Here is a 57,382-nt window from a genome sequence, read left to right as displayed (position 1 = left end):
GAGATCGCGCACCACCGTGTGGAGGACTCCGCCGCGGTCGACCGGGTGATCCTGGACGCGCGCAAGAGCGTGGACCGGCTGGTGCGCCTCGCCTCCGCGCTGCTGGACATCTCGCGGATCGAGAGCCGGTCGGCGCGCCCCACGTCGCCGTTCGCCGAGCTCGTCGACGAGCTGGTCTCGGCCGTCGACCGCACCCGGCTCCTCGCGGCGGAGTCCGGCGTCGAGATCGACTACGAGATCGACGAGCGCGAACCCGCTCGCCTCTACGGAGTCGCGGCGCAGGATTTCGGGAGGGTGATCGACAACCTGGTCCGCAACGCGATCCAGGCGCTGGAGCGCGGAGGGACGGTGGTCGCCACGGTCGCCCAGAAGGACGGACGGCTGCTGCTCTCGGTCGCGGACGACGGACCGGGCATGCCCGACGAATTCATCCCGGTCGCCTTCGACCGCTTCTCGCGCCCGGACGACTCGCGGACTCTGGCGTCGGGCGGGAGCGGGCTCGGACTCGCACTGGTGCACACGACGGTGCTGTCAGCCGGCGGGACGGTCGGGATCGCGAATCGGGAGCCGCACGGGCTCGTGGTCGAGATCGTGCTGCCGCCGGTGGGGTCGGCGGCAGGGTAGGCGGGGGATCCGCCCCGACGAGGTCTCGAGAGCGGGAGGGGAGGGTCTCGATACGCCCCTGCGGGGCTACTCGACCAGCAGCACACTCCAGACCGCAACTGCGCGGGGCCGCTCGACCGGCAGCATGCTGCAGACCTCGGTGTCGCGCTTCATCCCCGGCGGTTGCACGACGAACGCCCCCGGCCGGAGCCGGGGGCGTTCGGGGTTGATCAGCGCTGGTCGTCCTCGGGGCGGACCGGCACCGGGTCGCCGACGTCGGCGGGCGGCGGGGCCCAGCTCGTCTGCGGAGCCTCCTCGGTCGCGGACTGCCCATCGAGAAGGTTCCGCCCGCGGTTCACGACCTCGGGGTCGGCCAGGACGGAGTAGCTCGTGGCGATGACCTGCATCGTCGAGGTGAAGTCCCGTCGACGGCGGTTCACCGCGTACGACGCCAGTCCGAAGAGCATGCCGAAGCCGGCACCGAGGAGCACGGCCGCGAACAGGAACGAGATCTGCGTGGTCGGCGAGAAGATGATGAGCAGCAGCCCGAGGAAGATTCCGAACCACGCACCCGAGGCGGCACCCGCCAGAGCGACCCTGCCCCAGGTGAGCTTGCCGGTGACGCGCTCCACGCTCTTCAGCTCGTTCCCGATGATGGCGAGCTGCTTGACCGGGAAGTCGGCGCGAGCGAGGACGTCGACGGCGGCCTGCGCCTCCTGGTAGGTGTCGAAGGTCGCGAGGATCTCGCCGCGCGGGATGGTCGGGAAGACCGCCTTGCGGCCGTTGAACGGCGTCTGCTGAGTCACTCGCTCAGAATCGCATGACGGTCTTGGAGGATTCTGGATGCGGTCGGGGAGCGGGCCGAGGGGCAGCAGGGAACGCTCGGCTCCCGTCCGGGCGGGCGGCACTAGGTTTGTAGCCGTGAGTTCCGCCAGAGTCTTCGTCGCGCGTTTGGTCGGATGCACCGTCTTCGACCCCGCCGGCGATCGCGTCGGCAAGGTCCGCGACGTGCTCCTGGTCTACCGCCAGAACGATCCGCCCCGCGTCGTCGGGCTCGTCGTCGAGATCCCCGGACGCCGCCGCGTGTTCGTCTCGATCGGCCGGGTGACGAGCATCGGCAGCGGCCAGATCATCACCACCGGGCTCATCAACGTGCGGCGCTTCGAGCAGCGCGGCGGCGAGGTCCGCGTGATCGCCGAGCTCCTGGGTCGACGGATGACCTTCGTCGACGGCTCGGGCGACGCCGTGGTCGAGGACGTCGCCATCGAGGAGGTCGGCCCCGGCGAGTGGCAGCTCGCCCAGCTGTTCGTCCGCCGGCCGAAGACCTCCCCCTCCCCCTTCGCGAAGGGGGCCACCACGTTCGCTGGCTGGCGCGAGGTCCGCGAGACGGGCTCCGGAGAGGCGCAGTCGGCCGAGCAGTACGTCGCGAGCCTCGCCGAGCTGAAGCCGGCCGACCTGGCCAGCACCCTCCTCGACCTGCCCACTCAGCGGATGCTGGAGGTCGCGGGCGAGCTCTCGGACGACCGCCTCGCGGACGTCCTCGAGGAGATGCCCGAGAGCGAGCAGGTCGAGATCCTCGGCCAGCTCGACGACGACCGTGCCGCCGACGTGCTCGATCAGATGCAGCCCGACGACGCGGCCGACCTCATCGCACAGCTCTCCGACGAGCGCGGCGAGGCGCTGCTGGGCCTGATGGAGCCCGAGGAGGCGGACGACGTCCGCATGCTGCTGACCTACGCGCCGGAGTCGGCCGGTGGTCTGATGACGACCGAGCCGATCATCGTGTCGGCCGAGGCCACCGTCGCAGAGGGGCTAGCCCTGATCCGTCGGCACGAGCTGGCCCCGGCGCTCGGTGCGGCCGTGTGCGTCACGCTGCCGCCGTACGAACCCCCGACCGGCCGGTTCCTCGGCATGGTCCACTTCCAGCGGATGCTCCGCTACCCGCCGCACGAGCGGCTCGGCACCCTGCTGGACCAGAGCTTCGACCCGATCACGCCCGACACCTCGGCCGCCGAGGTCGCCCGCATCCTCGCGAGCTACAACCTCGTCTCGGTGCCGGTGGTCGACGAGACGCACCGCCTCGTCGGTGTCGTCACCATCGACGACGTGCTCGACTACCTCCTCCCGGACGACTGGCGCAGCCACGACGGAGACGACGAACCACGCACACCGGTGAGCACGACCACGCGGGGCATCCCGCTGGTGCCGCCGCCCGCGAAGGCGGCGAGCGGCGGACGACGACGAGGACGGAGGGGTGCGCGTGGCTAAGGATGCGAAGCAGGATCGGCGGCTCGACGCCCCGAAGGGACTGCGCACCCGCGTGCTGCCGTTGCGCAACCGCCAGAGCAGCGATCGATTCGGGCGGCTGACCGAGTCGTTCGCCCGCGGCATGGGAACGCCCTGGTTCCTGTTCGGCATGACGATCTTCTGCGTCTTCTGGCTCGTCTTCAACACCTACGGCCCGGAGGACGCGCGCTTCGACTCGCAGGCGCTCGGCTTCACCGTGCTGACGCTCATCCTGTCGCTGCAGGCCTCGTACGCGGCGCCCCTCCTGCTCCTGGCGCAGAACCGCCAGGACGACCGCGACCGCGTGCAGATCGAGCAGGACCGCCAGCGCGCCGAGCGCAACCTGGCCGACACCGAGTACCTCGCCCGCGAGGTCGTCGCCCTACGTCTGGCGATCCGCGACATGGCCAGCAAGGACTTCATCCGCTCCGAGCTGCGGAGCCTGGTCGAGGAGCTCGAGAAGGACCGGGCGGAGCGGGACGGCGCCGCCGAGGAACTCGCTGCGCCGCTCGACGGAGCGGCGCGGAGCGACGCGGCCCGTGCCGACCGGACCCGCGCGGACACGTTCCGCTTCGAGGAGAACGGGGCGGAGCCGCTCGGGACCGAGCGCGGCGATGCCTGAGCCGACGCCCCTCGAGTCGGCGGTCCTCGCTTCTCTCGCCCGGGTCGTCGATCCCGAGATCCGTAAGCCCATCACGGAACTCGACATGGTCGAGTCGGTGGTCGCCGCCGCGGACGGGACGGTCGACGTCGCGATCCGCCTCACCATCGTCGGTTGCCCCGCTGCCTCCGCGATCGAGCGCGACGTGACCGAGGCCGTAGCCGGCACGCCCGGTGTCACCGCCGCCCGCGTCTCGGTCGGCGTCATGACTCCCGCCCAGCGCACCGCGCTGACGGAGCGGCTGCGCGGTGCGAAGCGCACCATGCCGTTCGGTCCGGACTCGCTCACCCGCGTCTACGCGGTGACGAGCGGCAAGGGCGGGGTCGGCAAGTCGACGGTCACCGCCAACCTCGCGGTCGCCCTCGCGCAACAGGGGCTCTCGGTCGGCCTGGTCGACGCCGATGTGCACGGCTTCTCGATCCCGGGTCTCCTCGGGCTCATGCACGAGGGGCGCGTCGCCGGGCCCACGCGGGTGGGCGAGCTGATGCTCCCGCCCGTCGCGCACGGCGTGAAGGTCATCTCGATCGGCATGTTCCTCGAGGGCGACACCCGCGGGGCGGCCGTGTCGTGGCGCGGGCCGATGCTGCACCGCACGATCTCGCAGTTCCTCACGGACGTCTACTTCGGCGATCTCGACGTCCTGCTGCTCGATCTGCCCCCCGGCACGGGAGACGTGGCCATCTCGATCGGACAGCTGCTGCCGCACGCCGAAGTCCTGATCGTGACGACTCCGCAGCCCGCGGCAGCGGATGTCGCCGAGCGGAGCGGCGCACTGGCGCGTCAGTCGGGCCAGCGGATCATCGGCGTGGTCGAGAACATGGCGGGTCTCCCCCAGCCCGACGGGACCGTGCTCGACCTCTTCGGGACCGGGGGCGGTGACGAGGTCGCACGGCGCCTCAGCGCGTCCGGGGACCAAGTGCAGGTCCTCGCCTCGCTGCCCATCAGCGTTGCTCTGCGCTCCGGTGGTGACGAGGGCGTCCCCGTCGTCGTCGGATCACCGGACGACCCGGCGGCACGGGCGATCACCGCGCTCGCCCGCACCCTCGTGGCGCGACCGCGAGGTCTGACCGGTCGACGGCTCCCGATGAGCGTGAACTGACCGACCCTGCGTCTATTGCGTGGCGCCGACGATCCGTCGGTGGCCGAGCCGCAGAGCCGGGCCGACGGTGTCAGGTGGCTTCGGAGTCGATCGGAGGCGGGGCGACGGCCGAGAGGCGGCCCTCGCCGGCCGAGCGCTTCATCGTCGTGTAATAGCTGTCCGCCGTCGACGTGGACCGGCCGCCCGTCGTGACGGGCGCGGCGACGGCGGTCGGCGGCTTGACGGTGGGAACGGGATCGTCCTCGAGGAGCGCGTCGCGGATGATCCGACGCGGGTCGTACTGGCGCGGATCGAGCTTCCGCCAATCGACCTCGTTGAACTCCTCGCCCATCTCGTCCTTGACCCGTTCGCGCGCCTGAGTGGCGAATCCGCGCACCTTGCGCACGAGCTGACCCAGCTGTGCGGCGTAGTGCGGGAGGCGGTCGGGGCCCAGCACGAAGACGGCGATCACTCCGATGATGAGGAGCTTGTCGAACGTCAAACCGAACACGAGACAAGAGTAACCCGCCGCGCCTGCGGCACCGACCCCGCGCGCCACCGTAGCCTTGCCTCGCGCGGACGCGATCCGTCCGCCGCATCGACCAGAGGAGCCCGACCGTGTCCGACAAGGATGCCAACTGGAAGTACGCCGAGGACGCGGTCGTCGAGCCCGAGGCCATCGCCTCCGCTCGCCGCCTCTCGGTCGAGCTGGGCATCGACGCGGTCGCGCCGTCCATCGGCGCGCAGTCCTCGCTCATCGCGGCCGCCGCCCGCGCCTCGCAGATCATCGAGATCGGCACCGGCACCGGAGTGAGCGGTCTGTGGCTCCTCGACGGTGCTCCGGAGGCGATGCTGACCTCGATCGACTCGGAGGCGGTGCACCAGCAGCACGCCCGCGCCCAGTTCCACGAGGCCGGCATCTCGCCGAACCGCCTCCGCCTCATCCCGGGGCGGGCCCTCGAGGTGCTGCCGCGGATGAACGAGAACTCCTACGACATCGTCTTCGTCGACGGCGATCCCCTGCAGGTGATCGAGAACGTCGAGCACGCGCTGCGGCTGGTCCGTCCGGGCGGAACCGTCCTGATCCCCCACGCGCTCTGGCGCGGCCGAGTGTCGAACCCCGCTCAGCGCGACGAGATCGCCTCGGCGTTCCGGACCCTCGTCGCCGAGATCAGCGCGTCGCCGGCGGTGGTGAGCATCCTCTCCCCCATCGGAGACGGACTGCTGCAGGCGAACAAGCGCAGGGCGTGAAGACCCGCCCCGTCGCAACCGGCTCCTGAACGAGGGAACGCCCGCCGCACGGAGTGCGACGGGCGTTCTCGACGGTGCCGGTGGATCCCCGTCAGGCGGGGGTCACCACCGATGCGAGAGCATCGTGCAGCTCTTTCGCCTCTGCATCGTTGACCGAGACGACGAGTCGTCCGCCTCCTTCGAGCGGAACGCGCACGACGATGAGTCGACCCTCCTTAACAGCCTCCATCGGTCCGTCTCCGGTCCTGGGCTTCATGGCCGCCATAGAGTTCCCCTTTCGTGACGTATCCCCCTATTATCGTGCATCCGCGGTCTTCGAGAAATCGCGCTCTCCGGCACGCCCGCGCGGGGTCGATCACGGGGGCGTCCAGTCGTAGCCGTCGACGGCCCAGCAGGCCGAGATCCAGAGGATCTGCCCGCCGATCCCGAGCAGCACCACGACGACCCGGAAGAGCGGCGAGCGGGGCACGGCCAGTGCGCCCACGAGCGGGAACAGCGGGCCGAGCAGCCGGAAGGTGCTCGACTGGGGGAAGAAGAACGCGAGGAGGTAGACGGCGTACCCGGCGATCCACGCGCGGCTGAACAGGTCGAGCCTCCGCGTCCACGGCGCTGCCATGATCCCCGCGAAGGCGACGACCAGCAGCACCACGAGCACGATCCCGACCGCGGGCGACTCGAACCACCACTGCCCCCACCAGGCGCCACCCTGGAACCATGAGGTGAACGGGAGCAGCTCCTGGTAGCCGATGTAGGAGGAGCGCCAGGCCAGCTCGGTGTCGGTGTAGGCGGTCATCGAGCCGGTGACGGCCCAGGCCGCGGCCGGCCAGAGGAAGCCGACGACGAGCCCCCACACGGTCAGCGCCACGGTCGGGAGCCACTCCGCGCGCTCGAAGGGCTCACGGGAGCGGCGGAGGACGCGGACGAGGACGTAGAGCCCCATCGCCGCGGCGAAGGCGAGACCGCTGGGCCGGGTGAGGCCGAGCAGCAGGACGACCGGGAACACGAGCGCGAAGCGGCGGCGGACGAGCAGGAGGAGCACGATCGCGGTCAGCATCATGGCCGCCGACTCGGCGTACGCCAGCTGCAGCAGGGGCGAGGTCGGCGCCACGCAGAAGAGGAGCACGGCGATGAGCGACTGGCTCTCGCTCAGCGAGTGGCGCAGGAGGCGGTACAGGACCAGGCACGCGACCGCTCCGCAGATCACCGAGACGGTGACCGCGGCACTCCCCCAGCCCAGGCCCGTGACCAGCATGAGCAGTCGCACCACGGCCGGGTAGAGCGGCATGAACGCCCAGGCGTTCTCTCCGATCTCGCCCTCCGCGGTCACGGGGAGCTCGGAGGGGTAGCCGGCCGTCGCGATGATCTCGTACCAGCGGCCGTCCCAGAGGCTGGCGAAGGCGGAGTAGGAGGGCGACGGGCCGGTCCAGGCGTTCGCGGCCTGGTTCGCGGCGAACTGCAGGAGGATCGTCGTCGTCACGACTCGGGTCAGCACGAAGACGCCCAGCACCCGCGCCCACCAGGGCACGAGTCGGAGGCGGGCCCGGCGGCGGGTGCTCAGCACCGGGGCGACGGCGCTCACGCGGGGGTGCTCAACCAGCGGCGGAGGCCCTCGGTGCACGCCGTGATCTCGTGCACGGCGACGCGCTCGTCGTCGGCGTGCGCCTTCAGCGGATCGCCCGGTCCGTAGTTCACCGCGGGGACGCCGAGCGCCGAGAAGCGCGCGACGTCCGTCCAGCCGTACTTCGGCTTGGCCTCGGCGTCGACCGCGGCGAGGAAAGCCTGCGCGAGCGGAGCGTCGAGGCCGGGACGCGCCCCCTCCGCCAGGTCGACGACCTCGACCTCGAAGCCGTCGAAGAGCTCGCGGAGGTGCTGGACGGCCTCCGCCCCGGTGCGGCTCGGGGCGAACCGGTAGTTGACGTGCACCGTGCAGAGGTCGGGGATCACGTTGCCGGCGACGCCTCCGGAGATCCGGACCGCGTTGACGCCCTCGCGGTAGAGAAGGCCGTCGACCTCGACGACGCGCGGTTCGTAGGCGGCGAGGCGCTCGAGGATCGGCGCGGCGGCGTGGATCGCGTTCTCGCCGACCCAGCTGCGCGCCGAGTGCGCCCGCCGCCCTCGCGTGACGACGTCGACGCGGAGCGTGCCGTTGCAGCCTCCCTCGACCTCGCTGCTCGTGGGCTCGCCGAGGACGGCGAAGTCGGCGGTGAAGAGATCCGGGCGGTTCCGGGAGAGGCGGCCGAGCCCGTTGAGGTCGGACGCGACCTCCTCGTTGTCGTACCACATCCAGGTGATGTCGACAGCGGGCTCGGTCAGCTCCGCCGCGAGCACGAGCTGGACCGCGACTCCGGCCTTCATGTCGACGGTTCCGCGGCCGACGAGGTGGTCGACTCCGCCGATCGTCTCGTCGACGACGGGCAGGTTGTCGTTGATCGGGACGGTGTCGAGGTGGCCGGCGATGACGACCCGCTGAGCACGCCCGAGAAGGGTCCGTGCGACCACCGTGTCGCCGTCGCGCACGACCTCGAGGTGCGGGAAGTCGGACAGGGCGGACTCGATGGCGTCGGCCAGTGCCGACTCCGCCCCGGAGACCGACGGGATGTCGCACAGCACCCGGGTCAGCGCGATCGGATCGGAGCGCAGATCCAGGGGCGCGACGGGCGGAGCGGCGGGGGTCGGAGCGGCCATGGCACCCAGGGTAGCGGCCGGATGCCGCGCGCTACCCTGGGTGCCATGACCCCCGAGCACTCCTCAGACTCCTCCGCGCCCGCCTCCGCCTGGGGCTACGGGCTCGCCACCATCGCCTCGGACGGCACCGTCCTCGACACCTGGTTCCCGGAGCCGCGCCTGGGCACGATCCCCGCCGGACGGGACCCGTGGATCGTCCCCGCGGAGTTCGAGGCGCTCGCGGGCGAGGACGCGCGGCGCGAGGTCCGGATCGACGTGGTCACGCTGCAGATCGACCTGCAGGCGCCCCCGGCCTCGACGTCGGACGCCTACCTCCGCCTGCACCTGCTGTCGCACCTGCTGGTGCAGCCCAACACGATCAACCTCGACGGGATCTTCGCCCACCTGGCGAACGTCGTCTGGACGAACGCGGGCCCGGTCTCTCCGGACGCGTTCACCCGGCTCCGTCCCTCGCTCCGCCGCCACGGGATCCAGGCGGCCGGCATCGACAAGTTCCCGCGGCTGACCGACTACGTCACTCCGGCGAAGGTCCGGATCGCCGACACGTCCCGCGTGCGCCTGGGTGCGCACCTCGCTCCGGGGACGACGGTCATGCACGAGGGCTTCGTGAACTTCAACGCGGGAACACTCGGCAGCTCGATGGTCGAGGGGCGCATCTCGCAGGGCGTCGTCGTCGGCGACGGTTCGGACATCGGCGGCGGCGCCTCGATCATGGGCACCCTGTCGGGCGGAGGGACGCAGCGGATCTCGATCGGGGCGCGCGCGCTGCTCGGTGCGAACTCGGGAATCGGCATCTCGATCGGGGACGACTCGGTGGTCGAGGCGGGGCTGTACGTCACCGCCGGGACGAAGGTCGTCGTCGTGGGCGGGGCGCCGCGCGCCGACGGGCGCCCGCAGACGGTGAAGGCCGTCGAGCTGTCGGGGGTGCCGAATCTGCTGTTCCGCCGCAACTCGCTGACGGGAGCGGTGGAGGTGCTGGCCCGCACCGGTGCGGGGATCGAGCTGAACACGGCGCTGCACGCCTGAGAGCGGGCTGGGGGGTCTCGATACGCCCGCGGGGCGGGCCACTCGACCAGCAAGCCGGGGACGGACGATGCCGCCTCCGCGGGTGCGGAGGCGGCATCGGGGCGGCGGGTCAGCTGCCGGTGGGCCAGTGGCGCTCGGGAGCGCCCATGTAGAGCTGCTGGGGGCGGCCGATCTTGGTCTGCTTGTCGATGTTCATCTCGCGCCAGTGGGCGATCCAGCCGGGCAGGCGTCCGATCGCGAAGAGCACGGTGAACATCCGCGTCGGGAAGCCCATCGCCTTGTAGATGACGCCGGTGTAGAAGTCGACGTTCGGGTAGAGGCGGCGCTCCTTGAAGTAGTCGTCCTCGAGCGCGAGGGCCTCGAGCTCCATCGCGATGTCGAGCAGCGGATCCTTCACTCCGAGCGCCTGCAACACCTCGGAGGCGCTCTCCTTGACGAGCTTGGCGCGCGGGTCGTAGTTCTTGTACACCCGGTGGCCGAAGCCCATCAGGCGCACGCCCTCCTCCTTGTTCTTCACCCGCTCGACGAAGGTCTGGACGCTCTCGCCCGATTCGCGGATGCGGCCGAGCATCGTCAGGACCGCCTCGTTCGCGCCGCCGTGCAGCGGGCCGAAGAGCGCGTTGATGCCGGCGGAGACGGAGGCGTAGAGGTTGGCCTCGGTCGAGCCGACCAGGCGCACCGTCGACGTGGAGGCGTTCTGCTCGTGGTCCTCGTGCAGGATCAGCAGGCGGTCGAGGGCCTTGGAGAGCACAGGGTCGACGTCGTACTTCTCGGCCATGGTGCCGAAGTTGAGGCGGAGGAAGTTGTCGACGAAGCTCAGCGAGTTGTCGGGGTAGAGGAAGGCCTGCCCGATGCTCTTCTTGTGCGCGTAGGCCGCCATGACGGGCAGCTTCGCGAGCAGACGGATCGTGGTGAGCTCGACCGCCTCCGGATCCTTCGGGTTCGAGCTGTCCTCGTAGTAGGTCGAGAGCGCCGAGACTCCGGCCGAGAGCACCGACATGGGGTGGGCGCTGTGCGGGAGCGCGTCGAAGAAGCGCTTGAGATCCTCGTGGAGCAGCGTGTGACGGCGGATGCGCTCGTCGAAGCCGGCGAGCTCGTCGGCGGTGGGCAGCTCGCCGTAGATGAGGAGCCACGCGACCTCGAGGTACGTCGCGTTCGTCGCGACCTCCTCGATCGGGTACCCGCGGTAGCGCAGGACGCCCTTGTCGCCGTCGATGTAGGTGATCTGCGACTTGGTCGCCGCGGTGTTCACGAAGCCGTAGTCGAGCGACATGAAGCCGGTCTGCTTCGTCAGGGTCGAGAAGTCGATGCTCGAGGCGCCGTCGACGCTGCGGAGGATCGGGAACTCGGCGGTGCGATCGCCGAAGGTGAGCGTGACCTTCTGGGGCTCGGCCTCGGCCGCAGCCGGCGCGCTCTCCGTGGCGGGCTCCGGTGCCTCCACCGTCGCGGTTCCGTCGCTCTGCGTGCCGGATTCGGTCACAACGCCTCCCAGGTCGTCACGGTCGCTCCCGGCAGCGCGCTCGCACGGAGCGGGCGGCGCCGGGTGTGTGGGCGGTGCAGCCGGCGCCGTTGTGTGGCGACATCGACCGAACCTCCTACAGCCTAAGGGCACAGCAGGGGACCTGCTGCACCGGCCAGTGGTCCCCGGCGCGGGTTGTGGGACTGCGACAGAAGCGGCCGACGGCCGTCGCTAGGAGAGGCCCGCGGACAGCCGGGACGCGGCCGCGTCGATCCGCTCGTCGGTCGCCGTCAGCGACAGGCGCACGTGCTCGGTGAAGTGGTCGCCGTAGAAGACGCCGGGTCCGGCGAGCACGCCGATCCGCGCGAGCCGCTCGATCGACTCCCACGCGGGCCGCCCCTCGGTGGCCCAGAGGTAGAGGCCCGCCTCGCTGCGGTCGATGCGGAAGCCGGCGGACTCGAGGGCGGGACGCAGCCGATCGCGGCGCGCTCGGTAGCGCTCCTTCTGCTCCGCCACGTGCGCGTCGTCGCCCAGGGCGGTGATCATCGCCTCCTGGAGCGGACCCGGCACGATCATGCCGGCGTGCTTGCGGACGGTCACGAGGCGCGCGATGAGGGACGAGTCGCCCGCGACGAACGCGGCGCGGTAGCCGGCGAGGTTCGACTGCTTGCTGAGCGAGTAGACGCCCAGGACGCCCTCGCGGCTCGCTCCGACCACCCGGGGGTCGAGGATGCTCGGGATCGGCTCGTCGGCCCAGCGGCCCTCCCAGCCGAGCTCGGCGTAGCACTCGTCTCCGGCGATGACTGCGCCCAGCTCGCGAGCCCGCTCCACCGCGCGCGTCAGTGCCGGCACATCGAGTACCGCGCCGTCGGGGTTTCCCGGCGAGTTCAGCCAGACGAGGCGGGTGGAGTCGGGCCACTCGGCCGGATCGTCCGAGGCGAGCACGGAGGCGCCGGCGATCGCCGCGCCCATCGCGTAGGTCGGGTAGGCGGCGCGGGGGTGGACCACCACGTCGCCCTCGCCGAGGCCGAGCAGGAAGGGGAGCCAGGCGACGAGCTCCTTCGAGCCGATGGTGGGCAGGACCTCGTCGACGCCGATGCCCGGGACTCCGCGACGGCGGGCGAACCAGGCGGCGATCGCCTCGCGCAGGGCGGGCGTGCCGACCGTCGTCGGGTAGGAGTGCGCGTCCGTCGCCCGCGCGAGCGCCTCGCGGATGAGGGCGGGCGTGGGATCGACGGGCGAGCCGATCGAGAGATCGACGATGCCGTCGGGATGCGAGGACGCGAGCGCCGTCGCGGGACCCATCAGGTCCCAGGGGTAGTCGGGCAGGGCTCCGAGCGCCACCGGAGGGCCGCTCAGTGGCCCTGGGGCGGCAGCACCGCGATGACCGGGTGGTCCTTCGCGATCACGCCGATCTTGGCGGCTCCGCCCGGGGAGCCGATCTCGTCGAAGAACTCGACGTTCGCCTTGTAGTAGTCGGACCACTCCTCGGGGAGGTCGTCCTCGTAGTAGATCGCCTCGACGGGGCAGACCGGCTCGCAGGCACCGCAGTCGACGCACTCGTCGGGGTGGATGTAGAGCGAGCGCTCGCCTTCGTAGATGCAGTCGACCGGGCATTCGTCGATGCAGGCGCGGTCTTTGACATCGACGCACGGAAGTGCGATCACGTAGGTCACGGTCGTGGCGTCCCTTCGAACAGAGGCTTCTATCGTACGCGGAGCGACGGGGCGTCGAGTCCCGCAGGCTCCGCCTCGGGTGCAGGAGGCGTCGGGGGTGTGGGGCGCAGGCGCGGCCAGGCGATCACGACCAGCGCGATCAGGCCGGGGGCGAAGGTCCACACGACGCCGAGGCCGTTCGCGGGGACCAGCACCGAGCCTCCCGCACTGCGCAGCGCCAGCAGGCCGATGACACCGAGGAGCCCCATGGCCGCGCAGAACGCGACGAAGCGGTCGATCATCACGAGGCGGAGCCCCAGGAGGAGGAGGAGCACCGCGGCGAGCGACGCCACCAGCCCGAGCGGCAGGACTGCGTCGCCGACGACGACGGTGCTCTGGTGGGCGATGGTGGTGATCGCTCCGACGACGGCGCCGACGAGCACCGAGAGCACGCCCGAGACGACGCGGGAGCGGAGGTCGGGCCGTTCCTCCGGAACGGGCGCGTCCGGCGACGCGGCGAGAGCGGGCGCCGGACGGAAGCGCTCCACGCCGCCGACGGGGAAGGCCGGGCCGCTGGAGAGCCGGGCCGACTCGCCCTCCACCACGATCTGCGTGGCGTGCGCCTGCAGTGCGGCGCGCTTGCGGGCGTAGTCCTCGTCGCCGAGCTCGATGACGACGTCGCCGTCCTCGGGAGGCGTCCCCTCGGGCAGGACCGCGAGGTAGCGGATCCCGAGCAGCTCGGCGGCTCGGCGCGCGACGCTCGCCGCACGCACGTGATCGGGGTGGCCGTAGCCGCCCCCCGCGTCGTAGGACAGCACGACGCCCGCGCGGGTCTGCTGGAGGACGGCGACGAGATCGGCGATCTCCTCCTCCTCCGGAGCGGCCGTGAAGGCTGCGGGATGCACGGGCTCGAGCGGGACCGGCACGCGGCCGGGGCCCCACTGCATGCCGGAGTCGCGGTAGACGCGCGGAGCGGCGCCCCGCGCGCGGGCGTTCTCGGCTCCGAGGAAGCGGTGATCCGCGACTCCGAGGGCCGTCAGCGCCACGACGAGCTCGGTCGTGCGGTGCGAGGCGAGCTCGTCGGAGCCCTCGAGCGCCGCGAGGTCCTCGGGGATCACCTCTCCGCACTCGCCGCGCGTGGCGGTGACGACGGTGACCGCCGCTCCCTGCGCGGCGAGGCGGGCGAGGGTGCCGCCCATGGTCAGGGTCTCGTCGTCGGGGTGCGCGTGGACCGCGACGACCCTCTCGTGCACTCCAGCTGGGCTCGCGTCCACACTCCACCTTCCGTCCGGCACGCGGATGCGCACCCGGCGCGCTTCTGGACAGGCGCTCGGGCGGCGCACTACAGTCGACTCCGGTAAGGCAAGGCTTACCGAAGGATGAGGCCCGGGGCGGGGGTCGTCCCACCCCTCCCGCGATCGACCGAGAGAACACGCGTGCTCGCAAATTACCTCATCGGCCTCCGCGAAGGCCTCGAAGCCGGCCTCGTGGTCGGCATCCTCGTCGCGTACCTGACGAAGCTCGGGCGCCGCGACGTGCTGCCACGCCTGTGGACCGGCATCGCCGCGGCCGTCGCGATCTCGCTCGTGACCGGGGCGATCCTGACCTGGGGCCCCTACGGGCTGTCGTTCCAGGCGCAGGAGCTGCTCGGCGGCGGGCTGTCGATCCTGGCGGTCGGCCTCGTCACCTGGATGATCTTCTGGATGGGCGCGAACGCCCGGAGCCTCAAGGGCGAGCTGGAGTCGCGGCTCGACGCCGCCGTCGGCGGATCCGCCCTCGGGATCGTCGTGCTCGGCTTCGTGAGCGTCGGCCGCGAGGGGATCGAGACCGCCCTGTTCGTCTGGGCCAGCGTCTCCTCGAGCAGCGCCTCCTCCGGGGCGGAGGCCTGGACCGGCACGATCGGCGCCCTCCTGGGCATCCTCTCGGCGGTCGTCATCGCGTACCTGATCTTCCGCGGCTTCGTCCGGATCGATCTCGGCCGGTTCTTCACCTGGACGGGCGGCTTCCTGATCGTGGTCGCGGCGGGCGTGCTCTCGTACGGCGTCGGAGACCTGCAGGAGGCGTCGCTCCTGCCCGGCTGGGGCGCCCCGCTGTTCAGCCTCGGTGCGGTGCTGCCGGCACCGATCTCCGCGATCCTCGGTGGGCTCTTCAACTACACGCCGGAGCCGACCGCGCTGCAGTTCACCGCCTGGCTCGCGTACCTCGTCGTCGTCGGCGCCCTCTTCGTCCGCCAGGTCCGGCTCCGCCGGCCGCGTCGGGGCAGCGCGGCCCCGGTCGCGACTCCCGTTCGCACCTCCGTCTGATCCCGGCACCGCCGGTTCCACCCCCTACTCCAGGAGAACCATGCCCTCGCGCGCAGTCCCCCGCCGTTCCCCGCTCCCCCGCCTCGTCTCCGGCCTCGCCGGTGCCGGAGTCCTCGCGTTCGCGCTCTCCGGCTGCGTGCCGAACTCGGCCGCCTCCTCCTCGGCGGCGCTCGACGTCGCCATCAGCGACGAGGCCTGCGACGTCTCGGCCGCGACCGCCTCGGCCGGAGCGGTGACCTTCTCGCTCGCGAACGAGGGCACGGACGTCAACGAGTTCGAGATCCTCGCGGACGACAAGCTGCGGATCGTCGGCGAGAAGGAGAACGTGACGCCCGGGCAGACCGTGTCCTACGTCGCCCAGCTCGAGCCCGGCACGTACTACACGGCCTGCAAGTTCCAGCAGGTCGGCGCTCCCATCGGCCTGTCCGAGTTCACCGTCACCGGTGAGGCCACCGAGCAGTCCGCGGACGAGAAGGCGGCGACGGAGGCGGCCGTGACCAACTACGTCGCCTACGTGAAGTCGCAGGCGGGCGAGCTCCTCCCCGCTGTGCAGGCTTTCAGCGACGCCTACGTGGCCGGCGACGACGAGACGGCGCGCGGCCTCTTCGCGTCGACACGCGTCTTCTACGAGCGCATCGAGCCCACCGCGGAGGCGTTCGGCGACCTCGACCCGAAGATCGACTACCGCGAGGTCGACGCCGTCGCCGAGGGCCTGGACTGGACCGGCTTCCACCGCATCGAGAAGGACCTCTGGGTCCCGGCGCAGGACGCGCTCAACTCCGACGGCACGAGCGCCTACCTCGACTGGGCGCCGTCGACCCCGGAGCAGCGCGCCGAGTTCGGCCAGGGGCTCGTGGACGACGTGCAGAGCCTCTACGACCTCGTGAACGCCGACGACTTCACCGTCTCGGTCGGTGACATCTCGAACGGCGCCATCGGCCTGCTCGACGAGGTCGCCGCGGGCAAGATCACCGGCGAGGAGGACTGGTGGTCGGGAACCGACCTGATGGACTTCGCCGCCAACGTCCAGGGTGCGGAGGTCGCCTTCGGCAACGTCGAGCCGATCGCGACAGCCTCGGGCGACGAGGGCGCCGCACTGACCGCCGACATCACGGAGCAGTTCACCGCACTCGACACGCTGCTCGCGCAGTACGGCTCGATCGACGCAGGCTTCGCGCCCTACTCCTCGGTGACCGATGAGCAGAAGAAGGAGCTCTCGGACCAGGTGAACGCCCTCTCGGAGCCGCTGTCGCAGCTCACCCACACGGTGCTCGGCGTCGAGGAGCCCGCGGAGTAGATGGACGACGACCAGCAGGACACCGCGGCGGACGTCTCCCCCGACTCCGCCGCCCCCGTCGAGCAGCCCCGCCGCCTCTCGCGGCGCGGGCTGCTCGGCCTCGTCTCGGCCGGAACCGCGGGGATCGCCGCGGGCGTCGGCGGGACCGTCGCGGTCGCCTCCGCGACGACCGCGAACGCCTCCGGCGCCTCGAACACGGTGCCGTTCTTCGGCTCGAACCAGGCCGGGATCACGACCGCGGCGCAGGACCGGCTGCACTTCGCCTCCTTCGATCTCGCGTCGGGCACCACCCGCGAGGACCTGATCGAGCTGCTGCAGGACTGGACGCTCGCCGCGTCGCGACTGACGCGCGGACTCGACGTCAGCGAGGAGGGCGCGGTCGGCGGACCCGACACCGCGCCTCCGGACGACACGGGCGAAGCGCTCGGGCTCGACGCCGCGGCGCTGACGATCACCTTCGGCTTCGGCCCCGGCGTGTTCACCGACGCGGACGGCGCCGACCGCTTCGGGCTCGCGGCCCGTCGTCCGCCCGCACTCGAGACGCTCCCCCGCTTCCGCGGCGACGCCCTCGTGCCGGCGGCGAGCGGAGGCGACCTGTGCATCCAGGCCTGCGCGAACGACCCGCAGGTCGCGGTGCACGCGATCCGCAACCTCAGCCGCATCGCCTTCGGCCGGGCGTCGCTCCGCTGGTCCCAGCTCGGCTTCGGGCGGACGTCGTCGACGTCGACGGCGCAGGCCACTCCGCGCAACCTCTTCGGCTTCAAGGACGGCACGGCCAACGTGAAGTCGGAGGAGACGGACGCGGTCCAGGAGCACGTCTGGGTGCAGGAGTCGGACGGTCCGGACTGGCTCGTGGGCGGCAGCTACCTCGTGGCCCGCAAGGTCCGCATGATCATCGAGACCTGGGACCGGAGCCAGCTCGGCGAGCAGGAGCGGGTGATCGGGCGGAGCAAGGGCTCGGGCGCGCCGCTCTCGGGCGGGGACGAGTTCGCCGAGCCGGACTTCACGGCGACCGGAGCGACCGGGGCGCCGCTCGTCGACCGGGCGTCGCACGTGCGGCTCGCGCATCCGTCGGTCAACAACGGCGCGCGGCTGCTGCGCCGCGGATACAACTTCGTCGACGGGAACGACGAGCTCGGGCGCCTGAACGCGGGGCTGTTCTTCCTGTCGTTCCAGCGGTCGCCGGAGCAGTTCATCACGGTGCAGCGCTCGCTCGCGGACGATGCGCTGAACGAGTACATCAAGCACGTGGGGTCGGCGCTGTTCGCGGTGCCGCCCGGGGTGCGGGGCGAGGGTGACTTCGTGGGGTCGGGGCTGTTCGGCTGAGCGGAGGGGGCGCCCCTCCCTGCTGATCGAGTAGGCCGCGAAACGGCCGTATCGAGATCCGGGGCTCCTGGAGCACGTGGGTCTCGATACGCCGCGAAGCGGCTACTCGACCAGCCAGGGGGGGGGAAGCAGAAGACCGGCCGGAGGCAACCTCCGACCGGTCTCGAGCCGAGCGGGCGCGCGGGGCGCCCGGCGGGATCAGCCCTGCTTCTTCAGACGGCTGGTCTGGCGGGCGCGCGCGTTCGCGTCGAGCTCGACCTTGCGGATGCGGACGATCTCGGGGGTGACCTCGACGCACTCGTCCTCGCGGGCGAACTCGAGGCACTCCTCGAGCGTCAGCTGGCGCGAGGGCGTCATCGACTCGAACGTGTCGGAGGTGGACTGACGCATGTTGGTCAGCTTCTTCTCCTTGGTGATGTTCACGTCCATGTCGTCGTTGCGCGAGTTCTCGCCGATGACCATGCCCTCGTAGACCTCCTCCGTGGGGTTCACGAAGAAGGTCATGCGCTCCTGGAGCGCGATGATCGCGAACGGAGTGACGACACCGGTGCGGTCGGCGACGATCGAGCCGTTGTTGCGGGTGACGATGGCGCCCGCCCACGGCTCGTAGCCGTGCAGGATGGCGTTCGCGATGCCGGTGCCGCGCGTGGTGGTGAGGAACTCGGTGCGGAAGCCGATCAGACCGCGCGAGGGGACGATGAACTCCATGCGGACCCAGCCGGTGCCGTGGTTCGCCATGTTCTCCATGCGGCCCTTGCGCGCGGCGAGGAGCTGCGTGATCGCGCCGAGGTACTCCTCCGGAGCGTCGATGGTCAGGTGCTCGAACGGCTCGTGCGTCTTGCCGTCGACCTGGCGGGTGACCACCTGGGGCTTGCCCACGGTGAGTTCGAAGCCCTCGCGGCGCATCTGCTCGACGAGGATCGCCAGCGCGAGCTCGCCTCGGCCCTGGACCTCCCACGAGTCGGGGCGGCCGATGTCGAGGACCTTGAGCGACACGTTTCCGATGAGCTCGCGGTCGAGGCGGTCCTTGACCATGCGCGCGGTGAGCTTGTGGCCCTTGACCTTGCCGACGAGCGGCGAGGTGTTGGTGCCGATGGTCATCGATATCGCCGGGTCGTCGACCGTGATGGCCGGCAGCGGGCGGATGTCCTCCGGGTCGGCGATCGTCTCGCCGATGGTGATCTCGGGGAAGCCCGCGATCGCGACGATGTCGCCGGGGCCGGCGGACTCGGCCGGGTAGCGGTCGAGCGCCTTCGTGATCAGGAGCTCGGTGATGCGGGCGTTGGTGTGCGTGCCGTCGTGGTGCACCCAGGCGACGGTCTGGCCCTTCTTGATGTTGCCGTTGAAGACGCGCAGCAGCGCGAGGCGGCCGAGGAACGGCGAGGCGTCGAGGTTCGTGACGTGAGCCTGGAGGGGCGCCTCGTCGTCGAAGGTCGGCGCGGGGATGTGCTTGAGGATCGCCTCGAAGAGCGGCTCGAGATCCTCGGCGTCGGGCAGCGTGCCGTTCTCGGGCTTGTTGGAGGACGCGCGGCCCGCCTTGCCGGAGGCGTAGACGACGGGCACGTCGAGGATCGCGTCGAGGTCGAGGTCGGGGACGTCGTCCGCCATGTCGGAGGCGAGGCCGAGGAGGAGGTCCTGGCTCTCGGCGACGACCTCGTCGATGCGCGCATCCGGACGGTCGGTCTTGTTGACCAGGAGGATCACGGGCAGCTTGGCCTCGAGCGCCTTGCGGAGCACGAAGCGGGTCTGCGGGAGGGGGCCCTCGGACGCGTCGACGAGGAGGCACACGCCGTCCACCATCGAGAGGCCGCGCTCGACCTCGCCGCCGAAGTCGGCGTGGCCCGGGGTGTCGATCACGTTGATCGTGATGGGGCCCTCGGTCGCGTGCTTGCCGCGGTACGAGACCGCGGTGTTCTTCGCGAGGATCGTGATGCCCTTCTCGCGCTCGAGCTCGTTCGAGTCCATCGCGCGCTCGTCCACGTGGGCGTGCGCATCGAAGGAGTTCGTCTGCTTGAGCATGGCGTCGACCAGAGTGGTCTTGCCATGGTCGACGTGGGCGACGATCGCGACGTTGCGCAGGTCGGAGCGGGTGGCACTTGCCATGTGAACGGACTCGTCTCGTGTTCTCGTGCAGTAAGGGGGACCCTCCATCGTACCGCAGGCGCGCTCCGGAACGACGGAGGGCCCCGATCCGGCCCGATCACCCCGCGGGAAGCGGGATTCTCGGGCGCGGAACGGGGCCCTCGCGGCGGTGGATCAGACCGCGAACTCGATCCCGGCGCCGGGGATCGCCTCGAGCAGTTCGCGGGTGTACTGCTGCTGCGGCGAGTCGAACACCGTGTCGGTCGGCGCGTGCTCGACGATGCGGCCCTTCTGCATCACGCAGACGTCGTCCGCGATGACGCGGACCACGGCGAGGTCGTGCGTGATGAACAGGTAGGTCAGCCCGAGCTCGGCCTGCAGATCGGCGAGCAGGCGGAGGATCTGCGCCTGCACGAGCACGTCGAGCGCCGAGACGGCCTCGTCGAGCACGACGATCTCGGGCTTGAGGGCCAGCGCCCGCGCGATGGCGACGCGCTGGCGCTGCCCGCCGGAGAGCTCGTTCGGGTAGCGGCCCGCGATGACGCGCGGGAGCGACACCTGGTCGAGCAGCTCGAAGACGCGCTCGCGCTGCGAGGCGCGATCGCCGACCTTGTGCACCCGGAGGGGCTCCGAGATCGTGTTGCCGATGTTGTGCAGCGGGTCGAGCGAGCCGTACGGGTCCTGGAACACCGGCTGCATCGAGCGGCGCAGCGCCAGCATCTCCTTGCCGCGGAGCTTCTCGGTGCGGCGCCCGTCGATCGAGATGGCCCCCTTGGTGGCGGTCTCGAGGCCGAGCACGAGGCGCGCGATCGTCGACTTGCCCGAACCCGACTCCCCGACGAGGGCGGTGGTGGTGCCCTTGGGGATCGAGAACGAGACGTCGTCGACGGCCGTGAAGTCCTCCGCCTTCAGCCCGCCGCGGCGGATCTTGAACACCTTGGTGAGGTTCTCGATCTCGATCATCGGCTTCGTCGTCGTGGGGGCTCCCGCGTGGGTGCCCGCCGCGCGGACGAGGTCGACCTCGGCGACGGCGGCGGACTCGCCGGGCACCGACTCCTTCGCGGCTCCGGCCGTCGACTGGATGCGGCGCGACGCGAGGCTCGGAGCCGCGGCGATCAGGCGCTGCGTGTAGGGGTGCTGCGGGTTCTGCAGCACCTCGACCGAGGCGCCGGACTCGACGATGCGGCCCTTGTACATCACGATGAGCTTCTCGGCGCGCTCGGCGGCGAGGCCCAGGTCGTGCGTGATGAAGAGCAGCGCGGTGCCGTCGGTCCTCGTCAGAGTCTCGAGGTGATCGAGGATCCGCCGCTGCACCGTCACGTCGAGGGCCGAGGTCGGCTCGTCGGCGATGAGGAGCTGCGGGGCCGCGGCCAGGCCGATGCCGATCAGCACGCGCTGGCGCATGCCTCCGGAGAACTGGTGCGGGAACTGCTTCAGGCGCTTCTCGGCGTCGGCGAGGCCGGCGTTCTGCAGCACCTCGATCGCCTTGGCGCGCACCTCCTTGCGGCCGGTCGCGAGACCGTTCGCTCGGATGGTCTCCTCGACCTGGAAGCCGACCGACCAGACCGGGTTCAGGTTCGACATCGGATCCTGCGGGACGTAGCCGATGCGGCGGCCGCGGATGTCCTCGAGCTCGGGCCGGGTCGCCTTCGCGAGGTCCTTCCCGTCGAAGAGCACGGAGCCGCCGGTCACCTTGCCGGAGCCGGGGAGCAGGCCGATGATCGCCGCGGCGGTCGTCGACTTGCCCGAGCCCGACTCCCCCACGATGGCGACGGTCTGGCCGTGCTCGATCGTGAGGCTGACGCCGCGCAGGGCGGGCACCAGGCCGCTGCCGGTCTGGAAGCCGACCTCGAGGTCGGTGACCTGGAGCAGGGGCCCCTTCGGAGTGGTCGAGTCGGTCATCGGAGGGCCCTCGCCTTCGGGTCGAGCGCGTCGCGCAGGGCCTCGCCCATGAGGATGAAGCTCAGCACGGTGATGGTCAGCGCGGCGGACGGGTAGATCAGCGTCTGCGGGTTGGTCCGCAGGTCGCGCTGGGCCTGGCTGATGTCGTTGCCCCACGACATCACGGAGCCGGGGAGGCCGACGCCGAGGAACGACAGGGTCGCCTCCGCGGTGATGGCCGCACCGAGCGAGATCGTCGTGACGACGATGACGGGGGCGATGGAGTTGGGCATGACGTGGCGGAACAGGATCGCCATGCGGGACAGGCCCGTGGCGGTCGCGGCCCCGACGAAGTCCGACTGCTTCACCCGCAGCACCTCGGAGCGGAGGACGCGAGCCGTGGTCGGCCACGCGAACGCGCCGATCGCCAGGGCGATGACGAACACGTTCCGGTGCGCCGAGAAGACCGACATGATCACGACGGCGGCGAGGATGTAGGGGATCGAGAAGAAGATGTCGCCCGCGCGCATGATGACGGTGTCGACCCAGCCGCCGAAGAAGCCGGCGAGGGCTCCTCCGATGACACCCGTGATCGTGGTGATCAGGATGACGATGAGGCCCACCGTGAGCGAGGTCGACGTGCCGTGGATGATCCGGGCGTAGACGTCGCAGCCCTGCTTCGTGAAGCCCAGGACGCTGCCGTCGCCGGGGCCCTGGTTGCTGAAGCCGAGGTCGCACGCCCGCGGGTCGACGGAGGTGAAGAGGGTGGGGAGCAGCGCGACCGCGACGATCAGCACGATCATCGCGCCCGAGATCCAGAACATCGGCCGGCGGCGCAGGTCCTGCCAGGCGTCGGTCCACAGGTTGCTGGGCTTCTCGTCGAGCGAGACGGCGTCGACCGAGGCGATCGGCGTCTCCTCGAGCGGTGCCACGAAGTGATCGATGCGACGGGGGGCGTCGCGGTTCATCTCATTTGGCATAGCGGATCCTCGGGTCGAGTACGGCGTAGAGCAGGTCGACGAGGATGTTCACCACGAGGTAGAACAGCACCATGACCGTGACGAAGGAGACGACGGTCGGCCGCTCCCCTCGGATGATCGCCTGGTAGAGCGTGTTCCCGACTCCGGGAACGTTGAAGATGCCCTCGGTGACCGTCGCACCGACGATCAGCAGGCCGAAGTCGGCGCCGAACTGGGTCGTCACCGGGATCAGCGAGTTGCGCAGGATGTGCACGGGCACGACGCGCTTGCGCGAGAGTCCCTTGCTGTAGGCGGTGCGGACGAAGTCGGAGCCGGCGGTCTCGATGACCGAGCCGCGCGTGAGGCGGATCGCGGAGGCGACCACGAACAGCGCGAGCACGATGGCGGGCAGCAGGAGCCGCTCGAACGTCGGCGACCCGCCGACCGTGGGCGAGAACCAACCGAGCTGCACGGCGAAGAAGGACTGGGCGATGAAGCACAGGACGAAGATCGGCACCGACACGAGGAGGAGGCTGACGACGAGCGCGCTGGCGTCGAAGAACGAGCCCTTCCGCAGTCCGCTGATCAGGCCGATCGTGAGAGCGACGACGATCTCGATGACGATCGCCATCATGGCGAGGGTGAGCGTGACCGGGAAGGTGCGGGCGAGGATGTCGTTCACCGACTGCCCGGAGAAGGAGATGCCGAAGTCGCCGCGGACGACGCCGCCGAGGTAGTAGAGGTACTGCACGATGAACGGCTCGTTCAGGTGGTACTGCTCCTCGAGGCGCGCGAGGAGCGCGGCGTTCGGGGTCTTGTCGCCGAAGAGGGCGAGGAGGGGGTTCCCCGGCATGGCGAAGACCATGAAGTAGATCAGGAACGTCGTCCCGATCAGGACGGGGACGGCTTGCAGGATGCGTCGGACGATGTAGGCGAGCACGTCAGCCCTGCCTGTTCCGGTGTCGCATGGTGGACCTCATTCGATCGTGACCGAACAAGGCGCTCCGCCCGCGGGAACGGTCGTGCCGTCCCCGCGGGCGAAGCGCCCGTCGTGTCTGATGTCAGCTCTTGGTGATCTGGTAGAACAGCGGAACCGAGTTCCATCCGAACTCTACGTCGGACACGGTCTCGCTGTAGCCACCGGTCACGTTGGCGTACCAGAGCGGGATCGAGGGCAGGTCCTGGAGCAGGACCTCCTGAGCCTTCTGGTAGTCCTCGTTCGCGGTCGCGAGGTCGGTCTCGGCCGAGCCGTCGGCCAGGAGCTGGTCGAACTCGGGGTTCGAGTAGTCACCGTCGTTCGATGAGGCGTTGGTCGCGTACAGCGGGCCCAGGAAGTTGTACAGACCCGGGTAGTCGGCCTGCCATCCGGTGCGGAACGCGGTCTCGATCGAGCGGTCGACGATCTTGGTGCGCGCCTCGGCGAAGGTCGGGTAGGCCTCGCCCACCGCGTCGATGCCGAGCGTGTTCTTGACCGCGTTCGACACGGCGTCGACCCAGCCCTGGTGGCCGCCGTCGGCGTTGTAGGCGATCGAGAAGGTGCCCGTCCACGGGGAGATCGCGTCGGCCTCGGCCCACAGCTTCTTCGCCTCGTCGGGGTTGTACTCGAGCACCTCGGCGCCCTCGAGGGAGTCGCTCCAGCCGTCGATCACCGGGGAGGTGAAGTCGGAGGCGGGGGTGCGGGTGCCCTCGAAGATGACGTCGGTGATCTGCTCGCGGTCGAAGGCCATCGAGATGGCCTGGCGGCGGAGCTTGCCCTCTTCACCGCTGAAGTGCTCGAGGCGCTCCGGGATCGTGAAGGACTGGAAGACGGCGGAGGCCTGGTTGACCGCGCGGTCGCCGAGGTCGCTCTCGAAGGTGCCGAACGCGGAGTCCGGGATCTGGTCGATCACGTCGACGTTGCCGGCGAGCAGGTCGGCGTACGACGCGTCCTGGGTCGCGTAGAACGTGATGGTGATGCCGCCGTTGACCGGGACGCGGGGTCCGTCGTAGTCGGGGTTCACGACCAGGTCGATCTGGACGTCGTGCTGCCACGCGCCCTCGCCGTCGAGCATGTACGGGCCGTTGCCGATCGGGTTCTCACCGAAGGCGTCCATGTCGTCGTAGGCGACGCTGGGCAGCGGGTAGTAGGCCGAGTAGCCCAGACGCTGCGGGAAGTCCGACTTGGGGGCCGAGAGCGCGACGGTGAACGTCGTGTCGTCGACGACCTTCAGGCCGGTCAGCTCGGTGTCCTCGTCGTAGCTGAAGCCCTCGATGTCCTCGAAGAAGTAGCTCTGGAGCTGCTCGTTGGAGTACTTCGCGCCGTAGTTCCACGCGTCCACGAAGGACTGGGCCGTGATCTCCTCACCGTTGGTGAAGGTGCGGCCCGACTCGATCGTGATGGTGTAGTTCTGCGCGTCGTCCGACTCGACCGACTCGGCCAGGTCGGGCTGCGCCGCGCCCTCGGCGTCGTAGTAGTAGAGACCGGCGAAGATCTCGTCGAGGATCTTGCCGCCGCCCACCTCGTTGGTGTTGGTCGGGACCAGCGGGTTCTGCGGCTCGGAGCCGTTGGTGAGGATGATCGCGGCGGAGTCTCCGGCCGCATCTCCCCCGCCGTCGTCGTTCGAGCTGCTGCAGCCGGCGAGGACCAGGGTGCTCGCGGCGACGAGCGCCAGAGCTCCGAGGCCGAAACGTCTGATTTTCACTATTCCTCCAGTGGTGTGAGGGCGCACGGGAAGTGATTTCCCGGATGCTGTGGTGGCCGCGCGCGTAGCGACGGCGTCGGCGCACGAGAGACTGTTGGCCCCCGCGCGAGTGCCGTCCACGAGACTATGCATTGGCGCGCTATGACAACAAAAGCACCTGGAAACCGTTACACAGCAGTAACAGCGAAGTGAACTTTGCATCGCAAAATGCAGGATTCGAGCGCCAAACAAGGGTGTATCGCAAATATCAATCGTTTCGAGGAGGTCTCATTAATGGCGCACAGCGTGCAAGATTTGAACAGCGGTTGGCGCGTTCGGGTCGAGATCCTGCTCGTCCTGGGGCTGTCGCTCGGCGCCTCCGCGATCTACTCCGTCGTCTCGATCACGAATCGGCTCACGCGCGGCGTCGCGCTGTCGGAGCAGACGGCGACGCTGAACGGAGCACTCAGCGACCGCCCGGTGTTCGACCTGATCTACCAGCTGCTGGCGCTGTTCTTCGACCTGGTGCCGGTGGCTCTCTGCGCGTTCCTGCTCTGGCAGAGCTCCGGGCGGCCGCTCGGGCGGCTGGGACTGGATCTGCGGCATCCGCTGCGCGATCTCGGCACCGGGACCGTGCTCGCGATCGCGATCGGCGCCCCCGGGATCGCGCTGTACGCGGTCGGACGGGCCCTGGGCGTGACGGTGGCGGTCGTCGCGTCTCCGCTGGACGCGTACTGGTGGACCGTCCCCGTGCTGATCCTCTCGGCGATCCGAGCGGGGATCCAGGAGGAGGTGATCGTGGTCGGCTACCTCTTCGCGCGGCTGGGCGACCTCGGCTGGGGACGGTGGCGGATCCTGTTCGCCAGCGCGCTGCTCCGGGGCAGCTACCACCTCTACCAGGGCATCGGGCCGTTCCTCGGCAACGTGATCATGGGCGTGGTGTTCGGACTGTTCTACCAGCGGTTCGGACGGACGCTGCCCCTGGTGATCGCGCACTCGATCATCGACATCGTGTCGTTCGTGGGGTACCCGCTGGCGGTGGCGCTCTGGCCGGAGCTGTTCGCGGCGCCGGAGCCCGCTTCCTAGCTGGAGCCCGTACGCAACCGAGGTTCAGAGCGTGGGAGGCAGGGTCTGACCGTCTTCTGCCGCGGATCGACCTCGGTTACCGACGCTCACCGTGCTGCCGACCGGACCAGAGGTGCTCCTTGCGCTGGACGAGACCCCTGATGACGTCTTCGGTCCGCTCCCACGAGGCGATGATCTGACGGGTCGAGAGCCGGATGCAGAGGTACCCCTGAGCCGCCAGCTCGAGGCTCCGCCGGTAGTCCTCCTCGAGCTGGTGGGAGCCGGAGTGGAATGCACGGCCATCGGGCTCGAACACGAGCCGCTCCCCCAGAAGGACGTCGACCCGCCCCACCCGGGGGATCGGCACCTGCGACCTCACGCGGACGCCCAACCGGCGACCGCATCGGCGCACCCTCGTCTCCAGACCGGACTGGGACAAGGGGTCCACCTCGTCGAACACCCACTGCCTGCCGGTGGGCGCGAGACCGCGCAGTGCGAGGAGATCATCGAGCGCGATCGCGCCCGAGTTCACGGCGCTGTCGAACGTCATGAGGGCGTTCTCGCCGTCGACGCAGGCGAGCAGATGGAGCAGGGAGGAGCGGAGGCCGTCGAGCGACGACGTCTCAGGACCGCATCCCTCCCACGCGCGCCAATGCAGCACCGTGCCGTCGCCTGCTCGGCGCTCTGAGGAGTGGGGCGGGACGGCGACGTGCAGTCGGCCCGTCTCGAGCACCCAGAGGCCGCGAGCGTCCAGGCCCGAAGCGCAGCTGAGAACGCCGCCGGCTGCAACGGCGCGGCGCTGAACGAGCGCAACGGCGGGAAGCGCGAACCATCCGCGTCTCAGCCGAAGGACGGCTCCGGAGTCGACCGCCGCTCGAAGATCGCGCGCCGTAACTCCGGCGCGAGCGAGCTGCGCCGTCGTCGCGACTCCGTCGAGTCCTGCCAGGACATGCATGAGGCGTTCCACGGCATCACGATCGCCGGATGCGCACTCACCTGAGCACGTTCAGCGACGATCCGTGGACTGCACGCCGCGGCGACCTCATGGGGAGGACCGTCCGTGTTCGCAATCGAGGGTGGACGAGGCGGAAGACGGGCAGAACGCCCCGCTCCCGCATTTCAGCCTCGGTTGCGGACAGGCACCTGCCGGCCGATCAGGCGAAGGCCTCGATCGGCGGGCAGGCGCAGACCAGGTTGCGGTCGCCGAAGGCCTGGTCGACGCGGCGGACCGGCGGCCAGTACTTGCCGCGCACGAGCGAGCGGACGGGGTAGACCGCCTCCTCGCGCGAGTACGGGTGCGTCCACTCGCCGGTGACGAGGCACTCCGCGGTGTGCGGGGCGTTGCGCAGCGGGTTGTCGTCCACCGGCCACTCCCCCGCACCGACACGGTCGGCCTCGGCCTTGATGCCGATCATCGCGTCGATGAAGCGGTCGATCTCGGCGAGGTCCTCGCTCTCGGTCGGCTCGACCATCAGCGTCCCCGCGACGGGGAAGCTCATGGTGGGGGCGTGGAAGCCGTAGTCGACGAGGCGCTTCGCGACGTCGTCCACGGTCACTCCGGTCGCCGCGGTGAGCGGGCGGATGTCGAGGATGCACTCGTGCGCGACCAGGCCGTTCTCGCCCGTGTAGAGCACCGGGAAGTGCTCGCGCAGGCGCGCGGCGACGTAGTTGGCCGAGAGCACGGCGGCGCCGGTCGCAGCGCGCAGGCCGTCCTCGCCCATCATCCGGGCGTAGGCCCACGAGATCGGGAGGATGCCCGGGCTGCCGTAGGGCGCGGCCGAGACCGGGACGCCGCCGTGCACGACGGTCTCGCCGTGCTGGCCGATCGCGTGCTCGAGGCGTTGCGCGAGCGGGTGCCCGGGCAGGAACGGAGCGAGGTGCGCCTTGGCCGCGACGGGTCCCACTCCGGGGCCGCCGCCGCCGTGCGGGATGCAGAACGTCTTGTGCAGGTTGAGGTGCGAGACGTCTCCGCCGAAGTCGCCGAACCGCGCGAAGCCCAGCAGCGCGTTGAGGTTGGCCCCGTCGACGTAGACCTGCCCGCCGGCCTCGTGCACGAGTCGGCAGATCTCGGAGACCTCGTGCTCGTAGACGCCGTGCGTCGACGGGTACGTGATCATGAGTGCCGCGAGGTCCGCCGCGTGCGCGGCGATCTTCGCGCGCAGGTCGTCGAGGTCGACGTTGCCCAGCTCGTCGCAGGCGACGACGACGACGCGCATGCCCGCGAGCACCGCGCTCGCCGCGTTGGTGCCGTGCGCGCTCGAGGGGATGAGGCACACGGTGCGCTCGAGGTCGCCCTGCGCGCGGTGGTAGCCGCGGATCGCGAGCAGACCCGCGAGCTCGCCCTGCGAGCCCGCGTTGGGCTGCAGCGAGACGGAGTCGTAGCCGGTGAGGTGCGCGAGCCAGCGCTCGAGCTGGTCGATCAGCGCGAGCGAGCCCTGCACGTCGGCCTCGGGGGCGAACGGGTGCAGGTTCGCGAACTCGGGCCAGCTGACCGCCTCCATCTCGGCGGCGGCGTTGAGCTTCATGGTGCACGAGCCGAGCGGGATCATGCCGCGGTCCAGCGCGTAGTCGGCGTCGGCGAGGCGCTTGAGGTAGCGCATCATCGACGTCTCGCTGCGGTGGGTGGTGAAGACCGGGTGCACGAGGAACGGGGTGGCGCGCTCGAGCGCGACGGGGATCGAGCGCGCGGATGCGGCGAGGAAGCCGTGCGCCGAGTCGAGATCGCCGATCGCGACCGCGAGTGCGACGACCTCGGCGGTCGTCACGGTCTCGTCGAGCGCGACGGCCACCGTGTCGGCGTCGACGAGGCGCAGGTCGAAGCCCGCCTCGCGTGCCCGGGCGACCGCCGCCTCCGCGCCCTGCGGGACGACGACCGAGACGGTGTCGAAGAAGTCGGCGTGACGGAGCGAGTGACCGCGGTCGAGCAGGAGCCGCGCGAGCAGAGCGGCCCGCGAGTGCACCTGCTCCGCGATCCGGGCGAGGCCGTCGGGGCCGTGGTAGACGGCGTACATCGCGGCCATGACGGCCAGGAGGACCTGCGCCGTGCAGATGTTCGAGGTCGCCTTCTCGCGGCGGATGTGCTGCTCGCGGGCCTGGAGGGACAGGCGGTAGGCGGGGTGCCCGTCCGCGTCCTGGCTGACTCCGACGAGACGGCCGGGCAGCTGGCGCTCGAGGCCCTTGCGGACGGCGAGGTAGCCGGCGTGCGGTCCGCCGAAGCCCATCGGGACGCCGAAGCGCTGCGAGGTGCCGACCGCGACGTCCGCCCCGAGCTCGCCCGGCGAGCGGACGAGGGTGAGGGCGAGCAGGTCGGCGGCGACGACTCCGAGGCCGCCGTGGGCCTTCACCGCGGCGAGCACCGCGGAGGGGTCCCAGAGGTGGCCGGAGGCGCCGGGGTACTGCACGAGGGCGCCGAAGCACTCGGGGACCTCGGCGGCGGACGTCCGCGAGAGCGGCAGCTCCACGACGCGGATCCCCACCGCCTCCGCCCGCCCGCGCAGCAGCGCCAGGGTCTGCGGCAGCGCGTCGGAGTCGACGACGAAGACGTCGGAGCGGGCCTTGGAGGCGCGACGCGTCAGCAGCATCGCCTCGACGACGGCGGTGCCCTCGTCGAGCATCGAGGCTCCGGCCGTGTCGAGACCCGTGAGGTCCGAGACCATGGTCTGGAAGTTGATCAGCGCCTCGAGCCGGCCCTGGGAGATCTCGGGCTGGTAGGGCGTGTAGGCCGTGTACCAGCTGGGGTTCTCGAGGACGTTCCGCTTGATGACGGCGGGCGTGAGCGTGCCGTGGTAGCCGAGGCCGATCAGCGGGCGGCGCACGGTGTTGCGGGCCGCGAGGGCGCGCAGCTCGGCGAGCGCCTCGGTCTCGGTCGCGGGCTCCGGCAGAACGGGGGCCAGGTCGCGGACGCGGATCGACTCGGGGACGGCGGCGGTGACCAGCGCGTCGACGGAGTCGTAGCCGAGGGCGGCCAGCATCGTGCGCTGGGCGTCGGCGTCGGTCCCGATGTGCCGGGACTCGAACTCGGAGGGGGTGCGGGGGGTCGACATCTACTCTCCGACCAGCTCGCCGTAGGCCGCGGCGTCGAGCAGGCCGTCGGGCAGCGCGTCGAAGCGCACCTTGATGAGCCAGCCCTCGCCGAACGGGTCGGAGTTGACCAGCTCGGGGCTGTCGACGACGCCGGAGTTGACCTCGAGCACCTCGCCGTCGACCGGCGCGAACAGCTCGCCGACGGACTTGGTCGACTCGATCTCGCCGACGACGCTGCCGCCCTCGACGCGGGAGCCCGCGTCGGGCAGCTCGACGAAGACGACGTCGCCCAGCTTGTCGGCGGCGTAGGCCGTGATGCCCACCGTCGCGACGTCACCGTCGACGGCGATCCACTCGTGATCGGAGGTGTACTGCAGGTCGGAGGGGACGGCCATGTCAGATCTTCTTTCTGGAGTAGAAGGGGAGGGCGGTGACGGTCATGGGAAGACGGCTGCCGCGGATGTCGACGGCGACGACGGTGCCGGGCTGCGCCTGCGCGGGGGCCACGTAGGCCATGGCCACGGGGACGCCGAGCGTGGGCGAGAGGACGCCGCTGGTGACGACTCCGATCTCGTCGCCGCTCTCGGAGAAGACGGGGTAGTCGGCGCGGGCGGCACGGCGGCCCTCGCCGACGAGGCCGACGAGCACGGGAGCGTCCCCGGCGGGGCCCTCCTCGCTGGCGGCGCGGCCGACGAAGTCGATCGGCTTGCCGAAGGCGACGACGCGGCCGAGGCCGGCCTGCGCGGGGAAGATCTCACGGGAGAGCTCGTGGCCGTAGAGCGGCATGCCCGCCTCGAGGCGCAGCGTGTCGCGCGCGGCGAGTCCGGCCGGCACGAGGCCCGCTCCGGCGCCCGTCTCGGCGAGCGCCTCCCACAGGGCGGGGGCGGTGTCGGGGGCGACGTAGATCTCGAAGCCGTCCTCGCCGGTGTAGCCGGTGCGGGCGATGAGGATCGGATGCGCCTCGAAGGTCGCGGGCACCGCGCGGTAGTAGCGCAGCTCCTCGAGCAGGCGAGCGGCGTCGTCGGTGTCGAGCACCGACTCCGCTCCCCGCTCGGTCTCGACGGCGAGGCCCTGCACGTTCTGCAGGATCTCGAGCGACTTCGGGCCCTGGATCGCGATCAGGGCGACGTCGTCGCTCTCGTCGAACAGCTCGCAGTCGAACATGGCCGTGCGGTCGCGCAGCTGCTCGGCGACCACGTGCCGGTTGGAGGCGTTCGCGACGACCATGAAGCGGTCCTCGCCGGTGCGGTAGACGACGAGGTCGTCGATGACGCCGCCGGTGCGGTCGAGCAGGAGCGTGTACTTGGCGCGACCGACGGCGACGGCGCTCAGGTCGCTCGCGAGCGCGTAGTCCAGGGCGTCCACCGCCTCGGGGCCGACGACCAGGATCTCGCCCATGTGGGAGAGGTCGAAGAGGCCGGCGGCGGTGCGCACCGCGTGGTGCTCGGCGAGGTCGCCGGAGTAGCGCACCGGCATCCACCAGCCGGCGAAGTCGGTGAAGGAGGCGCCGGCCGCCACGTGCACGTCGTGCAGCGGGGAGCGGCGCGGCTCGGGGGTCTCGGCGGGGAGGGTCGTTCGGATCTCGGACATGAGTTCTCCAATTCGTCGCAGTGCTGCGCACGCGCCCGCACAGGTCGATGGTGCGAGGCACAGCAGTGCCGTGGGAACTCCCCCTCTGTCGGGATGCCTGAGAGGTTCACGCCGCTCGGAGCGGCGCTTTCACCGTGGGCTGCCCCGTCGGAGTGAGCGCACCGCGCAGGCGGCTCGTCGCTCCGCGACGCATTTCCAGAGTGGCCAGTTCGACGCGGTACAAGACCTGAGAGATTGGCGGGGAGGCTTGCTCCTTCGGTGCCGACGGAGTCGGCTCTCCCGCGTCGCGTATGCGGCCCGGTATTCGGTTGTCCGCTCACCCTAGCGGGGTGCCGCGTGCGCTGTCCTCTCCTCCGAGATGCCACTTCGGTACGGCTCCCTCGGCGTGTCCCGTTCCGGAGTGGCATCTCGCGGAGAGCACGAAGGGTCTGGTGTTCGGGTCGGAGTGACACTAAGCTCGCGGCAGCACTTACAGTCAGTGCGACTCTTAGTAGGGATCCGCCATGGACGAAGCACTGCCGCGGCTCGCCGTCTCGACCGTGATCTTCGCGTTGCGCCCGCACCCCGAGACCGGGGCGAGCACCGTCTGGATCCCCGTCGTCCGCCGCATCCGCGAGCCGTTCGAGGGCCTCTGGGCGCTCCCCGGCGGCCCCCTCCGTGCCGAGGAGGACCTCGCCGAGGCCGCCCGCCGCACTCTGCGGGAGACCACCGGACTCGGGCCCCGCTACCTGGAGCAGCTCTACGCCGTGGGCGGCCCCGACCGCTCCCCCGGCGAGCGCCGCGTGGTCTCGATCGTCTACTGGGCTCTCGTGCGCACCTCCGAGGCCGACGAGGCGATCGTGGGCGAGAACGTCACCTGGCTGTGCACCGACCTGCCGCTCGAGCTGGCCTTCGATCACGGGCTGATCGTCGACTACGCCCTGTGGCGTCTGCGCAACAAGATGGAGTACTCCCGCATCGCGCAGGCCTTCCTCGGCGAGACCTTCACCCTCGCGCAGCTGCGCGAGGTGCACGAGGCCGTCCTGCAGAAGCCCCTCGACCCGGCGAACTTCCGCCGCACCATCGAGGCGTCCAAGACCGTGGTACCCACCGAGCAGCGGCTGGCGGGCACCCGTCACCGCCCTCCGCGGCTGTACCGCTACGACGAGTCCGTGGCACTCGTCGACAACGGGCCGCTGCCGGTCTGAGCAACCCACCGGCTCCGCCCGTCCGTCCGCACCATCCGAGGAGAGACACGTGACATCCGTCGACAGCACCATCCAGCTCATCGAGCGCGGAGCCCCGGGCGAGACCTGCGCCCCCGAGCTCGCCGACGCGCCCTGGTCGTTCGACCTCGGCCTCCCCGCCTACGGCCCCGGAGCGTCGCAAGCCGATCCGATCCCCGCCGAGGCCCCCGTGCAGGGCCGGCTCCCCGAGGAGTACACCGCGGCGAGCGCCGACGAGCTGCACCGCCGCATCCTCGACGCGAAGCGGACGCTCGGCGACCGGGTCGTCGTGCTCGGCCACTTCTACCAGCGCGACGAGGTGGTGCAGTACGCCGACTTCGTGGGCGACTCCTTCCAGCTCGCGAAGGCGGCGAAGAGCCGTCCGGACGCCGAGGCGATCGTCTTCTGCGGCGTGCACTTCATGGCCGAGACGGCCGACATCCTCTCGCGCCCGGAGCAGGCCGTGATCCTGCCCAATCTCGCGGCCGGCTGCTCGATGGCCGACATGGCCGACATCGACTCGGTCGAGGACGCGTGGGCCGAGCTCACCGAGCTCTACGGCACCGAGCCGGACGCGGACGGCCGCGTGCCGCTGATCCCGGTCACCTACATGAACTCCTCCGCCGCGCTGAAGGCCTTCTGCGGTCGGAACGGCGGAGTGGTCTGCACCTCCTCGAACGCCGCCACCGTCCTCGAGGACGCGTTCGCGCGCGGGCAGCGGGTGCTCTTCTTCCCCGACCAGCACCTGGGCCGCAACACGGCCAAGGCCATGGGCGTGCCGCTGGAGCGCATGCCGATGTGGAACCCGCGGAAGGCGCAGGGCGGCTCCGACGTGCAGACGCTCCTGGACGCGCAGGTGATCCTCTGGCACGGCTTCTGCTCGGTGCACAAGCGGTTCACCGTCGGCCAGATCGAGAAGGCGCGCGCCGAGCACCCCGGTGTCCGCGTGATCGTGCACCCGGAGTGCCCGATGGCGGTCGTCGACGCCGCCGACGAGTACGGATCCACGGACTACATCGTGAAGGCGATCCAGGCCGCCCCGGCGGGCACGACCTTCGCGATCGGCACCGAGATCAACCTGGTGCAGCGCCTCGCCGTGCAGTACCCGCAGCACACGATCTTCTGCCTCGACGACGTCGTCTGCCCGTGCTCGACCATGTACCGCATCCACCCCGGCTACCTCGCCTGGGTGCTCGAAGGCCTGGTCTCCGGCGTCGTGCACAACCGCATCTCGGTGGACGACTCGGTGAAGGCCGAGGCGGAGATCGCGCTCGAGCGGATGCTCGCGGCCGTTCCGCCCACCGGCCCGACGGCTCCGACGGCGGCCTGACGTGTCGCGGGTCGTCGTCGTCGGCAGCGGGATCGCGGGGCTCGTGACCGCGCTGCTCGCCTCGCGCCGCCACGAGGTGGTGCTGGTCACCAAGGGCGCGGTCGCGGAGTCGAGCACGCGCTGGGCGCAGGGCGGGATCGCCGCGGTCACGTCCGCGGAGGACTCCGTCGCCCTGCACATCGAGGACACCCTGACCGCCGGAGCCGGGCTCTGCTCGCGCTCGGCCGTCGAGGTGCTCTGCTCCGAGGGGCCGGCCGCCGTGGAGGCGCTGCTGGCGTGGGGCGTCGGCTTCGACCGCGACGGCGGGGACCTCGCCCGCGGACTCGAGGCGGCGCACTCGCGCTCGCGCATCCTGCACGCGGGCGGCGACGCGACCGGCTCGGCGATCGAGGAGGCGCTCGTGCGGGCCGTGCGGGCCGCTCCCGTGACCGTGCTCGAGCGCACCGCCCTGGTCGATCTCGTGCGCCCGGGGCCCGCGGTGGTGGGCGTCGACGTCCTCCGGGACGGCTCCGTCGAGCGGATCGACGCCGACTCGGTCGTCCTCGCGACGGGCGGCGCGGGCCGGCTGTTCAGCCACACGACCAATCCCGAGGTCGCCACCGGCGACGGGCTCGCCGCCGCCCTGCGCGCCGGAGCCGAGGCGGCCGACCTGGAATTCTACCAGTTCCACCCCACGGCGCTCGCGCTGCCCGGCGGCTTCCTCGTCTCGGAGGCGGTCCGCGGCGAGGGAGCGGTGCTCCGCGACGCCGCCGGCGAGCGCTTCATGATCGGCGTCCACCCCGACGCCGAGCTCGCGCCCCGCGACGTCGTCGCCCGGGCCATCGCCGAGCGGATGCTCCGCCAGGGCGGCCTGCCCGTGCACCTCGACGCCCGCCACCTCGACCCCGCGGTGCTCGCGAAGCGGTTCCCGAGCATCTCGGCCGCCTGCCGGGCGAACGGCCTCTCGCTCGCCGAGGACCTCGTGCCCGTGACTCCGGCCGCGCACTACTGGATGGGCGGCGTCGCCACCGATCTCGACGGGCGCACCAGCCTCCCGGGCCTGTTCGCCGTCGGCGAGGTCGCCTGCACCGGCGTCCACGGCGCGAACCGGCTCGCCTCGAACAGCCTGCTCGAGGGCGTCGTCTTCGCCCGTCGGACGGCGGAGGCCCTGGACGCGACCGCCCCGGCGACAGCGCCCGCCGCGGTGGCACGACCCGTCACTCCGCTCGCCCTCGACCGCTCGGCGCTGCAGGCGGCGATGTGGGCCGGAGCCGGGGTGTCGCGCGACGCCTCGGGGCTCGAGAGCGCCCGGGCGGCGCTCCGCGGCGCCGAGGCCCCCCTCTCGCTCCGCACTCTCGAGGACGCGAACCTCGTGGAGTGCGGCCGGGCCCTGATCGAGGCGGCCCTCGCCCGATCGGAGTCGCGCGGCGCCCACCACCGCACCGACCACCCCCTCACCGAGGCGACCGCGTACCGCGTCGCCGGAAGAAGAAAGGTCGCCGTGCCGTGCTGACCCGTCAGAGCATCGAACGACTCGTCACCCTCGCGCTCGAGGAGGACGCCCCCTGGGGCGACATCACCACCGAGACGCTGATCCCGGCCGACGCGACGGCGTCCGCGCGGCTCGTCGCCCGCGAGGCGGGGGTCTTCAGCGGCGGAGCCGTCCTGGTCGGCACGATGCTGCAGGCCGACTCCCGCATCCGCACGAGCGTGCTGATCGAGGACGGCGCGTCGTTCGCCGCGGGCGCCGTGCTCGCCGAGATCGACGGTCCCGCCGGCGGCGTGCTGCGCGGCGAGCGCGTCGCGCTGAACCTCGTGCAGCGGATGAGCGGCATCGCCACCCTCACCGCGTACTACGTGAAGGCGGTGGAGGGGACGCGCGCGCGGATCGTCGACACGCGGAAGACGACCCCGGGGCTCCGCGCGTTCGAGCGCCACGCGGTGCGCAGCGGCGGCGGACGCAACCACCGCTCCTCGCTGTCGGACGCGATCCTCGCGAAGGACAACCACCTCGCGATCCTCGCCCAGCGCGGCATCGACCTGACGGCCGCGCTGCAGGCGGCGCGGGCCGCGGTGCCGCACACCACCCACATCGAGGTCGAGGTCGATCGCCTCGAGCAGATCGAGCCGGCGCTCGCCGGAGGAGCCGACACGATCATGCTCGACAACTTCGCTCCGGAGCAGCTGCGCCAGGGCGTGACGCTGATCGGCGGCCGGGCGGTCGTCGAGGCCAGCGGCGGCGTGAACCTCGAGACGGTGCGGGCCATCGCCGAGGCGGGCGTCGACGTGATCTCGGTCGGCGCGCTCACGCACAGCGTCCGCTCGCTCGACCTCGGGCTCGACATCGACATCGAGGCGCCCGCTCCGTGATCTACCTCGACCACGCGGCGACCTCGCCCGTGCGCCGCGAGGCGCTCGAGGCGATGTGGCCGTTCCTGACGGGCGAGTTCGGCAACCCGTCGAGCAGTCACGCGCTGGGCGAAGTGGCGGCGCGTGCGCTGGAGGAGGCGCGGAGACGCGTCGCCCGGTTCCTGGGCGGGCGCGCCTCCGAGACGCTGTTCACCGCCGGCGGCACCGAGTCGATCAATACGGCGGTCAAGGGCGTCGCGCTCGGGGCGCCCCGGGAGCGGCGGATCGTGATCTCGGCGATCGAGCACGAGGCGACGGTGGAGTCGGCCGACTTCCTGCGCCGCGTGCACGGCTTCGAAGTCCTCGTGGCGCCGGTCGACTCCGTCGGTCGGCTGGACCTCGAGGCGCTGGCCGCTCTGCTGACGCCGGGGACCGCGCTCGTGTCGATCCTGGCCGCCAGCAACGAGATCGGCACGGTGCAGGACGTGGCGGCCGTGGCCGCGCTCTGCCGCGAGCAGCGCATCCCGCTGCACGTCGATGCGGTGCAGGCGGCGGGCTGGATCGACCTGCCGTCGATGGGGGCCGACGCGGTCTCGATCTCGGGGCACAAGCTCGGCGCTCCGAAGGGGGTCGGCGCGCTGATGCTGCGCAGTCGACTGCCGTTCGAGCCGCTCCTGCACGGGGGCGGCCAGGAGCGGGACCGGCGCTCGGGCACCGAGAACGTGGCGTTCGCCGTCGCGCTCGGCACCGCGGTGTCGCTGGTCGACCCGTCGCGCGCCGCTCGTGTCGCCGCGGTGAGGGACGCCTTCGCGGAGAGGGTCGCCGCGCTCGCGCCCCGGGCGGCCGCTACCGGATCGGCGGAGCACCGACTGCCGTCGATCGCCTCCTACGTCGTGCCCGGCCGCAGTGGCGAGTCGATCCTGCTGGCACTGGAGGAGCGCGGAGTGGTGGTCTCGAGCGGCTCGGCCTGCGCGGCCGGTCGCGACGAGCCCTCCGACGTGCTGCTCGCGCTGGGGATCGACCCGCGCGTCGCCCAGACCGCGGTGCGGTTCAGCTTCGGAGCGGAGTCGACGGCGGAGGACGCCGAGCGCGCCGCGTCGGCCTTCGCGGAGGTCGTCGAGCGGGCCTGATCCCGCGGACGGCGACGGATCTCGCCCGATCGGGAATGTCGGAGGCACCTGGGAAGGTTCTGACACCTCGAGCCCTGCGCGACCGGCACCGACGGCGCCGCCGCGATGCGCAGCAGATCGTCGTCGCCTCCGTGCGACCTCGCACCCGCCTCACCAGACACCTGCACGACCTCACGACCGGAGACCCTGTGACCGAGCGCACCCTTCCCGAGACGCGGGAGTCCGCCGCACCCCGAGACCGCACGCCGGCGCCGTCCGCCGTGCTCGAGCCGCGCAGCCGCCTCGTCATCAGCCTGCTGCTGGTGTCGGCGTTCGTCGTCATCCTCAACGAGACGATCATGAGCGTGGCGCTGCCCGACCTCATGCGCGACTTCGGCGTCGAGGCGCACGTGGGCCAGTGGCTGTCGACGGCGTTCATGCTGACGATGGCCGTCGTGATCCCGATCACCGGCTACCTGATCCAGCGCCTGCACACGCGCACGCTCTTCGCGGCCGCCATGACCCTGTTCAGCCTCGGCACGCTCAGCGCCGCGCTGGCCCCCACCTTCGAGGTGCTGCTGGCCGCGCGCGTCGTGCAGGCCGGCGGCACGGCCATCATGATGCCGCTGCTGATGACCACGGTGATGACCCTCGTCCCGCCGTCGATCCGCGGCCGGATGATGGGCAACATCTCGATCGTGATCTCGGTCGCCCCCGCCGTCGGCCCGACGATCTCGGGCGTCATCCTCAACTTCCTCAGCTGGCGCTGGATGTTCTGGATCGTGCTGCCGATCGCGGTCGGCGCACTGCTCCTGGGCCTCCGCAAGGTGGAGAACGTGACGGAGCCGCGCAAGATCCCGATCGACTCCCTCTCGGTCGTGCTCTCGGTCTTCGGCTTCGGCGGCCTGGTCTACGGCCTCAGCTCGCTCGGCGAGGGCGGCGAGGCGGTCGTCGCTCCATGGGTGCCGTTCGTCGTCGCGGGCCTCGGCCTCGCCGGCTTCATCCTGCGCCAGCTCTCGCTGCAGCGGACCGACCGCGCCCTGCTCGACCTGCGCACCTTCACCTCCGGCGGCTTCACCGTGGCCATCGTGATGATGGCGGTCAGCATGTCAGCGCTCTTCGGCACGCTGATCCTGCTGCCGCTCTACACGCAGAACGTCCTCGGGCTGACGCCGCTGGAGACCGGTCTGCTGCTGCTCCCCGGCGGGCTGCTGATGGGCCTGCTGGCGCCGTTCGTCGGACGCGGATACGACCGCTTCGGGCCGCGCGTGCTGCTGGTGCCCGGCTCGGTGGTCGTCGCCGCCGCGCTGTGGGGCTTCACCTTCCTCGACGAGAACTCGTCGTCGATGTTCATCCTGTCGCTGCACGTGGTGCTGAGCCTCGGGCTGGCGTTCGTCTTCACTCCGCTGTTCACCGCGGGCCTGGGCTCGGTGAAGCCGAAGTTCTACTCGCACGGCAGCGCCATCATCGGCACCGTGCAGCAGCTCGGAGGCGCGGCCGGCACGGCGCTGTTCGTCACCGTGCTCTCGATCCAGTCGGCCGCGCTCGCCCGCGAGGGCGCCGACCAGGTCACGGCCTCGGCCGGAGGGATCCACTCGGCCTTCGTCTGGGGAGCGTCCATCGCCTCCCTCGCGATCGTCGCGGCCTTCTTCGTCCGGCGTCCCGCCGAATCCGACGTCCCGCTGCCCGTCGGGCACTGACCCGTCGACCCGCCGTGCCCGGCCGCCCTCCCGCTCGCCGGGTCGGCTGCCGGGCACGCCGTGTTCACCCGCCGGACACCCGGTGCTCCTAGCGTGACGCCCCGGTCGTGCCCTCCCCCGCGCGGCCGGAACGGAGACCGGACGTGGAGACGCCCCTCGTGCAGGACCACCTCGACGCCGGCGCCCTCGCGGCGCCGCCCCGCACCCTCATCGACGTGCTGCGCGAGAGCGCCCGGCTCCACCCCGACGCCTCCGCCCTCGAGGACCCGGCGGGCGCCCTCAGCTACCGCGAGATCCTCGCCCGCGTCGTCGGAGCGGCAGGCGAGCTGACGGCCGCCGGAGTCCGGCGCGGCGACCGCGTCGGCGTCCGCATGGCGAGCGGGTCGCGCGAGCTCTACCTCTCGATCCTCGCGATCCTCGCCGCCGGCGCCGCCTACGTCCCGGTCGACGCGGACGACCCCGAGGAGCGCGCGCAGCTCGTGTTCGGCGAGGCGCGCGTGCGCGGCGTCATCACCGGAGCAGGCCGCTTCGAGCGGACAGCGGAGGAGCCGCCCGCCCTTCTCTTCACCGGGACCGCGCCGCACCCCAGCACCGCGTCGATCCCGCTGCTCCAGCCGCCCGCGCTCGAGGACGACGCGTGGATCATCTTCACCTCCGGCTCCACCGGCACCCCGAAGGGCGTCGCCGTCAGCCACCGCTCCGCCGCGGCCTTCGTCGATGCGGAGGCGCGGCTGTTCCTGCAGCAGGAGCCGCTCGGCCCGGGTGACCGCGTGCTGGCCGGCCTCTCGGTCGCGTTCGACGCCTCCTGCGAGGAGATGTGGCTGGCCTGGCGCCACGGCGCGTGCCTGGTGCCCGCACCGCGCTCGCTCGTGCGCAGCGGCATGGACCTCGGCCCTTGGCTGACGACCCACGGCATCACCGTCGTCTCCACCGTGCCCACCCTCGCCGCACTGTGGCCCGCCGAGTCGCTCGAGAACGTCCGGCTGCTGATCTTCGGCGGCGAGGCCTGCCCGCCAGAGCTCGCCGAGCGCCTCGCCGTCGAGGGCCGCGAGGTCTGGAACACCTACGGCCCGACCGAGGCGACCGTCGTCGCCTGCGCGGCACCGCTGGGCGGGCCGGGGCCCGTGCGCATCGGCCTCCCGCTCGACGGCTGGCGGCTCGCGGTCGTCGACGCCGAAGGCCACCGGGTGCCCGAGGGCGGGGTCGGCGAGCTCGTCATCGGCGGCGTCGGGCTGGCGCGCTACCTCGACGCCGCGAAGGACGCCGAGAAGTACGCCCCCGCTCCCCTGCTCGGCTGGGAGCGCGCCTACCGCTCCGGCGATCTCGTGCGCTACGAGGCCGAGGGCCTCGTCTTCCAGGGCCGGGCCGACGACCAGGTCAAGCTGGGCGGCCGCCGCATCGAGCTCGGCGAGGTCGAGTCCGCCCTGCAAGCGCTGCCGGGAGTGTCCGGAGCCGCGGCCGCGGTCCGCACCACGGCCGCCGGCAATCAGGTCCTCGTCGGCTACCTCGCTCTCGCCGCGGGCCGAGAGCTCGACCGCGACGCCGCCCTCACGCGGCTGCGCGCGGAGCTCCCGGCCGCGCTGGTCCCTCTGCTGGCCGTCGTCGACGAGCTGCCGACCCGCACCTCCGGCAAGGTCGACCGGGCGGCGCTGCCCTGGCCGCTCGCCGAGGCGGCGCCGTCGGACGACGCGCTGAATCCCGAGACCGCCTGGCTCGCCGCCCGCTGGCGCGAGGTCCTGGGCGTCCCGGTCGACGAGCGGGCCGACTTCTTCGATCTGGGCGGCGGCTCGCTCGCCGCCGCTCAGCTCGTCGCCCGGATCCGCGAGCGCGATCCGGAGTTCACCGTCGCCGACGTCTACGCGCACCCGCGCCTCGCCGCGATGGCGGCCGAGATCGCGAGCCGCGCGACCGGCCTCGGCCCCGTCTCCGACCACCGCATCGCGCCCGTCCCCCGGCGGATGCAGGTGCTGCAGACCGTGCTGGGCGCGCCGCTCCTGATCCTGGGGGGCGCGCGCTGGCTCGTCGCCCTGCTGACGGTCTGCTCGCTCCTGGATCTGCTGCCGGGCTTCGGATTCCTGCCCACTGTGTGGCCGGCGGTGCTCGTGCCCGCCTTCGTCCTGCTCTGCACGCCGTTCGGGCGCATGGGCCTCACCGTGATCGCCGCCCGCCTCCTGCTGCGCGGCGTGCGGGCGGGCGATCATCCGCGCGGCGGAGGAGTGCACCTGCGGCTCTGGCTCGCCGAGCAGGTCGCCCACCAGCTCGGCGCCGTGAGCCTGGCCGGCGCCCCCTGGGTCTCGTACTACGCCCGGGCGCTCGGCGCCCGGATCGCCGAGGACGTCGACCTGCACTCCCTCCCTCCGCTGACCGGCATGCTGACGCTCGGCCGGGGCGCCGCGATCGAGCCCGAGGTCGACCTGTCGGGCTACTGGATCGACGGCGATGTCGTGCGGGTCGGAGCCGTCCGCGTCGGCGCGGGCAGCACGGTCGGTGCGCGCAGTACCCTCCTCCCCGGCGCCCGCATCGGCAAGCACGCGCAGATCGAGCCCGGATCCGCCGTCTTCGGACGGGTGCCGGCAGGGCAGCGCTGGGGCGGCTCGCCCGCGCAGCGCCTGGGCAAGGCGAACGCCGGGTTCCCCGAGGAGCGGCCGCCCAGGGCCACCGGCTGGGTCTGGGCCTACGCGCTCGCGGCGGTGGGCCTCGCCGCCGTGCCGATCCTCTCGTTCGGCGCGGGCGTGGGAGTGGTCGCCGTCGCGGTCCAGGGCTCCGACACGCTCGCCGAGGCGGTCCCGCGCGCGCTCACCGCCCTCGTGCCCGCCGTCGCCGTCACGGGAGCCGCGCTCGCGGGTCTCGTGGTCCTCCTCGTCCGCCTGCTGGGCCTCGGCATCGAGCCCGGCACCCATCCCGTCCGCGGCCGGATCGGCTGGCAGGTCTGGTCGACCGAGCGCCTGCTGGATCAGGCGCGCACACTGCTCTTCCCGCTCTACTCCGGCCTCTTCACCCCCGTCTGGCTGCGCCTGCTCGGCGCGCGCGTCGGACGCGACGTCGAGGCGTCGACCGTGCTCCTGCTGCCCGCGATGACGACCATCCGCGACGGAGCCTTCCTCGCCGACGACACCCTGGTCGCCTCCTACGCCCTCGGCGGCGGCTGGATGCGCCTCGCCCGAGCCGAGATCGGCGAGCGCGCGTTCCTCGGCAACTCCGGCATGGCCGCTCCGGGTCACACCGTCCCGGCCGGCGGACTCGTCGCGGTCCTGTCCTCGGCCCCGCGGAAGTCCAAGGCCGGCTCTTCCTGGCTCGGCTCTCCCCCGGTGCGCCTGCGCCGGACCGTCGTCGAGGCGGAGGCGGAGCGCACCTTCCGTCCGCCGGCGCGGCTCCGCGTCGCCCGCATCGTCTGGGAGCTGTTCCGCTTCGTCCCCGTCGTCGTCTCGGTGGCGATCGGCTCGGGCGTCGTCGTCGCCCTGCTCGCGCTCGTCGAGTCGTTCGGCGCGATCGTCGCGATGCTGCTGAGCGGAGTCGTGCTGCTGGCCGCCGGAGCGGTGGCCGCCGCCGTCTCCACCGCGGCGAAGTGGCTGCTGATCGGGCGCGTCCGCGCGGGCGAGCATCCGCTCTGGTCCTCGTTCATCTGGCGCAGCGAGCTCGCCGACACCTTCACCGAGATGGTCGCCGCCCCGTGGTTCGCCCACGCGGCCGCCGGCACCCCGGCCCTCGTGTGGTGGCTGCGCAGCCTCGGCGCGCGCATCGGGCGGGGAGTCTGGTGCGAGAGCTACTGGCTCCCCGAAGCGGATCTCGTCGTCCTGGGCGACGGAGCGGCCGTCAATCGCGGGTGCGTCGTGCAGACCCACCTGTTCCATGATCGAATCATGAGCATGGATGCCGTGAGCCTGGACACCGGAGCGACCCTCGGACCGCACAGCGTGATCCTCCCCGCGGCGCGGATCGCCGAGCACGGCACCGTCGGCCCCGCGTCGCTCGTGATGCGCGGCGAGCTCGTGCCGGCGGGAAGCCGCTGGAGCGGCAATCCGATCGGACCGTGGCGCGACGTGCGCGTCGCCGACTACCACGCGCCCGTCGCGTGAGCCCCGCACAGCTCGGACTCGAGACCGCCGGCGACACCTACGTCCCCGGCATCGGCAACACCGGCTACCGCGTCGAGTCGTACGAACTCGAGCTCGACTACCGCGTCTCGAGCAACCGGCTCGCCGCCCGCGCTCTGATCCACGCTGTCGCCCTGCAGCCGCTGCGGCGGTTCAGCCTCGACCTCAGCCGTCTGCGCGTGGGCAGGGTGCGCGTCGACGGGCGCCGCGCCCAGCACGCGCAGACGCCGCACAAGCTGCGGGTGACCCCCGAGACGCTGCTGCGCACGGGCGAGCCGTTCGTCGTCGAGGTCGAGTACGGCGGTCATCCGGCACCGCGCGCGAGCCACTGGGGCGAGCTGGGCTGGGAAGAGCTGACCGACGGCGTCCTCGTGGCCTCGCAGCCGACCGGAGCCTCCACCTGGTTCCCCTGCAACGACGACCCCGCCGACAAGGCCCCCTACCGCTTCCGCATCACCGCCGAGGAGGGCTACGCGGTGGTCGCGAACGGCGTGCTGGTCGACTCGAGCGCGCGATCCGGCCGCAGGACCTGGCTCTACGAGCAACCGGAGCCGACGGCGACCTACCTCGCCTCGGTGCAGATCGGGCGCTACGCCCTGGAGGAGCGCGTGCTCGCGGGCGTCCCCGTCACGATCGCGCGTCCTGCGGCGCTCGCCGCGCGCTCGTCGCGCGACTTCGCTCCGCTCGGCGCGATGCTCGAGCTCTTCCAGCACCTCTTCGGCCCGTACCCGTTCGCGCGGTACTCCGTCGTCGTGACCGCCGACGATCTCGAGATCCCGCTCGAGGCGCAGGGCATGGCCGTCTTCGGCGCGAACCACGTCGACGGGCGCGGCGGCTCGGAGCGGCTGATCGCCCACGAGCTCGCCCACCAGTGGTTCGGCAACAGCGTCGGCATCGCCCGGTGGCGGCACATCTGGCTCAACGAGGGCTTCGCCTGCTACGCGGAGTGGCTCTGGTCGGAGCAGGCGGGCAGGCCCTCCGCCGACTCCCTCGCCCGCCGTCACCACGCCCTCCTGCGGGCTCAGCCCGAGGATCTCGTGCTCGCGGACCCGGGCCCCGTCTCGCTCTTCGACGACCGCGTCTACAAGCGCGGGGCGCTCACCCTGCACGCCCTGCGGCTACACGTCGGCGACGAGCCGTTCTTCGCCCTCGTGCAGGAGTGGACGCGCCGGCACGCCCACGGCGCGGTCACCGACGAAGACTTCCGGGAGCTCTGCACCGAGCTGCTGCCGGCCGGGGTGGACGAGCTGCTCGACACCTGGCTCCTCGACGAGGAGCTGCCCGCGCTACCGGCCCGCTGACACCAGCGAGTCGGCGAGCGCGTCGGAGTGCTCGCGCCGCCAGCCGATGATCGGACCGGTGCCGCGCCCCTCGACCGGGCCCAGCGCGACGCTGACGCGGAACGCCGGGTCGAGCCGCGGCTCGGCCAGTCGGAACCGCACCCCGTCGATCCGGGCCTCCGCCGCGATCCGCGACTCGTGGATGAGGACACGGTGCGGATCGACCGCGAGCCCGCGCCCGTCGGCCTTCAGCACCGCCTCGATCCGGGTCCAGTGCAGGATCGGATCGGCCGGCCGGGCCGCCCCGACCCAGAACGGCGCTCCCGCGACCCGGGTGATCTGAGCACCGCGCTCGGCGGACCCCGCGGCCGGCTCGATGTCGACCCCGACGACGCCCGCGCTGCTGGCGGCGACGACCACCGCACCGGCGCAGTGCGCGACGCTGACCGACAGCGTGGCGAGGAGCGGATCCGCACCCTCGAGCCTCGGGCGTCCGTGCGGTCCCGAGCAGCCCGCGCAGCACGCGACGACGTCGATCCCGGAGGCGCTCCCGCCGGTGAGCTCCGCGGCGAGCATCCGCAGCAGCACCCGTCCGAAGACGAAGCGCTCGGCGACGGAGGCAGCGGCCGTCGCCTCGTAGCGCTCCCGCTCCGCCGCGGTCAGCAGCGGCAGCAGGCGCTCGGCGTCGAGCGTCTGCTCGTCCAGCGCGAGCCAGCGCAGGTGCACCCCCGGCAGGTCGTGACCGTCGTCCCGGCCGGCCGCCGGCCGCGGCGCTCCCGCCGTGTCCGTCCCCCTCATGCGTCCCCCTCAGAACCGTCGCGCGGGGGCGATGTGCTCGCCCCGCTCGTAGACCTCGCTCGCCGGTCCCACGATCAGGGGATCCGGTCCGTGCGCTCCGACGACCTCGTCGTCGCGTCCGTCGTACTCGTACAGGCTCAGCACGTGCCGCATGGCCTCGAGCCTCGCCCGCTTCTTGTCGTTGCTCTTCACGACCGTCCACGGAGCGTCGTCCGTGTCGGTCGCGGCGAGCATCGCCTCCTTGGCGGCCGTGTAGTCGTCCCACTTATCGAGCGAGGCGAGGTCCATCGGCGAGAGCTTCCACTGCCGCACCGGGTCGATCATGCGGATGGTGAACCGCGTGCGCTGCTCCTCCGCCGACACCGAGAACCACAGCTTGACCAGGTCGATGCCGTCGCCGGCGAGCATGCTCTCGAAGAGCGGCGTCTGCCGGATGAACTCGTCGTACTGCTCCAAGGTGCAGAACCCCATCACGCGCTCGACTCCGGCGCGGTTGTACCAGGAGCGGTCGAACAGCACGATCTCGCCCGCGGCGGGCAGGTGCGAGACGTAGCGCTGGAAGTACCACTGCGTCGCCTCCCGCTCGGTCGGCTTCTCGAGCGCCACGACCCGGGCCCCGCGCGGGTTCAGGTGCTCGGTGAACCGCTTGATCGTGCCGCCCTTGCCGGCGGCGTCGCGCCCCTCGAAGACCACGACGAGTCGGCGTCCGTGCTTCTTGATCCAGTTCTGCAGCTTGAGCAGCTCGATCTGCAGCAGTCGCTTGCCCGCCTCGTACTCCTCGCGCGACATCCGCTCGTCGTAGGGGTAGCCCTCGCGCCAAGTGTCGATGCGCGTGCCGTCGCGGTGCAGCAGCACGGGATCGTCGTCGTCCTCGTCGAGCACGACGAGGTCTCGGGCGTCGTCGGGGGTCAGGGTGCGGAGGAGCTCGGGGTCGACGCGAGCGGTCTCGGAGGCGGCGGTCACGCGCCGACGGTAGACGCCTCCGGCGACGCGGGAGTGAACGGCCGGTGTCCTGGCGCGCCGTCCGGGCCGGACGTACCCTCGTCGCATGTGCCGGAACATCCACACGCTCCACAACTTCGAGCCCGCCGCGACCGACGACGAAGTGCACGCCGCCGCCCTCCAGTACGTGCGCAAGATCAGCGGCACGACGAAGCCGTCGAAGGCGAACCAGGAGGCGTTCGACCGCGCCGTCGCCGACATCGCGCACATCACGGGGCACCTCCTCGAGGACCTCGTGACGGCCGCGCCGCCGAAGGACCGCGAGGTCGAGGCGGCGAAGGCGCGCGAGCGCTCGGCGAAGCGGTTCGCGACGGCGTGAGCCTCAGGCGGTGAAGGCGGCGGGCGGCAGGTCCGTCTCGCCGGCCTCGAGCGCGTCCACGATGCGGGTCGCGACGGCCGCCGGAGCGAGACCCGCCCCGAACCGCGGCGCCTCGCCCGCGAGCGGATGCTGTGACAGCTCGGTCTCGGTGTGACCCGGCCGCGCGTCGATCAGCAGCACTCCCGCCTTCTTGTACTCGCGCGCCGACGCCTTCACGAACGAGTGCAGAGCCGCCTTGGAGGCGGAGTACGCGGCGAGGCCGGCCGTGGGCGCCTCGGCGACGACTCCGCTGATCGTGACTGCGAACGGCTCGCGGCCCTCGGAGGCGGAGGCCGCCAGCGGGGCGAAAGCGGCGGTCAGCACACGGATCGGCGCCAGAGCGTTCACCTCCACGAGCTCCTCGAGGACGGTCTCGTCCAGCTCGGCCGAGGGCCCGAAGGCGACGACGCCCGCCGCGATCACGACGCCGTCGAGCCGCCCGTGGCGCTCGAGCGCCTCGGCGATCAGCCGAGCGGGCGCGTCCTCCCCGCGGAGATCGGCGACCAGCGGCTGCTCCCCGAGGGACGCGTCGTCCCGTCCGCTGCGGAGGACGCGGGCGCCGCGGGCCTCCAGCTCGTCGGCGATCAGCCGGCCGAGCCCTCCCGAGGCACCGAGGACCAGGATGACCGCGTCGTCGAATCTGCTCATGCCCGGAGCCTAGCCAGCGGATCTGGCGCAGATCGGCACTTCCGCGACCGTCTCCCGCGCCCCTAGCCTTGTCGCCATGCCTCGACCCGAGACCAGTACTGTGCTGCGCACCCTCGTCGAGATCCTCGAGGACCCGGCGCCGATCAACCCCGGCCACGCCCAGCACGTCTCGGAGCTGATCCACGAGGTCCTGGCCGAGGACGCGCCGACCGGAGGCAGCCCCCTGCCGCTCGCCGCCCTCTCCCTCGAGGACCCGTCGGTGGAGGATCCCGCGCTGTGAGCGCGACGATGCACCTGCGCAGATAAGGCTGCGAGCCGGGATTCCTGCGCGAACTCCGACTTTTCGCCGCTGAGCCTTTTTCTGCGGGCCTGACCACTCCGACTGGTGCCCGCAGATCGCTTCAAGTCGCCCTCCACCTCGCCGGTAGACTCGGCGGGCTGAGACGAAGGGGGCTCCGGTGCAGCAGGACTCGACGGCCGCGGCCGGCTGGTACGCCGACGGCGACGGCACGCTGCGCTGGTGGGACGGCGAGCGCTGGACCGATGCACGGAAGTCCGCCACCGACGGAGCCTCGCCCCGCCTCCTCGACGGCGCTCCGGCCCCCTACCGGCTCCCGAACGCCGACGGCGCCGCCATCGTCGACGTCGTCGGCGAGTCCGACCGCATCGAGGAGATCGCCGCGGTGCTCGGACGGACCCTGAAGAAGGACGAGCGCCACGAGCAGCGGATCGACGTGCAGCTCGTCCCCGAGCCGGACCGCCCCGGCGACCCGACGGCCGTCTCCGTGCGGGCCGCGGGCCGGGTCATCGGCTACCTGCCCGACTCCGCCGCCTACCAGCCCCGGCTGGCGCGCATCACCGCCAGCGGAGTGGTGCCGACCACGGGTGGGCAGCTGACCGCGACGCGGACGAGCCGCGGACTGCGCGCCTCCGTCCGCCTCGCCCTCGTCGATTCCGAGCTGATAGCCCCCGCGAACACGCCGCCGACGACGCCCTACTCGCTCATCCCCTGGGGCCGCGGCCTCCAGGTGCTGCGCGAGGACGAGCACTTCGCGCAGCTCGTCGACGTCCTGCCCGGCGGCGGACGCGGCCTCGTGATCGTGACTCTCCATCCGCTCGACGACCGGATCGAGCTCCGCCTCGACGGCTCCCGCGTCGGCGAGCTCTCCCCCGCCGTCTCGCAGCAGTTCGCGCCGACCGTCCGGCATCTGCAGAGCCTCGGCCTGACCGCCGCCGCCCACGCCGCCCTCCGCAGCTCCCCGCTCCAGGCGGAGCTGACCCTGCAGGCCGCGCGCGCCTCCGAGCTGCCGGAGCACTGGGTCGACGGCCCGCCGGTCGTCCTGCCGCCGCTGGTGCCGGTGGCCGCTTCGTACGACCTGCCCGCCGCGTACGTGAAACCGCTGCGACCCACGCCGCTGACCTCGGAGGAAGCCGCCTGCGCGACGCGCCGGCTGGTCGCCTGGATCGTGGTCGGCACGTCCCTCCTCGTCGGCCTCTCGAGCTGGTTCATCGGGGACGTCCTGAACTGAGGGTGGCTCGTCGCTGTTCGCGAGGCTCCTCGGAAGCGGACCGCGCGCGTTGCGCCGCGACTCGGGGGTCGACCGACCGGCTGGCTACGCTGGTCTCATGCGCTCCGGGGAGGGGGTGCCGGACGAGGGGGCTCTTGGGTGGACGGATCAGAGGCGACCGACTGGATCTCGGCTCTCGCGACGATCGGAGCCCTCGGCGCAGCCGTCTGGGCGGTCGTCGTCTCCCGCCGACTCCATCGCGTCGAGACGGACCGCGATGCGGTGTCGGCGGAGCGGGCGAAGCGCGAGCAGGCATCCGGGATCGCCGCCTGGTGCGTCGGCAGGTCCGCGGAGGACGAGCGACAGCGCCGCGGACTGCTCCTGCACAACAGCTCGGACGCCCCGGTGTTCGAGGTCGAGGTGAACAGCACCTACGCACCGCGCAAGTCGCACGAGCCTCAGCGGTTGGCTCCGCTCCGACTCGCGATCCTGCCTCCCGGCGACTACGTCGTCTTCGGCGACACCACATACCCCTGGACCCTGCCCGTCGAGCGGACCGCCCGATCGGAGGAGGCCGTCCCCATCATGAACAACCCGGGCTGGACCGTCACCGAGATGTCCTTCCGCGACGCCCACGGCCTCCGTTGGCGCCGGACGGGCGGCTCGCTGCACGAGGTCACGACCACGTCGTGAGGGCAACGATGCCCGGCTGCAGGTTCGGTCGGGCCGACGGCCTCGATGCCGAGACGAGCGAGCCGGTTCAGCCCCGACTCTGTCCCCCGGTCTCCTCGAGCATGCCGAGCGCCACGGCATCGTCGTGCTGATGTCGGCGGAGGACGCCCGCGCGACCCGCCGACTGGTCGCCTCGATCGTCGTCGGCACGCACCTCCTGGTCGCCCAGTCGAGCTTCATCCTCGCCGACGTTCTGCACCGAGTGAGATCACGTTGCACCGAGTGAGCGCACGCGTCCGGATCCGGCGATCAGCCGAGCGCATGCGTCCAGCTGCCGAGCTTCCCGGCGCTCTCCTCCGCGGGCACCGCTCCAGTGGCGACGCCGATCACGAGGTCGTACGCCTCATCGTCGGGCGCGTCGAGATCGAGCCCGTTCAGCCCGAGGAAGACCACGGCCGAGAGCCAGCCGAGCCGCTTGTTCCCGTCGACCAGCGGATGGTTGCGGACGATCGACTCGAGTAGTACCGCTGCCTTCAGATGGATGCCCGGGTAGGCCTCGCGGCCGTAGAGCGAGGACTGCGGTCGGTGAGCGGCGGAGTCGAGGAGTCCGAGATCGCGCACCGACGCTACTCCGAGGTCCTCGGCGATCGCGAGCAGATCCTCGAGTCCGAGGTAGCGCACTACTGGGCGAGCCGGTCGAGCAGCGCCGCGTACCGCTCGCGCCCGCGGGACGAGAGCTCGGCGACATCTGCCCGCTGCACTCGGCGATCCGCCGCCTCGAGGATCGCGCGCACCGTCGCCTCCTGCTTGCTGATGCCCTGCGAGTCGGCGAGAGCCGCGAGGGCGCGCTCCTGCTCGTCGGTCAGCCTCAGTGTCATCGCCATGCGTCGATGATACCAGCGTGATACCACGCCGCACTCAGCAGCCCGCTGTGGGTGCCGTCGCCGCGCCCACACTCCGGCTCGTGGAAACAGCTCCGGCTCGCAGGAATCCACGGATTCTGCGAGCCGAAAGCGGTTCGACGAGCCGGAGCCCGACTACACGTTGAAGCGGAACTCCACGACGTCGCCGTCCTGCATCACGTAGTCCTTGCCCTCGATGCGGGCCTTGCCCTTCGAGCGGGCCTCCGCGATCGACCCGGTCTCGACGAGGTCGTCGAACGAGATGATCTCGGCCTTGATGAAGCCCTTCTGGAAGTCGGTGTGGATCACGCCGGCCGCCTGCGGGGCGGTCCAGCCCTTCCCGATCGTCCAGGCGCGCGTCTCCTTCGGGCCCGCCGTGAGGTAGGTCTGCAGGCCCAGCGTGTCGAAGCCGATGCGCGCGAGCTGGTTCAGGCCCGACTCCGTCTGGCCGGTCGACTCGAGCATCTCGGCGGCGTCGGCCTCGTCGAGGTCGATCAGCTCGGACTCGATCTTGGCGTCGAGGAAGATCGCCTGCGCGGGAGCGACCAGCGCCGACAGCTCGGCCTTCCGGGCGTCGTCCGTCAGCACGGCCTCGTCGACGTTCAAGACGTAGATGAAGGGCTTCGCGGTCAGGAGCCCGAGCTCGCGGATCGGCTCGAGGTCGATCGTGGTCGCCGACAGCGGCTTGCCGGAGTCGAGGAACTCGCGCGCCTTCTTCGCGGTCTCGAGCACGATCGGCTCGATCTTCTTGCCCTTGAGCTCCTTCTCGTAGCGCGCCTCGGCCTTCTCGAGGGTCTGCAGGTCGGCGAGGATCAGCTCGGTGTTGATGGTCTCCATGTCGCTGGCGGCGTCGACCTTGCCGTCGACGTGCACGACGTCCGAGTCCTCGAAGCCGCGGATGACCTGCGCGATGGCGTCGGCCTCGCGGATGTTGGCGAGGAACTTGTTGCCGAGCCCCTCCCCCTCGGAGGCGCCGCGGACGATGCCGGCGATGTCGACGAAGGAGACGGGAGCGGGCAGGATGCGCTCCGAGCCGAAGATCCCGGCGAGCACCTCCAGTCGCGGGTCGGGCAGGTTCACGACTCCGACGTTGGGCTCGATCGTCGCGAACGGGTAGTTCGCCGCGAGCACCGTGTTCTTGGTCAGTGCGTTGAAGAGCGTCGACTTGCCGACGTTGGGGAGACCGACGATTGCGATAGTGAGAGCCACGGGCATCCATCCTACGGCGTGGCGGCGCAGGCCCCCGCGTGCCTTTCCCGGCCGCGTCGGAGGTGCGTGAGAGGGTGAAGCGTGCCCATCGACTTCACCGCCATCGATTTCGAGACCGCCAACTCCCACGGGGCCTCCGCCTGCTCGGTGGGGCTCGTGAAGGTCCGCGACGGCCGCGTCGTCGACCGCGCGGGGTGGCTCATCCGCCCGCCGTTCGGCTTCGACGACTTCCTCGAGTGGAACACCCGGATCCACGGCATCCGCAAGGCGGACGTGCACGGCGCCCTCGGCTGGAGCGACCAGTTCGCCGACCTCGCGGCGTTCGCCGGCGACGACGTCTTCGTCGCGCACAACGCCGGCTTCGACATGAGCGTCATCCGGGCCGCCTGCGCGGCGACGGAGCTCGAGCACCCCGAGTACGACTACCTCTGCTCGCTGCAGCTCGCCCGCAAGACCTACGAGCTCGAGTCCTACCGGCTGCCGTTCGTGGCGCGCGCGGCCGGCTTCGAGGATTTCCGCCACCACGACGCCTCGGCCGACGCCGAGGCGTGCGCGGCGATCGTCGTGCACGCGGCAGCGCGCCACGGAGCGCGCAGCATGGCCGAGCTGGGCGAACTCGCCGGCATCACCGTCAAGCGCCTGCGCCCCGCCGCTCCCGTCGCCGCCTGACGCCGCTCATCCGGCGCGCGGGTCGCCGAACCAGTCGCTGAACAGGCGCCAGAAGTTGCGATTGCCGTACGCCGAGCACGCATCGCCCTCGCCGTACAGGTTCTCGAGCGCCGCCGCGTTGGGCTGATAGGGCGTGTAGTAGTAGAGCCCCGCGGTCGCCGCGTTCTCGATCAGCACCGGAGCCGTGCCGCAGCTCGCATCGGGTGAGTACTGCACCTCGCTCACCTCGCCGACGGGGTACCAGTCGAAGCTGCTGTCCGGGTTCGCGTAGCGCTGGAACTGCCACGCCGCTCCGTAGACCTGGCCGAAGAAGCCGAAGTAGTCGCTGTCGCAGTCGGCCGTGTCGGGGCAGCCGTAGCCCGTCGCGCTGCGGAACTGCCGCTCCCCGGGGGACGGATCGGTCACCAGCGACTGCTCCTTCTGCAGCAGCACCAGGAGCACCGCGGGGCTGACGTCGCAGGCGGCTCCGACCGACCCGATGATCTCGGCCGCCGAGCGCCCCGGGCCTCCGACGTACGCGGAGCACTGCTCGTCGGCCGCCACGTCGCCCGTGTCCTCCGCGTAGTCGCGCAGGCAGGGCACGTCCTCGCCCTCGCACTCGAGCACCCGCGCGTCCAGGAACGCCTGGATCGCGGTCGGCGCGAGAGCGTCGCCGTCGAAGAACACTGCGTCCGACACGATCTCGCCGGGGTCGAAACCCGACGCGTCGGCTCTCGGCACGAAGTCCGTCCACAACCGCACCTCGGCGACCGACGACGGCGTCGCGGCCGACCCGCCGAGATCACTCGCACCGGACAGCAGCACCGCCGCCGCGAGCGACGCGAGAGCGGCCGCCCCTCCCCGGCGCCCACGGACGGCGCGCGGGGAGGTCGGCGTACTCATCCCTCCACGCTAGCGGCGACCCCCGACGGGGTCGGCCGCACGGCGTGACCCGGGATCAGCCGCAGGGCGTGAGCCGCGCGACCGAGTCCGACAGCGTGTTCGTGCTGCCCAGCAGGACGACCCTCTTCGCGCCGAAGCGCGCGATGTCGTCGAGCACGGCCCGCGGGACGCAGTCCCTCGGCACCGCGAACAGCGGGCTTCCGCTGTAGCCCGCAGCCGTGGCTCCTGCGAGTGCGTCCGGGTAGTTCTCGCCGGTCGCCAGGAGCACGGTGCTCGCCTTCTGGAAGGCCGCCGCGTTCAGCTTCTCGGAGGTGTCGTAGCGGTCGGTGCCGCCGATCCGCGTCGAGGCGATCGGGAGCGTCCGCTTGATGCCGTCGCTGACCGAGAGCGCGCTGCCGGCGATGGTCAGCGTCTTCACGCCGAGCCGGGTGACGACGATCTTCGTCGCCGGGTCGGCCGCGGGGAGACCGCCGTTGACGAGGATCACCGGAGCGTCGACCGAGCCGGCCGCCGCACTCGCGCCCAGCGCGTCCGGGAACTTCTCCCCGGTGGCGAGCCACGCCTTCGAGGAGCCCTGCGGGAACGCGTAGGCGATGATCTTGCGCGAGGTGTCGTAGCGGTCCACTCCGCCGATGCGCTGGATGGACTTCGTGTAGCGGGCCAGCTCCCGGCCGAGGGAGTCGCTGACGCTCTGCGCCGAGCCGACGACGACGATCTTTGCGGGCTTCAGGCGGGCCAGCTCGTCGCGGACGGGCTGCGACATGGAGTCGCGGTCGACCAGCAGCAGCGGGCCGCCCTGCTTGGCGGCGGCCGGAGCGGCGCTGAGCGCGTCCGGGAAGTTGCCGCCGGTGGCGATGTAGACGACGGGCACGTTGGCCTTGAACGTGGCCTGCGAGATCTTCACCGCGGTCTCCTGGCGGTCCTTGCCCGCGAGGCGGTCGACCTGCAGCGTCCCCTGGCCCCCGACGCTCGAGCAGCCGAGGTCCTTCGACCCGGGGCCGCGCGAGTCGCCCGACCCGACCCAGCGGTTCCAGTCGACGGAGGCGGCGCTCACGCAGACCGTGTAGGCGCCGGACTGGGAGGCGGGGGCGGTCACGGTGAAGCCGTGGTTCCCGCCCGCAGCGGGGAGCTGTCCCGGGATGTCGCCGCGTCGGCTGTCCGCCGTCACCGTGCGGACGGTCCTCTCGCCGTTGGGTGCGGTGATCGTCACCGTGGTCGCGAGGGCCGCGCGCTGCGTGGTCGGGTCGACCGTCCACCCGGAGGCGGTGAGCACACCGCCCGAGATCCGCGGCGCGTCGACGCGGCCCACGGGTGCGGCTCCGGCGTTCGCCAGCGAGCCGCTCCAGTCGCTGAAGATGTACCAGAAGTTGATGTTGCCGTAGCTCGCGCAGGCCTGGTTCCCCGTGTTGGTCAGGGCGTACTCGTTGGGCTGGTACGGCGTGTAGTAGTAGAGGTTCGCCGTGGCCTGGTTGCGCACCGCGACCGGCGACGAGCCGCAGGACGCGTCGGGGTGGAACAGGATGTCCGGGGTCGTCCCCGCCGCGTACCGGCTAAAGGACTGGTCCGATCCGACCGGGTTCGCGTACTTCTTGAACTGGCGCGCCGCTCCGTAGACCTGCGTGAAGAAGCCGGCCGAGCCGGTGTCGCAGCCGGAGCCGTCGGGGCAGTTGAAGCCGGTGGCCTGGTTGTAGAGGCCCACGGTCGGACGGGTCGTGGTGACCAGGCTCGTCTCCTTCTGGACGAGCACGGCCAGGACGAGCGGGTTGATGCCGCAGGCCTCGCCGACCCGCGCGAAGATCGACGCCGCGGACTCGCGGGAGCTGCCGCGGTACTCGCGGCACATCGGGTCGGCCGCCTTCGTCGGCGTCGACTGGCTGAACTCCTTCAGGCAGGGCACGCCGTCGTTCGTGCCGGAGCAGGCGCTGCCCTTGTCGTTCAGGAGCGCCTGCATCCCGGAGGCGCTCTTCGCGCCGCTGTCGAAGAAGACGGCGTCGCTGAAGATGAAGCCGGCTCGGAAGCTCTTCGTGCTGCTGGCCGGGTACTGGACCTTCAGGTCCCCCGGCGCGCCGTCGGCGACGTCGACGCCGGCGTCGGCCGCGCCCGGCTCGACGAGGACGGAGGCGGGCGGCAGGACGTCCTCGGCGGCCGAGGCGGCGGTGACCGGGACGAGAGCGGTGCCGAGCCCGACGGCGACGGCGAGAGCGGCAGTGAGTAGGCGCGATGATCGGCGGTGATTCCCCATGATCGCGAAGTCTACGAGGAGTCCGAGGACGGTCTTGTCCCTCATCAGGGCGCCGCGCCGATGACCGCGTGCTCAGTGTCGGACGTCCGTGGTGTCATCGCGGCATGGACACCTCCTTCCTCCTCGGACTCGTGATCGGCGCTCTCCTGGCCGGTCTGGCCGTCGCGCTGTGGGCGCGCTCCCGCACGCCCGATCAGGCGCTCGCGCTCGAGCTCGCCACCGCGAGCGCCCGGGCCGACGGGCTGGAGGAGCGGCACGAGGCGGTCGTGGAGCAGTACCGCGAGCAGGTCGGCACGGCCCGCGAGCAGGTGCGCGAGCTCCAGGAGCAGCTCCGCGCCGTGGCCGAGCGCGAGCGGCACGACGCGCGCATCCTGCAGACCCTCTCCCCCGTCGCCGAGAGCCTGCGCGGGATGCAGGAGGCCGTCCGCCGGCTCGAGAGCGAGCGCGCGGAGCAGTTCGGAGCGATCACCGAGCAGCTGGAGGGGCAGCGCGCGGCGGGCGAGCGGCTCCGCTCGACGACCGAGACCCTCGCGTCAGCGCTGCGCTCGAACAGCAGTCGGGGTGCCTGGGGCGAGACGCAGCTGCGCAACGTCGTCGAGGCGGCGGGGCTCGTGCAGCGCGTCGACTTCGACGTGCAGTTCGGCATCGAGGGCGAGGGGGGCCGCGGTCGCGCCGACATGGTCGTCCGCCTGCCCGGCGGCAAGGCGATCGCCGTCGACGCGAAGGTGCCGTTCGACGCCTACCTCGAGGCGAGCGCGATCCCCGCCGGTGCGGGTGCCGACGAGGAGGCGCGCCGCACGGCTCTCCTGCGCGCCCACGTGCGCGCCCTGCGCGGCCACATCGACGCCCTGGCGGCGCGCTCGTATTGGTCCGGGCTGCCGGCCAGCCCCGAGTTCGTGATCGCCTTCGTCCCGAGCGAGCCGCTGCTCGCGAGCGCGCTCGACTCCGACCCGACGCTGCTCGAGTACGCGTTCCGCAAGCGCGTCGCCCTCGCCTCGCCCGTCACCCTGTGGTCGGTGCTGAAGACGGTCGCCTACACGTGGCAGCAGGACGTGCTGACCGACGACGCGAAGCGGCTCCTCGACCTCGGCAAGACCCTCTACGCGCGCCTGAGCACGCTCGCCGACCACGCGGAGGGGCTGCGCCGCTCGATCGAGAGGACGGTCGACTCCTACAACGCGTTCGCCGGCTCGCTCGAGAGCCGGGTACTCGTGACCGCGCGCCAGTTCGACTCGCTCGACGAGACGCGCGTCATCGCCCCCGCGCAGGGCGTCACGTCGTCGCCGCGGCGGCTCACGGCCGTCGAGCTGGTCGAGTCGGAGAGCCTTTCCGACGAACGCAGCGCCTGAGCCGGCGTTCCGGAACGGCAAAGGGGCCCGGCGCCGCAGCGCCGAGCCCCTCCGGGTGGAAAGACGAGCGGCTAGATCCACTTCTCCGCGAGGTGCTGCGCGGTCACGCGGCGGATGGTGCCCGAGCGCGAGCGCAGGACGATCGACTCCGTCGTGATGACGTGCCCCTCCTTGCGCACGCCCTTCACGAGCCCGCCGTTGGTCACG

At 71.6% G+C, this 57,382-nt stretch carries 52 protein-coding genes, 1 pseudogene and 1 riboswitch (2 of these 54 cut by a window edge); of the genes and pseudogenes, 25 read left to right on the top strand and 28 right to left on the bottom strand.

Annotated elements, in window-relative coordinates:
* Positions 1-624, top strand: partial view of a sensor histidine kinase gene (locus C1I63_RS11810; protein ID WP_107574905.1) — the 3' portion only. Its footprint begins 795 nt before the window's first position; the window shows 624 of its 1,419 coding nt (coding positions 796-1,419); the start codon falls outside the window, past its left edge; it ends in the stop codon at positions 622-624.
* 209 nt (positions 625-833) lie between these two features.
* Here the strand turns inward: C1I63_RS11810 and C1I63_RS11805 are convergent, their stop codons facing one another.
* Positions 834-1,409 (bottom strand): YflT domain-containing protein, encoded by a 576-nt coding sequence (locus C1I63_RS11805; RefSeq protein WP_244907053.1) that lies wholly within the window; start codon positions 1,407-1,409, stop codon positions 834-836.
* 115 nt (positions 1,410-1,524) lie between these two features.
* On the opposite strand from C1I63_RS11805, the gene C1I63_RS11800 reads away from it, so the two are divergent.
* The 3 genes from C1I63_RS11800 to C1I63_RS11790 are packed head-to-tail and all read left to right on the top strand — an operon-like array spanning position 1,525 to position 4,649.
* A complete protein-coding gene (locus tag C1I63_RS11800) occupies positions 1,525-2,871 on the top strand; it encodes a magnesium transporter MgtE N-terminal domain-containing protein (RefSeq protein WP_055788538.1) in 1,347 nt (448 codons plus the stop codon).
* A complete protein-coding gene (locus C1I63_RS11795; RefSeq protein WP_082481114.1) occupies positions 2,864-3,511 on the top strand; it encodes a DUF1003 domain-containing protein in 648 nt (215 codons plus the stop codon). The genes C1I63_RS11800 and C1I63_RS11795 overlap by 8 nt, the downstream gene beginning before the upstream one ends.
* The gene (locus C1I63_RS11790) at positions 3,504-4,649 is read left to right on the top strand and encodes an Mrp/NBP35 family ATP-binding protein (RefSeq protein ID WP_107574904.1); all 1,146 of its coding nucleotides are present in this window, start codon (positions 3,504-3,506) and stop codon (positions 4,647-4,649) included. Before C1I63_RS11795 ends, C1I63_RS11790 begins: the two co-directional genes overlap by 8 nt.
* A gap of 70 nt (positions 4,650-4,719) precedes the next feature.
* Here C1I63_RS11790 and C1I63_RS11785 read toward each other — a convergent pair whose 3' ends face one another.
* A complete protein-coding gene (locus tag C1I63_RS11785) occupies positions 4,720-5,139 on the bottom strand; it encodes a twin-arginine translocase TatA/TatE family subunit (protein ID WP_082481053.1) in 420 nt (139 codons plus the stop codon).
* 107 nt (positions 5,140-5,246) lie between these two features.
* On the opposite strand from C1I63_RS11785, the gene C1I63_RS11780 reads away from it, so the two are divergent.
* Positions 5,247-5,879, top strand: a complete 633-nt coding sequence (locus C1I63_RS11780; RefSeq protein ID WP_107574903.1) for an O-methyltransferase — start codon at positions 5,247-5,249, stop codon at positions 5,877-5,879.
* A gap of 91 nt (positions 5,880-5,970) precedes the next feature.
* On the opposite strand, the gene C1I63_RS11775 is transcribed toward C1I63_RS11780, so the two are convergent.
* The 3 genes from C1I63_RS11775 to dapE form a co-directional block, all read right to left on the bottom strand.
* Positions 5,971-6,144, bottom strand: a complete 174-nt coding sequence (locus tag C1I63_RS11775) for a DUF3117 domain-containing protein (protein ID WP_077221916.1) — start codon at positions 6,142-6,144, stop codon at positions 5,971-5,973.
* 90 nt (positions 6,145-6,234) lie between these two features.
* Positions 6,235-7,458, bottom strand: a complete 1,224-nt coding sequence (locus tag C1I63_RS11770) for a hypothetical protein (protein ID WP_243590887.1) — start codon at positions 7,456-7,458, stop codon at positions 6,235-6,237.
* Entirely contained in the window at positions 7,455-8,564 is a 1,110-nt protein-coding gene (gene dapE / locus C1I63_RS11765) for a succinyl-diaminopimelate desuccinylase (RefSeq protein WP_107574902.1), read from the bottom strand. Before dapE ends, C1I63_RS11770 begins: the two co-directional genes overlap by 4 nt.
* A 45-nt stretch (positions 8,565-8,609) precedes the next feature.
* On the opposite strand from dapE, the gene dapD reads away from it, so the two are divergent.
* Entirely contained in the window at positions 8,610-9,590 is a 981-nt protein-coding gene (gene dapD / locus C1I63_RS11760; RefSeq protein WP_107574901.1) for a 2,3,4,5-tetrahydropyridine-2,6-dicarboxylate N-succinyltransferase, read from the top strand.
* A 109-nt stretch (positions 9,591-9,699) separates the two neighbouring features.
* Here the strand turns inward: dapD and C1I63_RS11755 are convergent, their stop codons facing one another.
* The 4 genes from C1I63_RS11755 to C1I63_RS11740 all read right to left on the bottom strand — a co-directional run bounded on the left by C1I63_RS11755 (position 9,700) and on the right by C1I63_RS11740 (position 13,957).
* Positions 9,700-11,031 carry a citrate synthase gene (locus C1I63_RS11755; RefSeq protein WP_082481113.1) on the bottom strand — a complete coding sequence of 444 codons (1,332 nt, stop codon included), beginning with the start codon at positions 11,029-11,031 and terminating at the stop codon, positions 9,700-9,702.
* Positions 11,032-11,280: 249 nt separating this feature from the next.
* The gene (gene dapC, locus C1I63_RS11750) at positions 11,281-12,393 is read right to left on the bottom strand and encodes a succinyldiaminopimelate transaminase (RefSeq protein WP_107574900.1); all 1,113 of its coding nucleotides are present in this window, start codon (positions 12,391-12,393) and stop codon (positions 11,281-11,283) included.
* A gap of 11 nt (positions 12,394-12,404) precedes the next feature.
* Positions 12,405-12,725, bottom strand: a complete 321-nt coding sequence (gene fdxA, locus C1I63_RS11745) for a ferredoxin (RefSeq protein WP_055788519.1) — start codon at positions 12,723-12,725, stop codon at positions 12,405-12,407.
* A 29-nt stretch (positions 12,726-12,754) separates the two neighbouring features.
* The gene (locus C1I63_RS11740) at positions 12,755-13,957 is read right to left on the bottom strand and encodes a PIG-L family deacetylase (RefSeq protein ID WP_107574899.1); all 1,203 of its coding nucleotides are present in this window, start codon (positions 13,955-13,957) and stop codon (positions 12,755-12,757) included.
* 183 nt (positions 13,958-14,140) lie between these two features.
* Between C1I63_RS11740 and efeU the strand changes: the two genes are divergently transcribed.
* Genes efeU through efeB form a run of 3 tightly spaced genes read left to right on the top strand, consistent with a single transcriptional unit; the run spans position 14,141 to position 17,630 of the window.
* Positions 14,141-15,007, top strand: coding sequence for an iron uptake transporter permease EfeU (gene efeU, locus C1I63_RS11735; protein WP_107574898.1), 867 nt, complete (start codon positions 14,141-14,143; stop codon positions 15,005-15,007).
* 40 nt (positions 15,008-15,047) lie between these two features.
* Positions 15,048-16,304: an iron uptake system protein EfeO gene (gene efeO, locus C1I63_RS11730; protein ID WP_107574897.1), complete on the top strand. Its 1,257-nt coding sequence runs from the start codon at positions 15,048-15,050 to the stop codon at positions 16,302-16,304.
* Positions 16,305-17,630, top strand: a complete 1,326-nt coding sequence (gene efeB / locus C1I63_RS11725) for an iron uptake transporter deferrochelatase/peroxidase subunit (protein ID WP_107574896.1) — start codon at positions 16,305-16,307, stop codon at positions 17,628-17,630.
* 198 nt (positions 17,631-17,828) lie between these two features.
* Here efeB and typA read toward each other — a convergent pair whose 3' ends face one another.
* From typA to C1I63_RS11700, 5 genes are all read right to left on the bottom strand, one after another.
* Positions 17,829-19,733: a translational GTPase TypA gene (gene typA / locus C1I63_RS11720; protein ID WP_055788504.1), complete on the bottom strand. Its 1,905-nt coding sequence runs from the start codon at positions 19,731-19,733 to the stop codon at positions 17,829-17,831.
* A gap of 153 nt (positions 19,734-19,886) precedes the next feature.
* Entirely contained in the window at positions 19,887-21,614 is a 1,728-nt protein-coding gene (locus tag C1I63_RS11715; protein WP_107574895.1) for a dipeptide ABC transporter ATP-binding protein, read from the bottom strand.
* On the bottom strand, positions 21,611-22,561 hold the full coding sequence (locus C1I63_RS11710; protein WP_094742663.1) for an ABC transporter permease: 951 nt from the start codon (positions 22,559-22,561) through the stop codon (positions 21,611-21,613). The genes C1I63_RS11715 and C1I63_RS11710 overlap by 4 nt, the downstream gene beginning before the upstream one ends.
* A 1-nt stretch (position 22,562) precedes the next feature.
* Positions 22,563-23,492: an ABC transporter permease gene (locus C1I63_RS11705; RefSeq protein ID WP_107574894.1), complete on the bottom strand. Its 930-nt coding sequence runs from the start codon at positions 23,490-23,492 to the stop codon at positions 22,563-22,565.
* 121 nt (positions 23,493-23,613) lie between these two features.
* On the bottom strand, positions 23,614-25,233 hold the full coding sequence (locus C1I63_RS11700; RefSeq protein WP_077221923.1) for a peptide ABC transporter substrate-binding protein: 1,620 nt from the start codon (positions 25,231-25,233) through the stop codon (positions 23,614-23,616).
* Between the two features lie 273 nt (positions 25,234-25,506).
* Between C1I63_RS11700 and C1I63_RS11695 the strand changes: the two genes are divergently transcribed.
* Positions 25,507-26,298, top strand: coding sequence for a CPBP family intramembrane glutamic endopeptidase (locus tag C1I63_RS11695; protein WP_107574892.1), 792 nt, complete (start codon positions 25,507-25,509; stop codon positions 26,296-26,298).
* Positions 26,299-26,374: 76 nt separating this feature from the next.
* On the opposite strand, the gene C1I63_RS11690 is transcribed toward C1I63_RS11695, so the two are convergent.
* The 5 genes and pseudogenes from C1I63_RS11690 to gcvT form a co-directional block, all read right to left on the bottom strand.
* Positions 26,375-26,938: an endonuclease domain-containing protein gene (locus tag C1I63_RS11690; RefSeq protein ID WP_244907052.1), complete on the bottom strand. Its 564-nt coding sequence runs from the start codon at positions 26,936-26,938 to the stop codon at positions 26,375-26,377.
* Positions 26,939-27,154: 216 nt separating this feature from the next.
* Positions 27,155-27,232: pseudogene (locus tag C1I63_RS20450) on the bottom strand (hypothetical protein); the annotation flags it as partial.
* Positions 27,233-27,431: 199 nt separating this feature from the next.
* Positions 27,432-30,320 (bottom strand): aminomethyl-transferring glycine dehydrogenase, encoded by a 2,889-nt coding sequence (gcvP, locus tag C1I63_RS11685; RefSeq protein ID WP_107574890.1) that lies wholly within the window; start codon positions 30,318-30,320, stop codon positions 27,432-27,434.
* Positions 30,321-30,695 (bottom strand): glycine cleavage system protein GcvH, encoded by a 375-nt coding sequence (gene gcvH / locus C1I63_RS11680; protein ID WP_055788475.1) that lies wholly within the window; start codon positions 30,693-30,695, stop codon positions 30,321-30,323.
* Between the two features lies 1 nt (position 30,696).
* Positions 30,697-31,890 carry a glycine cleavage system aminomethyltransferase GcvT gene (gcvT, locus tag C1I63_RS11675; RefSeq protein ID WP_055788472.1) on the bottom strand — a complete coding sequence of 398 codons (1,194 nt, stop codon included), beginning with the start codon at positions 31,888-31,890 and terminating at the stop codon, positions 30,697-30,699.
* A 205-nt stretch (positions 31,891-32,095) separates the two neighbouring features.
* Positions 32,096-32,182, bottom strand: a riboswitch (glycine riboswitch).
* Positions 32,183-32,393: 211 nt separating this feature from the next.
* On the opposite strand from gcvT, the gene C1I63_RS11670 reads away from it, so the two are divergent.
* The 8 genes from C1I63_RS11670 (at position 32,394) to C1I63_RS11635 (ending at position 44,957) form a co-directional block, all read left to right on the top strand.
* A complete protein-coding gene (locus C1I63_RS11670) occupies positions 32,394-33,077 on the top strand; it encodes an NUDIX hydrolase (protein ID WP_107574889.1) in 684 nt (227 codons plus the stop codon).
* A gap of 49 nt (positions 33,078-33,126) precedes the next feature.
* The gene (gene nadA / locus C1I63_RS11665) at positions 33,127-34,425 is read left to right on the top strand and encodes a quinolinate synthase NadA (RefSeq protein WP_107574888.1); all 1,299 of its coding nucleotides are present in this window, start codon (positions 33,127-33,129) and stop codon (positions 34,423-34,425) included.
* A 1-nt stretch (position 34,426) separates the two neighbouring features.
* A complete protein-coding gene (gene nadB, locus C1I63_RS11660) occupies positions 34,427-35,917 on the top strand; it encodes an L-aspartate oxidase (protein WP_107574887.1) in 1,491 nt (496 codons plus the stop codon).
* Entirely contained in the window at positions 35,911-36,774 is an 864-nt protein-coding gene (nadC, locus tag C1I63_RS11655) for a carboxylating nicotinate-nucleotide diphosphorylase (RefSeq protein WP_107574886.1), read from the top strand. Before nadB ends, nadC begins: the two co-directional genes overlap by 7 nt.
* Positions 36,771-37,883, top strand: a complete 1,113-nt coding sequence (locus C1I63_RS11650; protein ID WP_107574885.1) for a cysteine desulfurase family protein — start codon at positions 36,771-36,773, stop codon at positions 37,881-37,883. Before nadC ends, C1I63_RS11650 begins: the two co-directional genes overlap by 4 nt.
* A 188-nt stretch (positions 37,884-38,071) precedes the next feature.
* Positions 38,072-39,562 (top strand): DHA2 family efflux MFS transporter permease subunit, encoded by a 1,491-nt coding sequence (locus C1I63_RS11645; protein WP_425326977.1) that lies wholly within the window; start codon positions 38,072-38,074, stop codon positions 39,560-39,562.
* Positions 39,563-39,705: 143 nt separating this feature from the next.
* Positions 39,706-43,638, top strand: coding sequence for a Pls/PosA family non-ribosomal peptide synthetase (locus tag C1I63_RS11640; RefSeq protein ID WP_211315616.1), 3,933 nt, complete (start codon positions 39,706-39,708; stop codon positions 43,636-43,638).
* On the top strand, positions 43,635-44,957 hold the full coding sequence (locus C1I63_RS11635; RefSeq protein ID WP_107574883.1) for a M1 family metallopeptidase: 1,323 nt from the start codon (positions 43,635-43,637) through the stop codon (positions 44,955-44,957). Before C1I63_RS11640 ends, C1I63_RS11635 begins: the two co-directional genes overlap by 4 nt.
* On the opposite strand, the gene C1I63_RS11630 is transcribed toward C1I63_RS11635, so the two are convergent.
* The gene (locus C1I63_RS11630; protein ID WP_107574882.1) at positions 44,943-45,734 is read right to left on the bottom strand and encodes a 4'-phosphopantetheinyl transferase family protein; all 792 of its coding nucleotides are present in this window, start codon (positions 45,732-45,734) and stop codon (positions 44,943-44,945) included. The genes C1I63_RS11635 and C1I63_RS11630 overlap by 15 nt on opposite strands.
* A gap of 9 nt (positions 45,735-45,743) precedes the next feature.
* The gene (gene ppk2, locus C1I63_RS11625) at positions 45,744-46,697 is read right to left on the bottom strand and encodes a polyphosphate kinase 2 (RefSeq protein WP_372488107.1); all 954 of its coding nucleotides are present in this window, start codon (positions 46,695-46,697) and stop codon (positions 45,744-45,746) included.
* A gap of 85 nt (positions 46,698-46,782) precedes the next feature.
* Between ppk2 and C1I63_RS11620 the strand changes: the two genes are divergently transcribed.
* On the top strand, positions 46,783-47,055 hold the full coding sequence (locus C1I63_RS11620) for a DUF2277 domain-containing protein (protein ID WP_107574880.1): 273 nt from the start codon (positions 46,783-46,785) through the stop codon (positions 47,053-47,055).
* 3 nt (positions 47,056-47,058) lie between these two features.
* On the opposite strand, the gene C1I63_RS11615 is transcribed toward C1I63_RS11620, so the two are convergent.
* Complete coding sequence (locus tag C1I63_RS11615; RefSeq protein WP_211315615.1) at positions 47,059-47,742, bottom strand: SDR family NAD(P)-dependent oxidoreductase; 684 nt, start codon at positions 47,740-47,742, stop codon at positions 47,059-47,061.
* A 76-nt stretch (positions 47,743-47,818) separates the two neighbouring features.
* Here C1I63_RS11615 and C1I63_RS11610 point away from each other — a divergent pair, with 76 nt between their 5' ends.
* The 4 genes from C1I63_RS11610 (at position 47,819) to C1I63_RS20300 (ending at position 50,208) form a co-directional block, all read left to right on the top strand.
* Positions 47,819-48,022: a hypothetical protein gene (locus C1I63_RS11610; RefSeq protein WP_146168454.1), complete on the top strand. Its 204-nt coding sequence runs from the start codon at positions 47,819-47,821 to the stop codon at positions 48,020-48,022.
* Positions 48,023-48,200: 178 nt separating this feature from the next.
* On the top strand, positions 48,201-49,271 hold the full coding sequence (locus C1I63_RS11600) for a DUF2510 domain-containing protein (RefSeq protein WP_211315614.1): 1,071 nt from the start codon (positions 48,201-48,203) through the stop codon (positions 49,269-49,271).
* Between the two features lie 138 nt (positions 49,272-49,409).
* Positions 49,410-49,943, top strand: coding sequence for a hypothetical protein (locus C1I63_RS11595; RefSeq protein ID WP_055788432.1), 534 nt, complete (start codon positions 49,410-49,412; stop codon positions 49,941-49,943).
* A 130-nt stretch (positions 49,944-50,073) separates the two neighbouring features.
* A complete protein-coding gene (locus tag C1I63_RS20300) occupies positions 50,074-50,208 on the top strand; it encodes a hypothetical protein (RefSeq protein ID WP_268788501.1) in 135 nt (44 codons plus the stop codon).
* Positions 50,209-50,231: 23 nt separating this feature from the next.
* Here C1I63_RS20300 and C1I63_RS11590 read toward each other — a convergent pair whose 3' ends face one another.
* The 3 genes from C1I63_RS11590 to ychF form a co-directional block, all read right to left on the bottom strand.
* Positions 50,232-50,603, bottom strand: coding sequence for a type II toxin-antitoxin system death-on-curing family toxin (locus C1I63_RS11590; protein ID WP_055788429.1), 372 nt, complete (start codon positions 50,601-50,603; stop codon positions 50,232-50,234).
* Complete coding sequence (locus C1I63_RS11585) at positions 50,603-50,806, bottom strand: hypothetical protein (protein WP_055788426.1); 204 nt, start codon at positions 50,804-50,806, stop codon at positions 50,603-50,605. The genes C1I63_RS11590 and C1I63_RS11585 overlap by 1 nt, the downstream gene beginning before the upstream one ends.
* Positions 50,807-50,959: 153 nt before the next feature.
* Positions 50,960-52,033 carry a redox-regulated ATPase YchF gene (ychF, locus tag C1I63_RS11580; protein WP_107574878.1) on the bottom strand — a complete coding sequence of 358 codons (1,074 nt, stop codon included), beginning with the start codon at positions 52,031-52,033 and terminating at the stop codon, positions 50,960-50,962.
* 81 nt (positions 52,034-52,114) lie between these two features.
* Here ychF and C1I63_RS11575 point away from each other — a divergent pair, with 81 nt between their 5' ends.
* Positions 52,115-52,702, top strand: a complete 588-nt coding sequence (locus tag C1I63_RS11575) for an exonuclease domain-containing protein (RefSeq protein WP_107574877.1) — start codon at positions 52,115-52,117, stop codon at positions 52,700-52,702.
* 6 nt (positions 52,703-52,708) lie between these two features.
* Here C1I63_RS11575 and C1I63_RS11570 read toward each other — a convergent pair whose 3' ends face one another.
* Complete coding sequence (locus C1I63_RS11570; protein WP_107574876.1) at positions 52,709-53,584, bottom strand: hemagglutinin; 876 nt, start codon at positions 53,582-53,584, stop codon at positions 52,709-52,711.
* A gap of 55 nt (positions 53,585-53,639) precedes the next feature.
* Positions 53,640-55,871: a cell wall-binding repeat-containing protein gene (locus C1I63_RS11565; protein WP_107574875.1), complete on the bottom strand. Its 2,232-nt coding sequence runs from the start codon at positions 55,869-55,871 to the stop codon at positions 53,640-53,642.
* Between the two features lie 59 nt (positions 55,872-55,930).
* Between C1I63_RS11565 and C1I63_RS11560 the strand changes: the two genes are divergently transcribed.
* Entirely contained in the window at positions 55,931-57,175 is a 1,245-nt protein-coding gene (locus C1I63_RS11560; RefSeq protein WP_107574874.1) for a DNA recombination protein RmuC, read from the top strand.
* A 71-nt stretch (positions 57,176-57,246) separates the two neighbouring features.
* Here the strand turns inward: C1I63_RS11560 and glpX are convergent, their stop codons facing one another.
* Positions 57,247-57,382, bottom strand: the 3' portion of a protein-coding gene (gene glpX, locus C1I63_RS11555; RefSeq protein WP_416351479.1) for a class II fructose-bisphosphatase. It continues 851 nt past the right edge of the window; only the last 136 of its 987 coding nucleotides appear in the window; its start codon lies off the right edge, out of view; it ends in the stop codon at positions 57,247-57,249.

The sequence above is a fragment of the Rathayibacter caricis DSM 15933 genome (assembly GCF_003044275.1).
Taxonomy (GTDB): Bacteria; Actinomycetota; Actinomycetes; order Actinomycetales; family Microbacteriaceae; genus Rathayibacter; species Rathayibacter caricis.
Note: the sequence above shows the minus strand (reverse complement) of the source record. Positions and strands in the feature narration are given on the sequence as shown.

Bases quoted from the DNA above. Each gene is read 5' to 3' on its own strand.
- C1I63_RS11790 (WP_107574904.1), top strand. From the start codon at position 3,504: ATGCCTGAGCCGACGCCCCTCGAGTCGGCGGTCCTCGCTTCTCTCGCC.
- C1I63_RS11775 (WP_077221916.1), bottom strand. From the start codon at position 6,144: ATGGCGGCCATGAAGCCCAGGACCGGAGACGGACCGATGGAGGCTGTT.
- dapE (WP_107574902.1), bottom strand. From the start codon at position 8,564: ATGGCCGCTCCGACCCCCGCCGCTCCGCCCGTCGCGCCCCTGGATCTG.
- dapD (WP_107574901.1), top strand. From the start codon at position 8,610: ATGACCCCCGAGCACTCCTCAGACTCCTCCGCGCCCGCCTCCGCCTGG.
- efeO (WP_107574897.1), top strand. From the start codon at position 15,048: ATGCCCTCGCGCGCAGTCCCCCGCCGTTCCCCGCTCCCCCGCCTCGTC.
- efeB (WP_107574896.1), top strand. From the start codon at position 16,305: ATGGACGACGACCAGCAGGACACCGCGGCGGACGTCTCCCCCGACTCC.
- typA (WP_055788504.1), bottom strand. From the start codon at position 19,733: ATGGCAAGTGCCACCCGCTCCGACCTGCGCAACGTCGCGATCGTCGCC.
- C1I63_RS11715 (WP_107574895.1), bottom strand. From the start codon at position 21,614: ATGACCGACTCGACCACTCCGAAGGGGCCCCTGCTCCAGGTCACCGAC.
- C1I63_RS11710 (WP_094742663.1), bottom strand. From the start codon at position 22,561: ATGAACCGCGACGCCCCCCGTCGCATCGATCACTTCGTGGCACCGCTC.
- C1I63_RS11695 (WP_107574892.1), top strand. From the start codon at position 25,507: ATGGCGCACAGCGTGCAAGATTTGAACAGCGGTTGGCGCGTTCGGGTC.
- gcvP (WP_107574890.1), bottom strand. From the start codon at position 30,320: ATGTCGACCCCCCGCACCCCCTCCGAGTTCGAGTCCCGGCACATCGGG.
- gcvH (WP_055788475.1), bottom strand. From the start codon at position 30,695: ATGGCCGTCCCCTCCGACCTGCAGTACACCTCCGATCACGAGTGGATC.
- gcvT (WP_055788472.1), bottom strand. From the start codon at position 31,890: ATGTCCGAGATCCGAACGACCCTCCCCGCCGAGACCCCCGAGCCGCGC.
- C1I63_RS11670 (WP_107574889.1), top strand. From the start codon at position 32,394: ATGGACGAAGCACTGCCGCGGCTCGCCGTCTCGACCGTGATCTTCGCG.
- C1I63_RS11630 (WP_107574882.1), bottom strand. From the start codon at position 45,734: ATGAGGGGGACGGACACGGCGGGAGCGCCGCGGCCGGCGGCCGGCCGG.
- C1I63_RS11620 (WP_107574880.1), top strand. From the start codon at position 46,783: ATGTGCCGGAACATCCACACGCTCCACAACTTCGAGCCCGCCGCGACC.
- C1I63_RS11615 (WP_211315615.1), bottom strand. From the start codon at position 47,742: ATGAGCAGATTCGACGACGCGGTCATCCTGGTCCTCGGTGCCTCGGGA.
- C1I63_RS11610 (WP_146168454.1), top strand. From the start codon at position 47,819: ATGCCTCGACCCGAGACCAGTACTGTGCTGCGCACCCTCGTCGAGATC.
- C1I63_RS20300 (WP_268788501.1), top strand. From the start codon at position 50,074: ATGTCGGCGGAGGACGCCCGCGCGACCCGCCGACTGGTCGCCTCGATC.
- C1I63_RS11585 (WP_055788426.1), bottom strand. From the start codon at position 50,806: ATGGCGATGACACTGAGGCTGACCGACGAGCAGGAGCGCGCCCTCGCG.
- C1I63_RS11570 (WP_107574876.1), bottom strand. From the start codon at position 53,584: ATGAGTACGCCGACCTCCCCGCGCGCCGTCCGTGGGCGCCGGGGAGGG.
- C1I63_RS11565 (WP_107574875.1), bottom strand. From the start codon at position 55,871: ATGAGGGACAAGACCGTCCTCGGACTCCTCGTAGACTTCGCGATCATG.
- C1I63_RS11560 (WP_107574874.1), top strand. From the start codon at position 55,931: ATGGACACCTCCTTCCTCCTCGGACTCGTGATCGGCGCTCTCCTGGCC.